The sequence below is a fragment of the Rhizobium sp. 57MFTsu3.2 genome (assembly GCF_012932765.1).
GTDB lineage: Bacteria > Pseudomonadota > Alphaproteobacteria > Rhizobiales > Rhizobiaceae > Rhizobium > Rhizobium altiplani.
This window is the reverse complement of sequence record NZ_JDWI01000013.1, coordinates 57,426-114,244: the sequence shown is the minus strand read 5'-3', so window position 1 is coordinate 114,244 and position 56,819 is coordinate 57,426. Positions and strand designations below refer to the sequence as shown.

The following is a 56,819-nucleotide window of genomic DNA, read 5'->3' as shown; positions in this document are numbered from 1 at the left end:
GTTTTTCCACCTGGTACTCGATGAGGATCAGGACTGGGCCACGGTCATGGGCGACCGGTTCTGCGACCAGCGGTTCTGGCCAATGGTTTGAGGCCACGAGATCAGCATCGCCGGCCGGCAGTTTGATGCGATGCATGATGATACCAGCGACCAACAGGCCCGCAGCGCCGATCAGCAGTGTACCGGGTACGCCGGCAACCTCACCGACTGTGCCCCAGCCGATGCTGCCAGCCGTCATCGCGCCGTTGAAGACGGTCAGATAGACGGCAAGGCCACGGCCTCGCACCCAGTTGGGCAGGATTGCCTGGGCCGCGCCGTTGAGAGTCGTCAGCGCGGTGATCCATGCGCCCCCGAGGAAAAGCAGGACGATGATGGCGACCCATTGCGGCGGGGCGAGCGAGAGCGCTGCCATAACGAGAGCCGTAATGACTGCGGCGCCGAGAAGCAGTCGATCGGCGTCGAAGCGTTCACGCAACTTCGGCATGACGAGCGCACCGCCGATGGCACCGGCACCGACCGCACCAAGCAGAATTCCGTAGAAGCCGGCATCTCCGCCAAGCAATTGCCTGGCGACGAGCGGCAGTAGTGCCCAGACGGCGCTGGCGAAGGCGAAGAAGATTGCCGCGCGCAGAAGCACGACATGCAGCGGACGGCTGGCGCGGGTATAACGAAGACCGGCACGGAAGGCGCCAAGGAAGCCCTCGGCGAGCGCGTCATCGGCATTCTTTGCTCGTGGCCACCAGACGAGGGCAGCGATGACAACGAGATAGCTTGCGACATCGGCCCCATAAGTAATGCCGGCCCCAAAAGCTGCCAGAAGCAGGCCACCAGCAGCAGGTCCTATCGAGCGGGCAATGTTAATGCCGAGCGAATTGAGGGCGACGGCGCTCTTTACATCCTCCCGCTTTACCAGTTCCGGCACGATCGCCTGCCAGGTGGGGCCCATCAGCGCAGCACCAATGCCGCCGAGGAAGGTAAGTCCGATCAGGGCGCTGACAGAAAGCATTCCGGTGTGTGCCAGAACCATCAGCGTGATGCTGACTGAGGCGAGCAGGAATTGCACGGCGATCAGGAACTTGCGGCGATCGAGGATGTCGGTCAGCACGCCGGCCGGAATGGCGAGAAGGAAGATCGGCAATGTGCCGGCCGCCTGAACCAGCGCCACGGCAGCTGGCGAGGCCGAGAGGTCCGTCATCAGCCAGGAGCTTGCGACATCGCGCATGAAACTGCCGGTGTTGCCAAGCACCGTGGCTGTCCAAAGAACTGCGAAGACAGGTTGAGCGAGTGGGGCGAAACTGCCCCCTGAGGACCGTGCGGGGCTCATTTGGCTGCTCCTTTGGTGAGATCAACGGCGGCGACGAGAACGAAGGCGCCAGTCAGGCCCAGATGTTCGAAGAAGGCATTCGTTGCCATCATCCGCTCCATGCCAGGGGCGAGTTCCCAGAAACGCAGCGCCACGAGGGTTGCGAGAAGTGTAAACCCCGACAATGCCAACGCCCCTGCCCAACGCAGCAGGCCCGAGACCACCATTGCGGAAGCGGTGAGCTCAAAGGTGATCACAGCCACGGCAAAGAAAGGCGCCGGATGCAGGCCGAAATGGTCCATCTCGGCGATCGCACCATTGAAATCTGCGATCTTGAAAAGCGGTCCCTGGATATAGGCCGCGCAAAGCGCCAGAAGCGCAACCGTGCGCGTGGTGGGAGCGGTGACGACTGCTGCGAGCGCGCTCCGCTCTTTTTTGAATGATGCTTTGTCAGTCATGTCTGCTCCTTTGAATGTGGCCGGTCGTAAGAAACGGCGCTCTGTATGGCTGTTGGAGCGATATTGGCTGGAATTATTGCCGCCAACAATTGCATCAATAATTTCGTATTAATTGCGAAATTTGCAATTAAGTGGAAGGTGGGAACGGGGCAGCGGTGATACGCTGCCCGCGCTAGACGCCTGTGGTCGTGACGGGTCTCAGACGGCCCAGCAGGAGCAACCAAGCGCGCCAAAGAAGCCGTTCAGGTCGGCGATCGGCAGTTTCGAAGTCCAGGCGCCGGCATGGTCATGGCCGTGGACACCGCAGTCGTTGGCGCAGCCGCACGAAGCGATCGCGGTGCGGCGCAGCGAGTGGCGACCAGCGCCTTCCGGTTCGCCCCAGGCGGCATAACCGCCAAACTTTCTGACCGGCGACCAGTCGGGCATGGCTGGAGGCACGTCGCTTTCGTCGAGCGCCTTGAAGTCGCCGGCGCCATAGACGACCTTGCCGCCGACCATGGTGAGATCCGATGTCAGGAAGGAGATCTCGTCCTCGGCGCAGGAGAAGAAGTCCTTGTCCGGCACGACGAGATCGGCGAACTGGCCCTTCTCGATGCGACCCTTCTTGCCTTCCTCGTTGGAGAACCAGGTCACCTTTTCCGTCCACATCCTGAGGGCCGTTTCGCGGTCTAGGCAGTTGGCACGTGGATAAAGCTGCATGCCGCCAACTGTCTTGCCGGTAACCATCCAGGCAAGCGAAACCCAGGGATTGTAGGAGGCGACGCGCGTTGCATCGGTGCCGGCCGAGACGTTGACGCCTTTGTCGAGCATGCGGCGGATCGGCGGGGTGGCTTCAGCGACGCCGTGGCCATAGCGCTCCACGAAATATTCGCCCTGATAGGCCATGCGGTGCTGGGTGGCGATGCCGCCGCCAAGTGCTGCGATGCGGTCGATCGAACGCTCCGAAATCGTCTCGGCGTGGTCGAAGAACCAGTTGAGGCCTTCGAGCGGGATATCCTTGTCGACCTTCTCGAAAACGTCGAGCGCGCGCGAGATGGTTTCGTCATAGGTGGCGTGCATGCGCCAGGGCCAGCGGTTCTGAGCCAGCACCCGAACGACCTCTTCGAGCTCGCCTTCCATTTCCGGCGCCATCTCTGGTCGCGGCTGGCGAAAGTCCTCGAAGTCGGCTGCCGAGAAGACCAGCATCTCGCCGGCGCCGTTGTGGCGGAAATAATCATTGCCCTGCTTGTATTTGACCGAGGACGTCCAGTTGAGGAAGTCCTCCTTTTCCTGCTTGGGCTTCTGGGTGAAGAGGTTGTAGGCGAGGCGGACGGTGAGCTGGTTTTCGTCCGACAGTTTCTGGATGACTTCGTAGTCATCCGGATAGTTCTGGAAACCGCCGCCAGCATCGATGACGCCGGTAATGCCAAGCCGGTTCAGTTCACGCATGAAGTGGCGGGTGGAATTGACCTGGTAGTCGAAGGGCAGTTTCGGGCCTTTGGCCAGCGTCGAATAGAGGATGCCGGCATTCGGCTTGGCCAGAAGCATGCCGGTCGGGTTGCCATTGGCGTCGCGGGTGATCTCGCCGCCAGGCGGGTTCGGTGTGTCTTTTGTGTAGCCTACGGCACGAAGGGCTGCACCATTCAGCAGTGCCCGGTCATAGAGATGCAGCAGGAAGACAGGCGTGTCGGGCGCAACCGCATTGATCTCCTCGATCGTGGGCAGGCGCTTTTCGACGAACTGGTGTTCGGTAAAGCCGCCGACAACGCGCACCCATTGCGGGGCGGGTGTCACGGCCACCTGGCGCTTCAGCATGTCCATGGCATCGGCAAGCGAGCGAACGCCATCCCAGCGCAGTTCCATGTTGAAGTTCAGGCCGCCACGCACGACGTGGGTGTGGTTATCGATCAGGCCCGGCAGGACACGCTTGCCCTTGAGGTCGACGATCCTGGTGTCGGGGCCGGCGAAAGCCATGATTTCGGCATCGGTACCAACCTCCAGAAAGGTACCGTCCTTGATCGCGACGGCAGTGGCATTCGGTTTCGAACGGTCGAGCGTGGTGATCAAACCGTGGTGGAGGATGAGGTCGGCGAACATGAGATATGCTCCTGGCTTCACTATTAAGATTGATTTCAACGCTTTGCGCCGGGGCAACTGGGCATCGGCGGCCCCATCGCAAGCGAATCTCCTCTTGCGGCCTCAGCTATCAGACTTCGTCTGAGCTTGGCGAGACACGACGATGTCATTGCGGACGTCGCCTTTCGGCATATGGCCGAACATGTGCGGCTTGATCTGGTTGATCCACGACACTGCCGCGGGCTCCTTGGCGATCAGCGTTCTTGCGAAGGGAATGAGCTGTTCGCCAACCAGAATGCCAAGCAGGCCGACCAGCGCAACCACCGGCGGAGCCGGAGAGCGGACATTGAGCAGGCTGTAGACAATGCCGACCAGAAGACCGGCGCCCAGGGAAAAGAGATAGAGTTTCATTGCAGCGTCCTCGACGATGGAGGCGCCGCTTCGGCAAGACATCCTTTCATGCTGCCGAAGCGGGCCGAATGGGTTGGATGGCGGACTTACTTGGCCGGGTTCGGGCCGATGCGCTTGCCGTGGGTGACGCGTTCGTCTACGTCGTGGACCATCGTGTAGGCATAGTCGATGCCCATGCCGTAGGCGCCGGAATGCTCCTTGGCCAGCGAGGTGACCGCGTCATAGGTCTCGCGGTGAGCCCAGTCGCGCTGCCATTCGAGCAAGACCTGCTGCCAGGTCACCGGAACCACCCCGGCCTGGACCATTCGGTCCATCGCGTATTTGTGGGCCTCGGAAGACGTGCCGCCGGAAGCGTCGGCGACCATGTAGATCTCGTAGTCGGGCATGTCGTGCATCGCAGACAGCGCGAAGGTGGTGTTGCAGACTTCTGTCCAAAGGCCGGAAACGACGATCTTCTTGCGTCCTTCGGCGGCGTTCTTGGCCAACGCATCGCGAACGTTCTGGTCATCCCAGGAGTTCATGGAGGTACGTTCGAGGATGTCGTTTTCCGGGAAGACGGCGAGGAGTTCAGGGAAGGTGTGGCCGGAAAAGGACAGCGTCTCGACAGTGGTGATGGTCGTCGGGATGTTGAAGATCTTGGCAGCCTTGGCGAGGCCGACAACATTGTTCTTCAGTACCTGGCGATCCATCGACTGGACGCCGAACGCCATCTGCGGCTGCTGGTCGATGAAGATGAGCTGGCTGTTCTTCGGGGTCAGGACTTCGAGCTTCTTGGACATTTCAGGTTCCTCTTCCGTCTGCTTGAACCGCTGATGCGGCGGGTTGAACTGTGAAGCACTTTTCTGGTCGGCGCGGAGTGGCTTTCAGAGTGCTCTTGGGTGGCCGGAGCCGGTTAATCGGTGTTAGCGGCCCATCTCTTTTAGTTCGTCTTGGCTGCTGAAATGGAACCTAGATCGGTTTGGTGTGCGGCGGAATTGCAATATTAATTCCGATTGAATTGCTCCATATGCAATAATCTACGCGATGAAAGCCCTTTCCAGATCGCGGGCGCTCACCGAAAAAACCTAGTTTTAATGGGGTGACAAATCGCTCAATTGTCGAGGCGGGTCTTGTCTAAAAGTCAGGTCGATTGGACGAAATGCACGTGCGGTCGATCAAAACCTGGAAATCGCCGCTGCCCCAGGCGTGGTCCTCAGCAACTGCGCCGCCAGCTTCCAGGCGTCGTGCCGACAAGATTGGTGAAAACACGAGTGAAATGGCTCTGGTCGGCAAAGCCGCATGAGATTGCGACTTCCGAAAGCGGTATATCGGGCGTGCGCAAGAGCAATCGAGCACGCGAAACCCGTTCGTTGAGAAGCCACCGGTAAGGCGTCATGCCCGTCGTCTCGCGGAAGGCTTGAATGAAGTAGCCGCGCGAAAGGTTGCATGCCCTGGCGACGTCGAGGACAGATATCTCCCCATCGAGGTTGTCGAGGAGAAGGCTCTTGGCCCGCTTCTCCTGAACACGCGACAGCATTCTGGAGCGGATCGCCAAGGGGGTCGATCTATTGCCATAGCGCTGCACGAGATAGCTGCCGATTGCGGTGGCCATCTGGTCGACAAATAATTGCGGTGCTTTTTCGGGGCTTTCCAGCGCGGGTATCAGCACGCGGGCAAGGTTGGAAAGCACGACATCCTTCGACGCCGTTTCCGCAGTGAGCGAATTCACTCCGGCTAGCTCGGCCTCCTCTGCTATCCGTTCGAGCGAAGTCGGTGAGATTTGAAGGAGCAGAAAGTCGAAAGCGCCGCCAAGGTCAGCCTTGTAATGGTCGGACATGTCTCGGATGTAGATCGCGTCCCGATCGAAGGCATGATTGGTCGCGTGGTGCTCATGGAAGACACGCCGGGTATGCCTTCCGGTGGTGGATAAGCCCACGACAAAACCGCGATTGCTGGCCTCGGCCTCGATCTGCTGCAGATGGCCGTCGCGACTACCCTTGCGGAAAAAGACGATATCGGCCCCCACAATCGACTGGTCCTTGTAGAGCTTGTCGAACGGGCAGCCAAAACTGTCCGTTGGCTTTGACTGGGCGGGTTTGATGTGATCGATAGAGATGGGTCCCAAGTCAGCAACCTTCCGTTCGAAGCATTCGGCACGGCATCTCGATGCCGTGGCTCACGACGGAATCGCCTGGTGAGCCGAAAGTTCGTTTACGGGCGGCGCCTTGCCTCTTCAAGACAGGTTTGCGGCAATCCGCAGAACACAAAATCGTGTAACGCCGCAGGGGGTTAGTCCTGCGGCGCTTGTAATTGTCGGTGTCTGCCAAGGGCTCCCTCAGGCAGCCAGCGGCTGGAGATTGGCTTCGATCCTATCGCGGAACGGCTCGTAGCGGGTCGGCAATTTCAGCACTTCGCCGAGATGCGCGGTGTCCTCATCACGATTAAAGCCAGGTTCATTGGTGGCAATCTCGAACAAGACCCCACCCGGCGTACGAAAATAGATGGCCCAGAAGTAATCGCGGTCGATGACAGGGGTTACCTGATAGCCCGTATCCATTAGCGCCTTGCGCACTTCGATCTGCTTTTGGCGATTTTCGACGGCAAACGCTATATGATGGACCGATCCGGCGCCCTGGCGAGCAAAGGGCGTTTCTGGCAAGGCGGCGAGATCGATTGTGTCGGCACCATTACCGTCGGGCATGATAAAGCGGGTAACATCCCCTTCCTTTTCGGCGCGCTCGTAGCCCATGAAGCTCAGCAGTTCTTCCGTCGCAGCCGTGTCACGCAAGTTGAGGCGCGCCCCGGAAAAACCTCGGATCGCAGCCTCGTGCGAGACATCGCCGCCAGTCCAGGCCGGCCTGGCGTCATCGGCAGTCTCGATGAGCGCAAAGCCGTCGCCGTCCGGGCCGTTGAAGCGCAGACGCCTGGCGCCGAAGACCGTGTCTTCCTGCAGGCCGCCAACATTCTGTGCGGCAAGGCGCTCACGCCAGAAGGCAAGCGAGCCCTTCGGTACGGAGAACTGGGTTTCGCCAACTTCGCCGACACCGGCCCTGCCGCGCATCATGTGCTCGAAGGGGAAGTAAGTCATGACTGTTCCGGCCGAACCGTTCTCATCGCCATAATAGAGGTGGTAAACACTCGGGTCGTCGAAATTCACGGTCTGCTTGACGCGGCGAAGGCCGAGCGTGTCGGTGAAGAATTGGTTGTTCTGGCGGGCATCCGACGCCATCGATGTGACGTGATGCAGTCCCGTGATATCCTTGATCATGTTCCTGGCCTTTCTCTCGGGCGTTGTCTGTTTGATGCCCAAGATGTATGTCGGTTGATCAGTCCCCGGAATTGCAATATTCCTTTCGATTGAATTGCTATTTTTGAAATAATCGAGATGAACGACTATAAAGCCCTGAAAACATTCCTCTTGGCGGCCGAGAAGCGCAACTTCGCCCAGGTCGCACGCGAACTCGACATGACCCCCGCGGCGGTGACGCGAGCGATTGCCGCACTGGAGGCCGATCTCGGCCTCCAACTTTTCGTGCGTACCACGCGGCAGGTGTCGCTGACGACTGACGGTGCTGTGTTTGCCGCCCAGATACAGCCGGCGATCGCGATGCTGGAAGATGCGCGCAAGGAGGTGATGAATGCTCACAAGGCCGATGAAGGGCGGTTGCGGATCAGCGCGCCGACTTGGTTCGGCAAAACTGTGCTGCCGCCGATACTGTCGGGCTTCAGGGAGCGTTATCCAAGGATAAGCTTCGAGATTTCGCTGTCGGACGGGCTCGTGAATATCGTCGATGACGACTATGACCTGGCAATCCGCATATCCTCCCAACCGTCCGACAAGTTCACCATCTGGCGCAAGATTCGCGTCGTTCCTCGAATTCTCGTGGCAGCGCCGGGAAGCCGGTACGTGACCATGCAGCACCCGGGCGAGCTGACGCCAGACGATTGCCTTGCCTATAGCGGCGAGAGCCGAAGAGAGACCTGGGTGCTTTCGGACGGCGGATCGAGCATGACGATCTCGGCGGGGCGCTCCTTCAGTGCCAACAATGGTGAAGTGCTGGCCGACATGGCTGCCGATGGGACCGGTGTAGCGATGCTGCCCGGATTTAATATTGCCGAGCATCTGCGAAGCGGCCGCCTTGTGCACGTGTTCCAGGGCTGGGCGCCACCCGACCTGTGGCTAACGCTCTATTACCCACCCTATCAGGCGCTGCCACCGCGCATTGCTACTTTTTCCAAATTCTTCGAGGAGCAAGTGGCCTCGCAAATGACGCTGCTCGGCTAGTATCGAATTTGGAGTTTCAAGGTATGATTGACGACGGGGGAGGCTCTTAGGAGCCCTGACTGGAGTCATTGAACATGGCTTGGCCTTATAGACTGGTCGCCGCGATCCTGGAGGGTCCACGCAAAGGGGCTCGGTTGCTGCTAGGTCCTGGCGCCCGCACACGTTATGCAATCAACGCATAGTTGAGATCGAGTCTTCGCGATCAGAAGGCTCGAAATGTAGCGCGCTTCCGTCTTTCGAACCTGATTTCAATCCGGCGGCTGGAAGCCATAAGGGGCGCGGCTGTTCTGCAGCGATCATATTTGAAATCAGGAACAGGAACAGTGCAGGAAAACCAATTGCGCCGCGTGGCCACCCTGCTTGAATGCTGGACGCTCGAGACCTAGATTGGCTAAATGCTTGACCGTTCGTCTCGACCATTGTCGTCGTCAAATATCCCCATGGATGCGCTAAGTGAAGTCCTGCAAGACTTTCGCTTGAGTGGGGTCAACTATGGACGCTGCGAACTCAGACATCCATGGAGCATCGCCTTTCCGCAACAACAGCTTCTTCGTTTTCACTTTGTAAGCCAGGGTCCGTGCTGGATCCACACGGAACCCCAAGGATGGCAGGAGTTGAACGATGGCGATCTGGTGCTGCTGCCGCAAGGCATCGAGCATCGATTGGCCAGCGCACCAGATGTTCAGGGCGACTCGCTTAAAAGCTGTCAGATAACGAGGTGGGGGAGCAACGTCTGCGAAGTGGTACGGGAAGGAACGGGTGCGACAAGCACTCTCTTCTGCGGCTCCATGGCGTTGGGCGCGCATGCGCTTAATCCCTTGATCGCTCTGATGCCACCAATCATCAAGGGCTGCGATGTTGCCGGCAATGACCCTGTCGTTGGCCCCCTGCTGGCAGCAATGTCGGCGGAGGCGACGCAGCCACAAATGGGGAGTGCTACCGTCTTATCGCGAATGGCGGACTTGCTCGCAGCGCGTCTTATCCGCTGTTGGGTCAATTGCAGCGGGGCCTTGACCACGGGTTGGCTCGCCGCCATCCGCGATCCTCACATCGGTCGTGCCTTGGCAGCCATGCATCGAGACCCCGGCCACAACTGGACCCTGGAAAGTCTCGCCGGCGTGGCAGGCCAGTCGCGTTCCATCTTTGCGGAGCGCTTCAGTGCTATTTTGGGAGAAGGCGCAGCACACTATCTCGCCCGTCTGCGCATGCAGCTTGCTCGTGAGTTGTTGGGGCAAAGCGGCATGTCGGTTGCCGAGGTTGCTTCCCGGTTAGGCTATGAGTCTGAGGCATCCTTCGCTCGCGCCTTCAAGCGTATCACGAGGGTCTCACCGGGTGTTGTGCGTCGCACAAATTCCGGACGAATAGACATGGATTTCGGATCCTAAGATACATATCATCCAGAACAGTTCGTCTATGACATCTCCAACCTAAGGAGAGACACGGATGACGGACACAACATCACAACTTGACGGAGCAGCAATTGGCCTGGAGATCCCTGAGCCATCCACGTGGAATGCTGCGACCTGGCTTGCCGTTCTTTCGATGGCGGCCACCAGCTTTGCACTGGTATCGGCCGAGTTCCTGCCGGCGGGCCTGCTGACGCCACTGGCGCACGACCTCGGGATTACCGAAGGAACAGCCGGCCAGGTTGTCACCGCTACCGCTTCCGTCGGTGCTGTGACTGCCCTACTGAGCAATGTTCTCATCGGCAGATTGAACCGCAAGACGGTGCTGGTTGGTCTCAGTGCATTGGCAATCGGATCCAATATTCTTGCAGCACTAGCGACCGATTTTTCGCTATTGTTGTTAGGCCGGGCTGGATTGGGCATCGCGCTTAGCGGTTTCTGGGCGCTTTCAGTTGCCGTCGTGTCGAGGCTGGTCGGCGCCAATGCAACGGGCCGGGGCATGGCTATCGTCACCTTGGGCGTGTCGCTCGCCACAATAGCTGCACCATCGATGGGTGCTTTGATCAGCGACTGGCTGGGATGGCGCAGCGCCATGGCCATGACAGCGGGGCTTGCCGCGCTTGCAATGCTGCTGCAGGTACTCAGCTTGCCAACACTGCCTGCAAGTACAAGCAACAGTCTCGCAGATGTTTTTCGGCTGACACGGCGGCGTGGCATTCAACTGGGGATGCTGGCAATCCTTTTGCTCATGACGGGCCATTTTGCTGGCTCGGTTTATGTGCGTCCCTTCCTCGAACGAGTGACGCTTCTTGAAACCAGATCGATCGCCCTGGCGCTGCTTGGGTTTGGCATTGCCTCAGTGATCGGCAACATCGCTGGTGGCAGAATGGCCGACGCCAGTATCCGCCTGGCACTCGTTGTCACGGCAGCGTTAATGGCGTTTGCTGCATTTGCTTTGGTGCTCTGGGGCGCTCATAGCGCCATTGCGTTCGCTCTCGTCACGCTTTGGGGCTTCGCCTTCGGCATGGCGCCGGTGGTGCTGCCCACCAATCTTTCCCGCGGCGCACCCGACGCTCTGGAGGCGGCAGGCAGCCTGATGGTCGTCTCTTTTCAGGTCGCCATCAGTATCGGCGCGGTTTTCGGTGGCTATATCGTTGACCACTATGGCGCTGTTGGGCCCCTGACCCTTACCGCAGTCCTGGCTGCATCGACCCTCGCCTTGGCGTCGATGCAACCTCGCAGTTGATCCTTGCTTCTGGATTGTGAAGCAAAGGCAATCGGACCGAAGATGCTGTGAGACCCTGCGCATCTGTAGGCGCCGGGTCGGCAATGCGCGCCGGGCCGAGTGGCACTCTTGCCGCGCTCTGGATATGAGGACGCCGCCGGCCATCGTCGGCGTTCTTTTTGGTAGCAGTTGAAAGGAATGCGCGACCCTTCATTGCTTTCTGGAAAAACTCGACGCAACTAGCTCAATAATATACTCCGGCCGGCTCATGGGCCCAGATCTGCAATATCTTGGCTTTCCGCCAGCTTGGGTGAAAATCGGTTGCCAATAGCAGGATCAGCGCATGGGCCTGTCAGTTCTGACGAATGTGCTGCCGCATAAGGTCCTTCAGCCGTTCGGTCTCACCGGCAGCGATCGCATCAATCATCAAGTGATGCTCCCGGCCGGACTGTTCGACGCGGGCACGTGTGCGCCATTGGGAGACCGGCGCGGACGAGGTTCTCTGGCGGATCTCGGTGATGAGATCGACGAGTTCCAGATTGCCGCCGAGCACCAGCAGCTGGCGGTGAAAGGCAAGATTGGCCTCATAGAGCTCCAGCATCGTGCCGTTCAGCGCCATTTGATCGAAGTGCTCGGCAAGCGTCCTGAGAGTGCTGACATCCCCTGCCGAGGCGTTCTGGATGATTGTTCCAGCAATGGCCGTTTCGAGAATGACGCGAATTTCGCTGACTTCCCGCGCCCGGCGGCCGTCCGGCTCATAGACGTGATAGCCGCGGTTCTGCACGTGCTCGACTAGCCGTTTCTGCGCCAGGCGATCGAGCGCACGGCGCACTTCGGGGCGGGTACAATTGTATCGACGTTCGAGGTCAATCTGCTTCAACCACGTCCCAGGAGGCAGAATGCCGGCCAGAATGTCCTGCAGGATGAAGTCTGTCACGTCGCGCGTGCCGGGCGCTTCCGCCTTTTCTTCCATCACGACATCTGCCATGCGATCTCCCCGTTTTTCATCACCGATAGCACGCCAATCGCGGATTCTGTAGGCGTAAGAAGCGCTTGAGGTTGTCCAAAATTTATTCATGCACACGGATTGCACAAATAAAATTTGTACCATAAATTGGCGCCAATTTTGGATACTATGCGAAATGAAGCCGGTTTGAAAGCCATGAAAAACACCGAAGCCGTGTGGGACATCGTCGAAGCAAAGCGTGAAGCCTTTTTCGCGCTCAGCGACCGCGTCTGGGATATGCCTGAAACGAACTATGAGGAATATCGCTCTGCCGAAGAGCATGCGCGGCAGCTCGAAAGCGAAGGTTTTCGCGTCGAGCGCGGCATCGCGGGCTTGCCGACAGCCGTCATGGGCGAAGCTGGCGAAGATGGACCCGTGATTGCCATCCTCGGCGAGTTCGACGCGCTTCCCGGCCTCAGCCAGGTCGCCGGACTGGCTGAAAAGCGCGAGGCGCTCGCGAACGGCAATGGCCATGGCTGCGGCCACAACATGCTCGGCGCCGGTTCCATGCTTGCGGCTGCCGCCGTCAAGGACTTCCTTGCGACAAATGGCGTCAAAGGCCGTATCCGCTACTATGGTTGCCCTGCCGAAGAGGGCGGCTCATCCAAGGGCTTCATGGTCCGCGCCGGCGTCTTCGATGATGTCGACATCGCCATTTGCTGGCACCCGGCTGCCTTTGCTGGAGTCAACAATCCGGTATCGCTCGCCTGCAACGAGATCAATTTCCACTTTAGCGGCCGCGCCTCACATGCTTCGGCCACGCCGCATCTCGGCCGAAGCGCCCTTGATGCCGTGGAACTGATGAATGTCGGCGTCAACTATATGCGCGAGCACATGCCGTCGACGGCACGCATCCACTATGCCGTGACCGACACAGGCGGCTCGGCACCGAACGTAGTACAGGCCAGAGCGACGGTGCGTTATCTTATCCGTGCCCGCAACCTGCCCGAGCTTCTGTCGCTTGTCGCCCGTGTCAAGAAGGTAGCCGAGGGCGCAGCCTTGATGACCGAGACGTCGGTGCGAAGCGAAGTGATCAGCGGTGACGCCAACCTCGTCGGCAATGTGCCGCTCGAGGAACTGATGTTTGCAAATCTCCAGCGTCTCGGGCCACCGGTCTTCGACGATGCCGACCGCGACACCGCGCGCAAGTTCCAGGCGACGATGAGTGCCGAGGACATCGCCTCCTCCTATGCCCGTTTCGGCTTGAAGCCGAAAAAGGACCAGCCGCTCTGCGAGGAGATCTTCCCTCTCTATGCCGGCGACAGCACGATCGTCGGTTCGACCGATGTTGGCAGCGTCAGCTGGGTCGTCCCGACAGTGCAGATGCGCGGCGCCACCTATGCGATCGGCACGCCCGGCCACTCCTGGCAGCTCGTCGCGCAAGGCAAGCTTCCGGCGGCCCACAAGGGCACGGAGCATGCCGCGAAGGTCATGGCGAGCACCGCCATCGCGCTGATTTCAAATCCGGCGCTGATTAAGGCGGCCAAGGCGGACCTTCAGGCTCGCCTCGATGGGTCACCGTTCGTCAATCCGATCCCCGAGGACGTCGAGCCACCGCTTCCCGAAAGGCAGGCATCATGAACCAGCCCGGGATCCTCGAGCTCGTAAGCTTCGGCGGTGACGGTTGGGGCAAGGCGCTGCTTGCCGGCGCGTGGATGACTGTTCTGATTGCCCTTGCCGGCTACTCGATCGGCGCAATCATCGGTTCGTTTGGCGCCTGGGCGAAAATATCAGGCGGACGGGGAATTCGCATCGCTGCCGATACCTACACGACCGTCCTGCGTGGCATTCCGGATCTTCTCGTCATCTATCTCTTCTATTTCGGTGGCAGCGCGGCCGTCACCGCCATCGGCCGACTGTTCGGAGCGGAGGGCTTCCTCGGTTTCCCCGGTTTCCTCGCTGGTTCGCTTGCGGTCGGCGTCACTTCGGGCGCGCAGTTCACCGAAGTTTTCCGCGGCGCCTTCAGGGCCGTGCATCACGGCGAGATCGAGGCGGCGATTGCCTGCGGCATGGGCAGGACCCTGCGCTTCCGGCGGATCATCGCACCGCTCACCCTTCGCCATGCCCTTCCGGGGCTTGGTAATGTGTGGCAGGTTGTGCTGAAGGAATCAGCCCTGGTGTCGATAACAGGCGTCGCCGAGCTCCTGCGCCAGACGCAGGTGGCCGCCGGATCGACTGGCCTGCCCTTCGATTTCTACGTCATCGCGGGCGCGATCTACCTGATCATCTCGACAGGCTCAGGTCTCTTTCTACGCGGTGCCGAAAGGCACTTCTCGCGCGGCGTGAGGAGAGGCTAATGGACTGGTCGTTTCTCTTCGAGACATTCGTCAGCCTGGTCTCGGCAATCCCGCTGACGCTCGAGCTTGCCGCAACCTCGATCGTGCTCGGAGCGATGCTGGCGCTTGCGATCGCGCTTTGCCGCCTCTCCGGCATTGCGCCGCTTGAATGGTTCGCGCGGAGTTATGTCTTCGTCTTCCGTGGCACGCCGCTGCTCGTACAGATCTTCCTGATCTACTACGGCCTCGGCCAGTTTCCGGCCGTGCGTCACAGCATTTTCTGGCCGTTTCTCCGCGACGCCTACTGGTGTGCGGTATTGGCGCTGACGATGAACACTGCGGCTTATGCAAGCGAAATCATCCGTGGCGGTCTGCTCTCGGTTCCGTTCGGCCAGATTGAGGCAGCGCGAGCCTGCGGAATGCCGCGGCTCATGCAGTTCCGCCGCATCGTGCTGCCGCTGGCGATCCGCCAGGCCTTGCCGGGCTACAGCAACGAGATGATCGCGATGGTCAAGGCAACCTCGCTTGCCTCGATCATCACACTGATGGAAGTGACCGGTGTTGCGGCACGTATCATCTCGGAGACCTATCGGGCGATCGAGGTCTTCATCGTCGCCGGCGCGATCTATCTTGCGATCAACTTCCTGCTGACGCGCCTCGTCCATCTCGTCGAATACTGGTTGAGCCCGCACCTGCGCCAGCCCGTTCCCCACCACCCGGCAGTTCCGGCTGCTCCCGCACTTGAAGGAGACGCCCGATGACAGCGGCGAACGCCTCCCCTTCCCCAATCGCGCTCAGCGTCAAGGACTTGCACAAGAGCTTCGGTCCGGTCGAGGTGCTGAAAGGCATTTCACTCGATGCACATGAAGGTGATGTGGTCTCTATCCTGGGCTCGTCCGGCTCCGGAAAGTCTACCTTCCTGCGGTGCATCAACCTGCTTGAGACGCCAAACTCCGGCGAAGTGACCGTTGCCGGCGAGACGATCCGAATGGTACCCGATGCCAGGAACGGCAGCCGTCCGGCCGACCGCAGCCAGGTCGATCGCATCCGCTCTCAGCTCGGCATGGTGTTCCAAAGCTTCAATCTCTGGACCCACAAGACCGTACTCGAGAATGTCATCGAGGCGCCGGTTCATGTGCTCGGTCGGTCCCGGGCGGAATGCGTCGAGGAAGCCGAAGCGCTGCTTGCCAAGGTCGGCATTGCCGAGAAGCGCAATTTCTATCCGGCCCACCTATCTGGCGGCCAGCAGCAGCGGGCCGCAATCGCACGCGCGCTCGCCATGCGGCCGAAAGTCATGCTCTTCGACGAGCCGACTTCCGCGCTCGATCCCGAGCTCGTCGGCGAGGTTCTGCGCGTCATGCGCGCGCTCGCCGAGGAAGGGCGCACGATGCTGGTCGTCACCCACGAGATGGGCTTTGCCCGCGACGTCTCAAGCCGTGTCGTCTTCCTGCATCAGGGCCGGGTCGAGGAAGACGGCAAGCCGCAGGAGGTATTCGCCAGTTCGCGCTCGGACCGTTTCCGTCAGTTCATCAGCAAGTAAAATCTCTCAACCCAAACCAACAAAAGGGGAGCAAAACATGACAATTCTTTCGAGGGCACTTTTGACAGCAGCCGCAACGGCGTTTGTCGCCACCGCCGGTGTTGCATACGCCGAAGAGAAGAAGTGGACGACCGTGACGATCGCCACCGAAGGCGCCTTCAAGCCCTATAATTTCACCAAGCCCGACGGCTCGCTCGACGGCTACGAAATCGAGCTGACAAAGTATCTCTGCGACCACATGAAGGTCGAGTGCAAGATCGTCGTGCAGAACTTCGACGGCATGATCCCGGCGCTCAATGCCGGCAAGTTCGACGCCATTATTTCCGGCATGTCGGCGACCGCCAAGCGCGAGGAAGTCATCGCCTTCAGCAATTCCTACGGTTCCACCGGCCAGGCGTTCGCGACCGCCAAGGAAGGCGAGCTCGCAAACCTGCCAGAAAAGGGCCAGGTCTTCTCGCTTGCCAGCGACGAGGCCGGGGCTGCCGCCGAGATCGAAAAGATCAAGCCTTCCCTGCAGGGCAAGATCATCGGCGTTCAGACCGCTTCGACCGCGGCGACCTTCGTCGACAAGTATTTGAAGGGCGTCGTCGAGGTTCGCGAATACAAGACGACGGAAGAACATGATCTCGACCTCAAGGCCGGCCGCGTCGATCTGGTGATGGCGTCCATGGCCTATTTGACGACGGCCTCGGCAAAGCCGGGCAACGAGGACATGACGACTGCCGGACCGCGCTTCCAAGGCGGCTTCCTCGGTCGCGGCAGCTCTGTTGGCCTGCGCAAGTCCGACACCGAGCTGAAGGCTATGTTCAACGACGCCATCGAGGCCGCCAAGGCCGACGGCACGATCAAGACGCTTTCAGAAAAGTGGTTCGGCTTCGACGTTACGCCGAAGTGAGTGGAAGCGTTCACAACGATGGGCCCGGCGGGACTCCCTGCCGGGTCGCGACAGCGGAGCTTAAAACTCAGCGTCACGGCAGGGGTTGAAACGCCGACCGACTGCCCCCACGACCGCATATCCTGTTTCTAGCCGAACTCGCAATCAGTCATTGTCCTTGCAACCGATCGGCGGCCTGCCCGCGCCTTGCCAGCGACCGTGCAATGTCGACAATGTCGTCGCGGCCAGCTGTCGGGTCTTCTCTGTTCCAGGCAATGCCAAGCCCGATCCTAAAGTCGATCCCGCTTACCTTCTTCAGCTCAAAGCCGCGATTGGGAAGATCCAGCGTCCATTCCGGAGCAAAGCCGATGCCAAGCCCGGCAGAGACCAGCGACACCAGAGAGTAGGTGTCGTCGCAGCTGAAGGCAATGTTGGCGGTGAGGTCGTATTCGGCGAACTTCTCATTGAAGTAGCGTTCCGTGAAAGACAGGTTCTGCCGGGAAAAGGCGATGATCTTCTGAGTGCGCAGATCGTCGATCGTGATCTCCTCCCTGGCTGCCAGCGGATTGGCATGGCCAACCGCCAGGTAGTAGCGCTCATGCGCAAGCGAGACGAAGCGCAACGAGCCGATGTTTTCCACCGGGCGGATGAAGCCTAAATTGAGCTGGCCGGTCTCCAGGCCGCGGATGATCTCGCCGGTATTGCCAGAGGCGATATGGATGCGGACATCGGGAAACTTGCGGGCGATCTTGGCAAGGAAGGTCGGCAGCATGCCCATGGTGGCCGGATAGATGCTGCCGATCCTAATCTGGCGGATACGACTGCCGCCGGCTGCCCGGGTCAGTTCGGTGGTCAGGTCGATGTCGCTCAGGATCCGCACACAACGATCATAGAAGGTCTCCCCTGCCCTGGTCAGTTCCACCCTTCTGGTCGAGCGGATGAACAGCGGACAGCCAAGCTCCCTTTCAAGCGACATCACATGATTGCTCAAGGCCGGCTGGGCAATGTGCATCCTGGCTGCCGCCCGGCCGAAGTGCAGTTCCTCGGCCACCGCTTTGAAATAGGAGAGTTGGCGTAGTTCCATGAGGGTCGCCGATCCGCTCTTTCCAAGAGAATCCCTGTCCGGGAGGATTAATATATTATGTCGGATATATCCTATGGATTAATGCAACGCAAGATGGTGGCCATGAAATATGGACACTCGTGCTCGCATCGCTTGGAATCTTCGACAACTGCGCTCATCGCTGGGCGTTACCCAGGAAAACCTGGCGGTCGATGCAGGAGTAGATCGCACAGTGATCAGCGATCTCGAACGAAGCAAACACAATGCGTCAATTGATCTGCTTGATCGCCTTGCAAGAGCTCTCAAGGTGGACGTCGCGATTTTTTTCACCTCACCTGATCCGGCCGATCCCAGACCGGAGCCATTGAAGCCCGGTCGCAAATCGCACAAGTAATGTTGGAAAAACCTAATTGGTCGCCTTGACGAGAAGCGAACCCACAACACGGCATGGTTTCTACACTGGTTACAGCAAGTTAGAAACGACTGTAAGTGCGCTGCGCCAAACGTCGACAAACTAAGGTTGGGAGTTCATCGCGCTGTTGAGATCATTCAAGCCGATCATCAGCATCATGGAATCAGATGGCGAAGGCAGAAAGCCCACCGCCTCATAGAAGGCTCGCGCGTCATCGGAAATCGCATGCACCAGCACGCCGCGGATGCCGAGGATCTCTGCGGCATTGAGCAAGCGCAAGCCTGCGTCGCGCACCAATGCTCTGCCGATCCCGCGCCCCTGATAGAACTGATCGATGGCGAGACGACCAAGCACGGCAACCGGAATTGGATCTGGCATGTTGCGCCGAAAACGGCCGGGCACTTCCGGCTGTTTCACTGCGCCGGAAGCGAGTGCGTAATAGGCGATGACGCGATTTTCTTCACACACGACAAAGGTGCGCGATGCGCCACTTGCCTGATTGGCGCGGGCGCGGCGACGTAGCCAGTCATCCAGTTCAAAGACGCCGGAATTGAATTCTGCCAGCTCGTGGTGATGGGCCAGTGGTATCGGTGCGCTGAGAGTCACGCCTCATCCCACGGCGCTTTGGTCGACATGGTGCGTTTCAGACGCTCATTGGGCTGCGTGGGCGCATCCAGTCGCGCAAGGTATTCGGCATAGATTTCGGGGCTGACCGTGAAGATAGTACGGTCGAGCAGCACTTCCTCTGCGCGGCGTTCAGAGGCTTCCAGCATGAAATCCGTGCGCGTCTTGCCAAGTAATTCAGCAGCGCGGTCTATCAAGTTGCGGGTCGCGGGCTTGATACGCATATTCAGCGGCACGCTGGCGTCCGGGCTTTTACTCCTATGCGGGGTGGTGGGCATAGAAATTCTCCTGTTTTCACCGACCATATAGCGTAACGACATCATCTTTACAAGTTTCGTGTCGCGCTGTTTCGACACCTCAACTTCTTTGCCGGTCTTGAACGGATCCGAACCGACGCACCGCTAATAAGGCCGATTTAGCTGGTCGGCAGGGAGTCTGGCCACTCCTGCGCGCCATGGAGCACGCGCAGAATGCGAACTGTTGTTTCGCTAACGGCGTATGCCGCTACATACGGCGTCCCGATGATCACAAGTTCCCGGGTGCCAGGAATTCTGCCAATGCGACCGCTCACAGGAAAATCGATCAAGCGGCGAGTTGCGTCCACAATCCGTTCGTCGATTAAGACCGCAGCTGAAGGATTATCTGTCTCGATATATGTGAATATGGCATCGCGATCAGATAACGCGAACGCAGACCAAGTAAGCTTCACGATTTGCGCGCGCTCACCCTAAGTCGGGCTGCCGCTCGACGTTCCGCAAAATGGGCCTCAACCTCATTATCTGGGATGTCCGGTCGAGTATCGTTCAGCGCCTCAAGCACCCTAGTGCGAAACCAAGCGTCATGCGCCTCGCTACTCGAAAGGAGTTCGAGGGGCAGCGCGCCCTCGTTGGCCGTGCGGGTCAGCAGGATACGGACTGCGTCCGATACCGTAAGGCCCATGCTCTCAAGCACGGCGGAGGCACGATCCCGAATTTCGGCATCAATGCGCGTTTGGACAAGTGCATTTGCAGCCATAGCTTTCTCCACGTCTGAAGAGAAGGTAATGCATTTGAATGACAAATCAACAAGAAGTTTCGAACCATCATCAATCGCTTGCGGCTCTTTTATGCTCTTGAAAGGATCCGAACCGTCGCCACCTGATTTGGCTAAGCTGCTGGATTATTGGAAAATCTGCCACATAAGCCGCAGTTGTGGAATAATCGCTACGACTATGCGGGCTGCAGGAAGGCCGGCCCCGGTATTTTATCGAGCCGGCACATAGTTTGCCGCAACCGTTGTAGCGCTGGATGAGCTTTGAGCCGAATGGCGGCACATCTCGATTAGCCTCAAGGAGGCCTTGCTGCTGTGCCGCTCCTTGTGTCTCAGGAGTCGGAACTCGCGAATCGGCCGGCAGAAGTTGATTTCGATGAGCTTGCCGGCTTCGATGTGCTGCTGGGCGGCAAGGCGGGAAACGGCGGCGGCACATATGCTGTCTTTCAGCGCCGACAGGATCGCCTCGTTGGAGGGAAGCACCATCGCGACGTTCAGATCTTCCGAATTGACACCGATCTTGGCCAGCGCATGCTCGAATACCGAGCGGGTTCCAGAACCAACCTCGCGCATCACCCAGCGGGCGGTCGTGAGATCGCTGGCGGCAAGCGTCTTGGCGCCAGCCCAGGGGTGGGTTGCCGCCACAACGACCACCAGTTCGTCCTGGTCGATCACCGATGCGGCAAGCGCCGGCTCATCGAGATCGCCCTCGACGAAGCCGACATCGGCCTCGCCATTGATGACGGCGTCGGCCACTGTACGGGTGTTGCCGATGGTGAGGTTGAGGTCGATGCCGGGGTGGGAGGCATGAAACCGCATGAGACGGGAAGGCAGCCAGTAGCTTGCGATCGTCTGGCTGGCGAAGACGCTGAGCGTACCGCGCTGCATCCCGCCGAGTTCGCTGAGTACCAGTTCGGTTGCGCGCGCTCTCGCCAGCAGCGTTTTTGACTCGGAGAGAAAAATACGGCCGCTCTCCGTCAGCTCGATGCGCCGGCCGACTCGGTGAAAAAGCTCGACGCCGTAACGGTGTTCCAGGTTCTTGATGGCCGTGCTGACGGCGGATGGCGTGAGATTGATCGAGGCGGCGGCCTTGGTGAGATGCTCGCGCTCCGCCACCGCGACAAAAATTGCAAGCTGTTCAAAGGTCATGGGAAATCATTCTACTTTCTCGAATGAAATGTAGAAGAATATTCGATGGAAGTCGACGCGATTAGCTGAAAAATCTGAAGGGCAATCTCTGAATTCCAGGTGCCCGATGACCCTCCAGAACTGTTTCAAGCATACAAGCGAGATCGTTCCTGGCCTGCTCGTCTGTATTGCCGTTGCTGCCGCTGCCTATCTGTTCGAGCAGCTCGAGCATGCCGTGTTCGGCGTCGGTCCTTTGGAAGCGCTCGTCTTTGCGATCGTTATCGGGGTCGTCACGCGAACGGCTTTGCCCAGCACGAAATCCTGGCAGCCTGGTATCAGCTTCAGCTCCAAGACATTGCTCGAGATCGCCATCGTGCTCCTTGGCGTGTCCTTGAGTTTCGGGACATTGTGGAGTGCCGGTGTGACACTTGTTGCCTGTGTCGCGGCGATCGTTGTCATCTCGATCTGCCTCAGCTTCATCGTCGCTCGATTGTGCGGCCTGTCGGACCGACTCGCCATGCTGATCGCCTGCGGCAATTCGATATGCGGCAACTCCGCCGTCGTCGCCGTGGCGCCGGTCATCGACGCGGATTCCGATGAGGTTGCTGCCGCGCTCGCCTTCACCGCGGTCCTGGGCGTTGCCTCCTTGCTCATTTTGCCGCTGATTTATGTCTATGCCGGCATGACGGCGAGACAATATGGTGCGCTGGCCGGCCTGACCGTCTATGCGGTGCCGCAGGTCCTCGCTGCAGCCGCCCCTGCGGGGTTGGTCGCCGTGCAGACCGGAACAGTGATCAAGCTCCTGCGCGTCTTGATGTTGGGGCCGGTCATCTTCATTCTCGGCCTTCTCCGGATGGACCAAAGCGACTGCGCGCAGGGGCAGCGCGGTCTTGTTCCCTGGTTCATCATCGGCTTCATCGTCGTCGTGATCGCCCGTTCGATGGGGCTCATTCCCACCACCCTCATCCCGATCCTCCTGACGATCTCGGGCGGCCTGACGGTCGTTGCGATGGCCGCGCTCGGTCTGTCGGTCAATATGCGGACGGTGGCCAGCGCAGGGAGACGAGTGCTTTTCGCGGCATCGGCTTCGCTGCTATTACTGACGACCATGAGCTACTATTGCGTTGTCCTCGTCCTCGCGAAGTGAAAGTGCACAAGAGTCGGAGGCAGAACGGCGTTGTCAGGCTAGGGTTTGAAGCGCGCTTTTGCCATGGCGCGTGGCTCAACCACTGGTCCCGGTCACGGCCCTCAATGCGCGGTCGCCCTGAGGCGATTCAGATGGGCGGCGATGGCTGAATGTTGCAAACGGGCGGCATGAAGAGATTTCGGACTATTTGGGCGAAGCAAACTATCATCGCCGAAGCTGAAGATTCTAACGTTCGACGAAAGCAACATTGTTCGCGATAAACTGCGCTAATCAATAAGCTTGGACCTCGCCGGTGGCGAAGAGCTCCATGACAATCTGATTGCGGATATGCATGCCGGCAAGGATGCCGGTTACTCCTTGGCCGAATCTCGCCAGGCGCGCTCGAACGGTAGCCGCCAGGCATGCGGGGCGATGAGCTGGTGGATCGATTTTGGGCCCCAACCGCCCTGATCATAGAGGCGCACTGGTGGTGGGTTTTCCAGAAGAGGTTGCGAGACCTCCCACAATCGCTCAATGCCCTCGGCGGTGTTGAACAGCGTGTGATCGCCACGCATGGCGTCGAGGATCAGGCGCTCGTAGGCCTCGAGCACTTCGCCGATCAATCCGGTTTCGCTCATGGCGAACTGCAACGATAGCTTGTCGAGCCTGAAGCCAGGGCCAGGCCGCTTGCCATAGAAGGACAGGGAGACCTTTGAGGCATCGGCAAGGTCGAACGTGAGGTGGTCCGGCCCTTGTGCCCCAACGCCCGAACCGGCCGGAAACATCGATTTGGGCGGCTCTCGGAAGGCGATCGAGATGATGCGTTGCCCCTCGGCCAGACGCTTTCCGGTACGCAGGAAGAAGGGCACACCCGCCCAGCGCCAGTTGTCGATGGCGCATTTTAAGGCGATGAAAGTATCGGTGTCGCTCTCCGGATCGACCCCGGGCTCCTTGCGGTAGCCGATGTATTGGCCGCGGACCACGTCGCGCGGCTCGATCGGCAGCATGGAGCGGAACACTTTATTCTTTTCCTCCGAGATCGGCGCCGGCTCCAGAGCCGTGGGCGGCTCCATCGCCATGAAGGCGAGGATTTGAAAGAGGTGAGTTACCACCATGTCGCGATAGGCGCCTGTCGTCTCGTAAAAGGCGGCGCGAGTGGAAAGCCCTAGCGTCTCCGGAACGTCAATCTGCACGTGATCGATGAAGTTACGGTTCCAAATCGGCTCGAAAAGGCCGTTGGCGAAGCGGAAAGCCAGAATGTTCTGCGCCGGCTCCTTGCCGAGGAAGTGGTCAATACGGAAAATCTGCTTCTCGTCGAAAACCTCGTGCAGTTTCGTGTTCAGTTCCACAGCGCTGGCAAGGTCCGTCCCAAATGGCTTCTCCATGATAATCCGGCAACGCTCGACCAGTTCGGCCTCGGCAAGGAGTTGCACGGCTGGAAGCGCCGCCTTCGGCGGCACAGAGAGATAGTGCACGCGTCGCGTCTCCGGCCCAAGCGCCTCCTCTGCCCGCTTCACCGCTTCCTTCAGGACGCCGGCGCCGGCAGAGAGCGAGACATAGTCAAGCGAAGCGGAGAAATCTTCCCATTCGGCCTCCGTGAACTTGCGAGTCAGGAACAGATTCAGCGACTCGCGTGCGATGGCGCGGAAACCATCGGCATCAATCTCGTCGAGTGAGACGCCGACGATGCGGCACCCCGGGATGAAGCCGGCCTTAATGAGATGAAACAGCCCCGGCAGCAGCTTGCGCCGTGAGAGATCGCCCGTTGCACCGACGAGAACGACGAGCTGCGGATAGCCAGGTCCGACCCGAGTGGAATTCATTCGCACAGTGCCCGCTCCCTTTTCTGCCGTTACGCCCTGAATAGAGGCATGAATTACTCAGTCAATCAAGGTCTTACGGTCTCTGTGTGCGGGAAGCCGCACGGCTGCAGGGACGACGGAAGACTGCGAAATCGGCGTTACGCGGAGCACACCTTCCCGGGTGGAGCCGCCGTCGCATGTTCTCACCTCTAGCGTGCGCTCGTCCGTCGTGCTTATCTCGCAAAATCAGGATGTTGATGTCGCGGGTGGAAGACTGACGCATGGGTGGAGTTGAGATCAGTCACATTGATGATTCTCTCGTTAGCCGCTGCCTGTCGATCGACCTTGAGGTTAATCCGGGCCAAGCCAAGATTTTCGCCTTTGCCGCGGTTCGTTCCCAGGGCCAAAAGGTGGTTTTCCGAAGCGGAAACCGCGAAGCCGCACTTGACGGTCTCGAGGGCCTCGCTTCCCAAGCCGACTTCCTGCTTGGCCACAACATAATAAGATTTGATCTTCCACACCTCGCAGCCGTGAGGCCACGTTTCGCGCAGTTAGCAGCAAAGCCAATTGATACACTTTGGCTAAATCCCCTGGCCTTTCCGCGCAATCCATATCACCGTTTGGTCAAGCACCATCACGACGGGCGGCTGCAAGCAGGACATGTTAACGATCCGGAGCTGGATGCGCGCCTCGTCCTCGATGTGCTGGCCAACCAGATCGCAGCCTTTGCAACCTTGGCGCAGGAGACGCCTGCCGCTCTTATCGCCTACCATTACCTGACCACCTGCATGCCTGGGAGTGACGGGTTCGATGCGTTGTTTACCAGCTTGCGCACCGCGCCCAGACCCGGAGCGGCTCAGGCCACGAAAGCGATGATGGAGCTGCTCGATGGTCAGGCTTGCGCTTGGCGGATCCAGCAAACACTGAACCGCCTGTCCTCACCACAGCTGGGCTGGCCGATGGCCTATGCACTTTCGTGGATCTCGGTCTCAGGCGGGGATTCCGTTATGCCGCCTTGGGTGCGGGCGCAATTCCGTGAGGCATCGCTGATCGTTCGGCATCTCCGCGATCGCGCATGCGACGACCCAGGCTGCCACTGGTGCCGGGAAAAGAACGACCCGAGGAAAGCGCTCTCGCGCTGGTTTGGCTTTGACAGCTTTCGACCGGAGCCAAAGGACGATGCCGGACGCCCCTTGCAGGAACGCATTGTTGCAGAGGCCATGGAGGGTAAATCCGTTCTCGGTATCCTTCCTACTGGAACTGGGAAGTCTGTCTGCTACCAAATTCCCGCGTTGGCGCGGTTCGACAAGATCGGCGCGCTTTCTGTTGTCATTTCGCCTCTCGTCGCACTGATGGCTGATCAAGTTCAAGGTCTCGCGCGGCACGGAATCAGCGGCTGCGTTACGATCAACGGGCTTCTCTCAATGCCAGAACGCCATGCTGCGCTGGATCAAGTACGGCTGGGCGATGCTGCCATGTTGTTAATCTCGCCCGAGCAGCTCCGTAGCCCCTCGGTGCGCTCGGTCCTCTCGCAGCGGGAGATCGGATATTGGATCCTGGATGAAGCCCACTGCGTCTCAAAGTGGGGACATGATTTCCGACCCGACTACCGCTACATCTCGCGCTTTGTCCGTGAATACTCCGGTGATCAGGAGCCCGCGCCAGTGGTGTGCCTGACTGCGACGGCCAAGCCGGAAGTCGTGCGTGATATCCGCGATCACTTCCAGTCTCGCCTCGGCGTGGAACTGCTCCTTCTCGACGGCGGAGCAACCCGTGAGAACCTTACCTTTGAAGTGCAGGAGACCCACCGCAATCGGAAGCTAGCCGATATTCTCGATACCATCGAACGCGCCCTTCCGCGCGATGGTGCTTCGGGTGCGGTTGTTTATTGTGCAACGCGATCTGCGACCGAGCGTATTGCGGATTTCCTACAGCAGCAGGGATTGGCCGCCGACTTCTTTCACGCCGGCTTGACGCCCGAACGCAAGCAGGAAGTGCAGGAGCGTTTCCGTGTCGGTGAGCTGCGGGTCATTGCCGCGACCAACGCCTTCGGCATGGGGATCGACAAGCCCGATATCAGGCTCGTGGTGCATGGTGATATTCCAGGTTCGCTCGAAAACTATCTGCAGGAAGCAGGAAGGGCCGGCCGTGACCGCGATCCCGCGATCTGCGTGCTTCTGTTCAATACCGAGGATGTCGAGCGGCAATTCTCTCTTAACGCGCGCTCGCGTCTGGCACGGCATGAGATAGGCGCAATCTTAAAAGCTCTCCGCCGGCTCGATACCCGCGGGAAATCTAGCGGCGAGGTCGTCGCGACCCCAGGCGAAATAGTGCGGGAAGAGGCAGCACAGGAATTTGAACGCGACAGCGCAACTGATGACACGCGGGTGAAGACAGCAGTTGCCTGGCTCGAAGAATCCACGCTGCTGACACGGGAAGAGAACCGGGTGCAGGTCTTTCCCTCATCCCTGCGAATCCGCACCATGGAAGAGGCCGAGGCGATCCTGTCGAAGACCGAGCTCGCCGGAAGCCGGCGCAAGCAACTTCTGGACCTCGTACGGCATCTAATGACAGCCTCTCCAGATGCCGGGGTCTCGACCGACGAGCTTTCCGGAGCTAGCGGTCTGACAGGCGGGGCACTTCGGAAGGCTTTGTCCGATCTCGAGACGCTTGGTATCGCGACCGACGACACGGCCATTACAATCTTTATTCATGTCGGGGTCGAGGGCGCATCAAAACAGCGCTTCCAAATCGCTACGGCCCTGGAAACCGCGTTGATCGCAGCGATGCGTGAAGCGTCGCCCGATGCCGAGGGTGGCGAAGCGCAACCCTTACTTCTCGCAGCAACCTGTCAAATTCTACGCGATCAGGGCCATGTCGGGGCGCGCCCGGACCTAATTGAGGCGCATCTGCGGAGTTTGGCGCAGGATGGGCGCGATGAGGAAGGCGGGCGCGGCAACATCCATCTGCGCAAAGCGAACCGGAACACCTACTTGGTGCGGCTGCAGCGGTCCTGGGAAATGGTAAGCCGGACGGCGGAAATCCGCCGTCGCGGTGCAGAGCTTTTGCTCCAGCATCTCGAAGGGTTGGTGGCGAAAGGCACGCGCGGCAAAGATCTCAGGGTTGAGACCACGATGGGCAAGATGCAAGCCGCCATCATGGGGGATGTTTTCCTGAAGGGCTCGGTCCGGGATGCGACCAAGTTGCTCGGCAGGGCACTTATGTGGATGCACGAACAAGGCGTGATCACACTTGGCCGGGGTCTGACGATCTTCCGCCCAGCGATCACTGTCCACCTTCGCCCCGGCGGTGGTCAATTTACTCAAAAGGACTTTTTGCCTCTCGAGGATCATTACAGCGAGCAGACCATCCAGGCACATATCATGGCGGCCTATGCAGAGCGCGGCCTAACCTCAGCCAAGGACGCCGAGCTGCTCTCGGCTGACTATTTCAAGCTGGACAAGGAAGCCTTCTTGAAGCGCTGGTTGCCGGATCGAGCGGGCGAATTGCGCCGCCAAACGACACCGGAAAGCTGGCGGCAAATCGTGGACGGTCTTGGTAACCCGGTGCAGTCGAAGATTGTCGCCGATGATCGCGAACAGACGAACGTGCTAGTCCTTGCAGGACCAGGTTCCGGGAAGACACGAGTGCTGGTGCATCGCGTCGCTTATCTCGTGCGAGTCAAACGCGAAGATCCGCGTGGTATTCTTGTTCTGACCTATAACCGTCATGCCGCAGTCGAAATCCGCAAACGTCTGAAGGAGCTGATCGGTGACGACGCGAATAGCGTGACCGTCTCGACCTGTCACGCGCTCGCGATGCGACTGGTGGGAGCAAGTTTTGCAGGCGAAGCCGATACTCCGCATGAGTTCGACAAGATAGTGATGGAGGCCGTCACCCTGCTGAAAGGCGAAGGCCTTCCGAAGGTCGAAGCCGAAGCCCTCCGCGAAACCCTAATTCAAGGCTATCGCTGGATCCTAGTCGACGAGTATCAGGATATCGGTCCCGAGGAATACGCCCTGATTGCCGCCGTGGCAGGCCGATCGCTCGATGACGCAGACCAGCGCCTCAGCCTGTTTGCAGTGGGCGACGACGACCAAAACATCTATGCCTTCGCCGGCGCGTCGATTGAGTTCATCCGACGCTTCGAGGCTGACTACTCTGCCAAGCCCAGCTATCTGATCGAGAACTATCGCTCCACAGCGGCAATTATCGAGGCGGCCAATAGCGTGATTGCGCCAGCCACTGACCGGATGAAAACCGGCCATGACATCACGATCAATCGCGGCCGCGCTAAAGACCCAGAAGGCGGTGCACTGGCATCGCGGGATCCGGTCGCACAGGGACGGGTTCAGCTCTTGCGCACGGCGTCAGACCCCGCAGCACAGGCCAACGCCGCCGTTGATGAACTACTCCGCCTGTCCCAGCTGGGGCCGGACTGGTCCTGGGCAAAGGCGGCGATCATCGCACGCGAATGGCGGCTCCTGGAACCGGTGCGTAGCTATTGTGAGGCGCGTGGTATACCGGTTCAACTCGCGAGCGAGGGCATGCCTCCCTTCTGGCGTTTGCGGGAAGTCCAGGTGTTTCTTGCGTTCCTTAGAGCGGAGCCTACGAAGATGATAGCCGCCGGAGCTATGCAAGGCTTTATAGCCACGCAGACTTCGAACCATTGGTGGGCTCTGATCTCAGAAGGTGTCGCGGCACTCGATACCGAGCTCGACGGGAGAGCTGTTCCCATTGCTGACGTCATTGAGATGATGGCCGAATGGGTTCGCGATATCCGTCACGAGCAGCGCGGATTGATGTTGATGACCGCCCATCGTGCCAAGGGGTTAGAGTTCGACGATGTTGTGATCCTTGATGGCGGATGGGATCGGATATCGAAAGAGGAGGATCGCGACGCCTCGCGCCGGCTATTTTATGTCGCTATGACCCGGGCGAAGCGCAGCTTGGCGATCTTGTCGATGCAAGATAGGCATCCGATTCTGCGCGAGGCCGCGGCAAAATTGCTGGAGCGTCGGGTAACTCCGGTTAAGTCTTCGCAAACCGACTTTGGCTTGCGATACCAGACCGTAGAGCCGCACATGGTGGATTTGTCCTGGGTGGGCAGGCGGGCGGCAATCCATCCGGTCCATCAGGCTCTGGCGAAGATACAAACCGGCGATCCCGTCCAACTGACAGAGAACAACGGACGTTGGGAGGTTCGAACCAGTGACGGAGTGACGGTCGGGCGGATGGCTCAGGGCTACCGTCCCTTGGACGGGTCGTTCGTTCGTGGCGAGGTTAGCGCAATCATCCGTTGGCAAAAGTTCGACAATGCTGAAGAATTTCGCGGCACGCTTCGCCGTGAAGCGTGGGAGGTTGTTCTTCCAGAGTTGGCTTTTCGCCATTAAGGAACTCAGCATGTTTTCGATGTCGAAACAATGGGGCGGCTAGTCGTAGTGATTAGCGTGGTGCACGACACCAAACGGGGAGGCTATGGTAGATTTAGACGGTATTGCGCTGCTGGGTATCGACGTCGGCTTCTCGAGATCGCGGCCAACGACGGGTATCGCTTGGAGCAAAGGTGGAGCATTCAAAGCTACAAGGACATACACCGACTGGCAGCGCCGTAGTCAGCACATTCCCTCAGCGACGACATTCGCTGTGATCGCAATCGACGGTCCTCTTGTTCCTCTCGGTTCGGCCGACAGTCTCGAACGTCTCTGTGAGCGAATCTTCATTCGCGGCTCCTTCCAAGTGCGATGCAAGCCGGGCTTGAGCCATCATGGATATGGACGCGACTTGAGGCGTGCCGCAGCGGAGACGGCGGAGCAGATCGTGCATCTCGCCGCCCGGAATACTGCAGTGGAAAGGACAATTCGGATTGGTGCCTCGATTGTTGAAGCATTTCCCAACGCATTCTTAGGGGTTCTTTTACCCGAAGCGCGCTTCGCAATGCCGACGGCGGGCAAGCGCAAGAAGTTCGATTGGCTGTATGATCACGCTGTCGATAGTGGCGTTCTCGAAAATCTGTTTCACACGATCGGATGGCAGAACCTCGAACTGGTAGGCACTGTATTGGCTGAGAGGGATCACGAGAAACGGGCCGCCTGGGTCTGCCTCCTTACTGCAGCGTGCGCCGCGGCCGGAAAGTCAGAGGTTGTCGGTGACGAGCTTGGCGGGTGGTTTTGGCTGCCTCCCACAGATCTCTGGGCTCAATGGGCGCGTGACGCCTTGGCCCGCAACACCATAGAGTTGTGGAGAAACACGCATGCCAGCTGAGCCTCAGTCGCCACGACTTACCGTCCTCATCGACAAAGACAACCCTTCGGCAAGCGCTCGTCACGGAACGAAGCGATATCCTGCTGGCTCAAGCCGATCATCGTCCGGTAAGCCAACTCGCCTCTGACGGGGAGCCAAGGATTATCCCGGCGTCTCAAGATGTGTATCGTCTTCGCACTTGCGACGAGTCCTTGCCTCGTCAGTAAGCAGACAAGGGTGCCTGAATATCCTCTCGTTCCGGTCGACTCAGCCTGCCGCAACCGGAGCTTTCTATCGAAACACGTAAAGGTTTTTTATTAGATATTAGATATACCCTTAAAAGGGGAAACGTATCAGCAACGAGGGGTCGCTAAGCGTGATCTTGCGCATTCCGAAGTCTATGCTTCGCAAAGGAATGTTTATTGAATCGGTAGAATGCTCGGACTTGGAGTTCTCCGGCCGACGCTTCTTGTTGGAAACGGATTCCGCTCTGCATTCTATACTCGCCTCGTCGGCGGAAAACGTGTTGGTCAACCGGGTAAAGAGCAGGGTCGATTGTGGGTTACCGGTTTTCCGACAGGCGGACGAAGACCTTCAACCCAAGTCTGTGCAGGAGCTGAACGAGCGCACACGGATCCAGCACACTGTAGCTCAAGTTACCGGGATTTTGCGCGACGGTTTTGAAGATATCAAATTAGGAAAATTCGATATCGATCGATTCGCCCCCGCAGCCAGGCACATAGCCGCCTCCTTAAAGGCCTCGCCCCATCTATTGGTCGAGGTCACGCGGCTGAAGACCAAGGATGAGGGAACTTACGTGCACTCGCTCGCGGTCGGCGGGCTAATGACGGGGCTCGGCCACCTGTCGGGCCTGGAAGAGGAAACGATTAAAGAACTGACCCTAGCCGGCCTCTTACATGATCTTGGCAAGCTGATGATACCAAACGCTATCCTCAACAAGACCGGACAACTGACAGATGCGGAGCGCAAAGTCATACGCAGTCATCCCGAGCGCGGCTACATGCTCCTTAAACAATATCCGGAAGTCTCTGACCTGATTCTTGAAATCTGTCGATTTCACCATGAAGCCCTGGACGGAAGCGGCTATCCGCTTGGCCTTAGAGCCGATCAACTGAGTTTGCCTATTCGTATATGCACGGTGTGCGACGTGTTTGACGCCCTTACGAGCGTCCGCCCCTACAAACGCGCATGGAGCAACACGCAAGCGCTGAAGTGGATGTTCGATAGGGGGCACCTCTTCGACAAAAAGCTGATCCTGCGAATGGGCAGCCTGTTTGATTGAATTCAGGCAGTCCCACGTCTTGCCGGGAGCGACTGACGGAATCGCCAGCCACTTTTGGGCTTCGAGCCTACCGTCGAACGACTTGCGGCCGGGCTGTTGCCGGGCCGGCGCACCTGTTCTTCAGCGTCCCCTGAGCTTTCTGATCGACGCCATGTGATCTCCAACAGCTGTTGTCGATCAGGCGTGTCCTTCGGCGGTGCCAAGGATTATCCCGCCATGGGCCCTGCCCGTCACGATAATCGATGCGCTTTTCGAGGTGGCTCGCGCGGGAGCCGATCAGGATGGACTGCGTCGTTGGCTAGACCGCGTCGGATGGGTTTCGCGCCCGACAATAGCCGCCCAGCGACATACAAACTGGTGCAATATATCTTTAAATGCTAATAAAAGTAGATTGGAAATTCTGACAACCAAGTCTCGGGGCGAACTCCGAGAAGCGCGAATCGTTTGCAGCCCTTCACCAAGCCGTCGAGTAGACGGCTCGGAGAGAAAGGCACTCATCAACGATATCTTGGGGAGGGGCACCAATGGCCAGCAATCTTGTTTCGTATGTCATGCAGATGCTGACGCCTGATGTGATCGGGCGTATCGCGGCAGCTCTGGGGCTCGATAGCGGCAAGGTGCAGAGCGCTGTGGGTGCTGCCGTGCCGGCAGTTCTAGCAGGGCTTGGGAGTATTGCCGCACAACCAGGTGGGGCGCAGAAGATCGCCGACGCGGCCAAACAGCAGAGCGGATCGCTTGGTAATCTCGCTGGAATGCTCGCAGCGGGCGGCCCGGAATCGCTTGCCCAGAGCGGCTCGCAAATCATTTCGTCGGTGTTCGGCTCCAAAGATGGCGGAGCGCTTGCGAATGCCATAGGCAAGATTTCTGGTCTGGATCAGAATGCAAGCGGGTCGTTGCTTGGAACGCTGGCGCCGCTTGTCATGGGAGGCCTCGCCCAGCACAGCGGCGGCGATCTCAGCGCCAACGGCATCGCCGGATTGCTCGCGAGCCAGAAGGACAATATTGCCGCTGCATTGCCGTCGGGGATGAGCGAACTACTCGGCGGCGCTGGCCTGCTCGGGTCGCTCGGCGCGACGGCGCGAGCGACAACAGCGGCCGCCGGCCAAACAGCACGCAGCGCAGCCTCGTCCGTTTCCTCTATCAGCGGCGCCGGGCAACGCGCGGCCACGACCGCACCGCCCGCATCGCGCAACTGGCTCTATTTGCTGGTTGCCGCCTTGGTTATTGCAGTCGTGCTTTTCTATCTGTTCGGGCGGCAGAGCCAGCCAGTTACTCCACAGGTCGCCACGGGCGAGCAGAGCTTGACGGTCGGCGGAATCGACGTCGGCAAGCAGGTCAAGGACAGCCTTGCCAGCCTTCAAACGACGCTCACCGGAATAACCGACGCAGCCTCAGCCAACGCCGCCTTGCCAAAGCTGCAAGATGCAGGGAACCAACTCGACAAGGTCAGCGCCGTGCTGGGACAGCTTTCTGCTGGCCAGCGGGCCGCCCTTACGGCACTGGTAAGCCCGCTGATACCGACGCTCAACGGATTGTTTGACAAGGTCCTGGCGATCCCTGGGGTCTCCGAGATCCTGAAGCCCACCATCGACACATTGAAGACGAAGCTCGCCGCCCTGTCCGCGTGACAGCTGCGAGATCGCCGACAATTGTGCCTACGAAAACCAATGAGCAAGGGAGTGGCAGCCATGGCTGACAAGTCGACGTTCACCACAGACGAGTGGAAGACCCTTCTGCAGAGCACGATGATGGCCGGCATCGCGGTGACTGCGGCGGAGCCGAGCGGTCTCTGGGGCACACTCAAGGAGAGCCTTGCAAGTAGTAGCGCGCTCTTGCAAGCCAAGACCGGCGACGCAAATCCACTGATCTTAGCGCTCGTCGGCGATTTCGAAACTTCGGAAGGACGCGAGGCCGCGCGAGACGGATTGCAGGCGAAGCTCAAAGGCGCCAAACCCGACGAAATGAAGACCAAGTGCATCGAGGTGCTCAAGCAGGCCAGAGCGATCATAGAGGCCAAGGCTCCGGGCGATGCGGCGGCCGTCAAGGCCTGGCTATACCAGATCAGCCAGCGAGTGGCGGAGGCTTCCAAGGAGGGTGGCTTCATGGGCATAGGCGGCGTCGCCGTCAGCGACGCCGAGAAGGCGACACTTGCCGAGATATCGGCAGCGCTTCAAACGGGCTAGGCGTCGCCTGCTACGCGCGATTGACGGTTGCTGGCAGGAAGAAGAAGGAAGCCGCCCCGGACGCGCGGTCAGAGTGGCCCGGCAATCAATTGCAATTGCAATGACGAGCGAGCGGCGCCCGAGTTCAAAGCAAAAACGTCGTAAACAATTGACTTCTTATAGTTTTATGGCGGAAACGGTGGGATTTGAACCCACGATACCCTTGCAGGTATGCCGCATTTCGAGAGCGGTGCATTCGACCACTCTGCCACCTCTCCGCGGTCAGGTCGGCGCTTATTCGGCGCGGGGGCTACATGTTTCATGAAGAAATCAAAGCGGCTTGTCTATCAAAAAAGGTGAATCGTGGGACTCAAGGGGCGTTGAGTGCTATGCGTTACAGCCAAATGCCTTTGAGCGCCGAAAATCATAATTCTTGAGAGTCAACCGATCTTGGCTTCCATCCATGAGATACAAAGAGATTTCTCTGCCAAAATTAAGCAAACGTGGAACTCAAGCTTGAAAAACGTTGGCAGTGCAGGCTGGAACCGCTTCTTTCGTATCCGGCGCGCGCGATAGGTTTCGACCTTCGCTATCAGTCCAATCTTAAAACAATGAAATCAAATACGTTTTATGGCGGAGAGGGTGGATTTGAACCCACGATACCCTTGCAGGTATGCCGCATTTCGAGTGCGTTGAAATTCGCCTTTGGGTCACCCGAAGTGAGTTTCCGTTACGCCGTTATCTCAATGTTGACTCCGGCACAAAAGAGAACATAATAAGAACATCCAAACATTAGAAGAGGATCACGGCCATGTCACACATGCCGGCCGGACAGCCGCGCGCTGAGCAAATTGCGGGAACCTACCGGACGCTACCCAGGAGGGCGACGATGGCCGAGGTTCATCCCCTTCTGATGGCGATCATAATCATGATGCCGAACCATCAAGATTGGGGCCTCTATTCGGCTGACGTCTACGACATGGCTTCCGGTGGCCCGCTCGGCTACTTCGACATCGCGTTTGACCCACCCACACATCGCGCCTGCGGGTACTACAGTGCCGTCGGCTCCTCGGTTGTGATGCGCTCACCGCGCTGGTTCCAATGTCCTGGAGACATCAACGACGCCATGCGGGCCTTTCATGCTCTGCTCAGGGAAGCTGGTCATGTCCACTGAGTCGAAGAAGCAACTGGAGGTGGATTTCGAGGTCGAAGCCGCGCTAGCGTTCGATGACGAAGATGCCAATGTAACCATCGTCACGCTCCACGCGAGACGACGAGCCGGGCATGACCCGCAGCTGGGAACCCAAGTTCGACCGGGAGCTTTGATGCACTCGACAGGACTAGATAATCAGCAAAGCCGAGCTTCGAGATGGCGTCGTGGTCGCGCCGCAATCTCGCCCGATCGATCCCGCGCCCGCTTTGTGTGTTTTGCGCAACAAGCGGTCGTCGGTTCTCCTGCGTTTGCATCCGTTGTTACATTGGCATTTCCTTTCTGAACCGTCGCTTTTGCTTGTTCCTCCCCGTTACCCGTCGTGGTGGTTGGGTTTCTGGACACCACTCTTATGCGAGCTGCAATCAGGGCGCCTGCATAGCTTTCAATTTACCCCACCGGTGTCGGCTCGCACGAGGCCATGTAGCGCGCACAGCCATCGTTAGGATAGATAAGGTGCGTGAGCCTTTTAACTCCCCGAGGTCCAATGTCCGAAGTCGACTGGTTGAGCCATCTCCTGCAAATCATCACGGTCACAGGTCAGCTCGAGGTCCGCTGTGCCTACGGTGCGCCATGGCGCGTGGCCTGGAGCCGGGCGGCGGCGAACGAAATCCCCTATCACGTCATCGTCAAGGGTCGAGCCGTTTTCGAGGATCCCGAGACGAGAACAGCGAGGGAGCTGGTGAGCGGAGATATTGTGCTGCTACCTCACGGCGCGGCGCATGTGCTGCACGACGGTAGCGGGCAAACACCGATCCCCACTCAACAGCACCAAGGGGCCGCCGGTTGGATGCTGAGCGAAAATGACAGTCAGGGAGAGCGGCTCGATCTGTTGTGTGGCCGATTCTTCATTGCTGCGCCCCATGACAGATTGGTCCGCAACTACCTGCCCACAAATCTCGTAACGCGGGCCATGGACGGCGATGGAGATAGTGGTTCGGCTTCCAACCAACTGGCAAGTCTAGTGGGGCTAATGCGAATGGAATCGGCCGGCGACCGAGCAGGAGGGCGCGCGGTTCTCAATGCGCTTTCTTCGGCCCTGTTTACACTCGTGCTTCGCGCCTCGAGTGAGTCGGAGAAAGCTCCCGAAGGTCTGTTGGCCCTAGCCGGCCATCCGCGGCTGGCTCCAGCCATCGCTGCCATGCTTGCCGACCCGGCCCAAGCTTGGAAACTCCCCGATCTCGCAGACTTGTGCGGCATGTCACGTGCTACGTTTATGCGACACTTTCAGGACAGGCTGGGTTGTTCGGCCCTCGATCTACTGACTGATCTGCGTATGAGCCTTGCAGCCAACGAGTTGAAAAAGACTGCGATCAGCACCGAGGCCGTGGCCGAAACGGTCGGCTATCAATCTGTTTCGGCATTCCGACGTGTCTTTGCCGAGAGAATGGGGATGACGCCCGGGGAATGGCGCAGACAGGCGCATGGCGGCGAGACGGGCGCGGGTGAGTAGAGACACGCACGATTGATCCTTTCGAGCATCATATTGAGATAATTCAGTCTCGTTATTCTCACATTGGTCGGTAAATTGGGCTCCGTAATCACTTGATGAGGGAGCAACCCAATGAACTACATCAGCAACGCAGACAACCAACCGATGCCGACGAATGCCGTCATCGAAACCATTCTGAGCCGTAGCGCTGCCAAATACTACGACACCACCGCCGCGCTAAGCGACGATCAGATCCGCGATCTGGTGCGGATCGGCACTTCCGCGCCGACATCGTTTCACTTGCAAAACTGGCGGTTTATCGCTGTCCGTACGCAAGGGGCAAAGGCCCGGCTACGTCCGATCGCCTGGAATCAGCCAGCGATCACCGAAGCCGCCGTCACATTCATTGTCATCGGTCAGTTGGCCGATGCCAGCACCGTCCCCGAGCGCCTCGCCCCGGTGGTGAAGGCCGGCATCATGCCGGCGCATCTGGTGCCGGAGTGGGAAGCACCCGCTCGCGGCCTCTATGACGATCAACCCCAGCGGCAGCGCGACGAAGCGGTACGCTCCGCTACTTTTGGCACCTCGGCGATCATCTATGCAGCTCGCTCCCTTGGCCTCGGTACGACGCCGATGATCGGCTTCGACGCAGAGGCCGTGCACAGCGAGTTCGGCCTGGCCGAAGACGAAATCCCGGTCATGCTTTTGACCGTAGGGCCGGAGCGGGCCGGCAACTGGCCGCAGAAGCCGCGCATGCCGGTGGCCGATGTCCTGTCCTTTGCATGATTTGCAATCCAATCAAAAGCTTATGGAGATTCAGATGCCTAGAACCACTACCCTGACGCCCGAACAGGTTCCGGCCGACTCGAAACCAACCCTCGATATGTTCACCAAAAGCATCGGGTTCACGCCCAACATGATGGCCGCCTTCGCGCAGAGCCCGATCGCGTTCAACGCCTGGGCCAGTCTGCTCGGCTCCCTGAGCAAGGCGCTCGACGTGAAGACACGCGACAGCATCGGCCTCGCCGTTTCCGAGGTGAACGGTTGCAACTACTGCCTGACCGTTCACAGTTTCACCGCTGAACACATGGCCAAGTTGCCGGCCAGCGACATCATTCTCGCACGCAAGGGCCACGCCAACGATCCGAAGCGCGACGCCGCCGTCCAGTTTGCGCGCAACGTCATTGAGACCCGCGGACACGTTTCTGATGCCCATCTGAAAGCCGTCCGTGACGCCGGGTACACGGACGCGAACGCCATCGAGATTGTGGCACTGGTCGCCATGTACACGCTGACGAATTTCTTCAACAACGTCTTCGATCCCGAGAAGGATTTTCCCGCCGTGACGCCGGCCGGGTCGATCTGATCCGATCCCGTCGCAACTTGTCGAGGTCACTGGGAGCAATCACATGAACATTCTCCATATTGATAGCAGTCCGCGCCGACAATCGCATAGCCGTCAGCTTTCGGCGGCAGTCGTCGAAAGGCTTCTCGAAGTTGCACCGGGCGCAAGCGTCAGCCGGCGTGACCTGGGGACCGAACCCTTGCCTCACGCGGTGGCTGATTATGCGGTGGCGCTATCGACGCCGACCACGTTGGCGGCACCTCCGACGGGTTCTCTCGATGTTTCGGAAGCGCTTATCCAGGAAGTCGAAGCAGCTGACGTGATTGTCATCGGAACGCCGATGCACAACTTCGCGATCCCTTCGGCGCTCAAGGCTTGGATCGATCAAATTCTGCGCGTCGGTCGCACAATGAAGTCGACACCCGCTGGGAAGGTGGGAATGCTCTGGGACCGTCCGGTCTTTATCGGTGTCGCCTCCGGAGCCATCTTTAGCGGTGAGCGAGCTAACCAGCCGGACTTTCTCACCCCCTATCTGTCGCTGGCACTCAGCTCCATTGGGCTGAAGACCCAGCAGTTTCTCCCCTTGCAGGCCACCGCGTTCCTGGACTGGAACGAAGCGCCCTTGGCTAGAAAGAAAGCCCTCGCCGCTCTCGACCTCAGTGTGGTGAGGGAGCCTCGAGGCATGCGCAGCGGTCCTGCCGGCCTGTCGAGCATCGGTTGACCCTAACGCGATACGGCGCAGCAAGCCCCTGCACAGCTTCATCTTAACCCCTCCGGCCTGCCGGACTACCAATAACGAGCCTTCAGATGATTTTACCAACCACCATGCTTCCACAGATCGGCGACAGGATCACCGACCATTCAGCGCCGCCAGACGACAGCGCAATTCGAGAATGGATCGGACCGCAGGCATTCGGACATTGGGCCGAACTGCGCAGTTGGATCGACGAGTTCTATCCTGCGGTTTTCGAGCCGGACTGGCTCTACGGTGGCAGGAACCGCGGTTGGTCCTTGCGCTACAAGAAAACCAAGGCGTTCACCACGCTGGTGCCGGAATACAGGCGGTTTTCTGCTGTCGTGGTCATGGGCGGAGCGGAACGAGAGAAGTTTGAGGAGCGGCATTATGTTTGGCGCCCGCACCTGGTCAAGCGCTACGATGAGGCCAAAACATATGTCGACGGGAAATGGCTGACCCTTGCCTTCTCATCGACAGATGATCTGGACGATGTGACTGCGCTTCTAACGATGAAGCGCCCGCCTCCATCGCGCGGTTGAATGTCATCCCGGATTCACGGCGCTGCGGCTCCATCGAACTCGGGCGGCGATCTCTTCGACATCGCACACAAACTCGAGATCACGGTCGGCGCGGAAGAGAACCGCCAGCCTCTTGTGTGCGAGATCGAATAGATTTCCGCGAGAAATTTTGTCTGAAGCAACAAATGTCTGAGGAGATTAATCCCATGAAAGCGATCATAGCAACTGATCAAGCCGCGGGAACGGCCGGCATGAAGCTCGCGGAGCGGCCCGAGCCGCAGGCGGCGATAAACGACGTCATCGTTGAGGTTCATGCGGCGGGATTCGTCCCGACAGAACTGACTTGGCCCTCGACCTGGGTCGACCGGGTTGGCCGCGAGCGAACACCATCGGTCCCCGGGCATGAGCTGGCCGGGGTGGTCACCGCTCTTGGTTATGGCACGACCGGACTGTCGGTGGGGCAGCGGGTGTTCGGCCTCACGGATTGGTATCGCGACGGGACCTTAGGGGAATACGTGGCTGTCGAGGCGCGCAACATCGCGCCGCTGCCAGGCGAAGTCGATTTCGCGGTGGGCGCGAGCTTGCCAATCTCGGGCCTGACCGCATGGCAGGGACTGTTTCAGCACGGCCGCCTTCAGGCTGGCCAGAGCATCCTCGTACACGGTGCCGCCGGCGCAGTTGGCTCGATTGCAGTGCAGCTAGCGCGCGACTTTGGTGCTTATGTTATAGGCACCGGACGCTCCGCCGACCGTCAGAAGGCTCTCGAATTCGGCGCCCAAGAGTTCGTGGATCTTCAAAATGATGTCCTCGAAGACGTCGGTGGCGTCGATCTCGTGTATGATGTCGTTGGCGGCGATATTGGAAAGCGTTCTGCGGGCCTCATACGCGCCGGAGGAACGCTGGTGTCCATTGTTGGGCCAGTCGAGGCGCGGCCCGCCGATGGTCTGGCAATCGACTTCGTCGTTGAATCCAATCGTGCCCAGCTGGACGAAATCGTTCAGCGGGTACGGGACGGACGCCTACGGACGAACATCGGCAACATCTCTACACTCGATAGCGCTATTGCCACCTTTAACTCGACCGAGCGGCGCACTGGGAAGACGATCATCCGCATTCGTCCATGATCGGTATCGATACAATACATCGATCGGCCGGATAGCAAGCGCGGTCCTCGACCTGATCCTTTTCGGCCGGCGCAACAACTCCGGCCGACACACGCTAGCGAGATTTCCAGGGCCGTCCACGGGCGGCCACTGTCCACTTGATGAGCATCGGACCGGCTACCCGCTTTGTCGCACAAAGGTTTTAGCTGCACGAGCGGAACACCGATCGCTACAATGCCATCAGAAGCCAACCTCTTTCTGATGGCGCAGGGCGAGGACCGTCAAATAATTCTCATCGATACGGTAGCGTGCAATCCGCTGTCACCGAATTCCATGAGCCATTCCCGATACTGATCGGGCAGATCTTCAATGAGCGACCCATGTAGGGATGCGCGCCAAGCGCCCGTAGACCTTGGAGAATAAATTCGCCCGCTCGCTTGGCCGCTAACGGGGTCTTCCGTCGCAAGAACTCCCGAAGTCTCTCGAGATCACGAATGGCGGCCGGGGCGAAGACTATTTGTGGCATCCGGGCGCAGCGCGCTGCTCGTCGTCGGCTCCCCACGTCGAAAGCCATTTTTCGACCTCATCGGTTGTCACATGCAGGCCGGTCGCCTGAAATTCATCCCAGGCCTTCAGGGTCTCACTCCGCAGCGCCTCCCGCTTCTCTTCACGTTCCACGTATTGCTCAATCGCTTCGCGCATGATCCAGTGGGACGAACGGCGACGGACTTCGGCCAAGTGTTGGACGCGGCCCTTTAACTCGCCATCGAGCTTCAGCGAGGTAGGTGATGCCATGTCAGCTCCTTAGTCAAAGGTAATACCCGTCGCTACTATAGGTTGCTTCGCTGCTCCTGTCTATAATCTCGCGGCAGGAGTGATTTCGTGAAACGATCGTCCCCGTATTGAAAAGCTTTGCATTTTTTCGCCCGGAGCTTTGGCCGTGCCTTCTTATTCCTTTGGTCCATCTGTGCTTGTACCGGAACGCCAGTCGCTGATGCGGGATCAGACGGCCGTCCGTGTCGGTAGCCGCGCTCTGGAAATTTTGGTGGCTCTGATTGAGCGACCTGGTGAACCGGTGAGCAAGGCTGAGTTGGTGTCGCGGGCCTGGCCGGATACTTTCGTCGAGGAAAGCAATCTCAAGGTGAACGTTGCGGCACTTCGTCGGGTGCTTGGGGACGCCCCCGACGGCACGCAATACATAGCGACGGTGAGCGGCCGCGGCTATCAGTTCGTGTTTCCCGTGGATATTTCCGGGCACAGTGACGCCTCCGTTATCGCGACGTCTGCCCGCAAGCATAACCTGCCGGTTTCAGCGACCCGCTTGGTGGGAAGAGATCCTGCCATTGATGCGATCGGGCATGCCCTTGAGGGCTCACGCCTCGTGACGATCGTAGGCCCGGGCGGCGTTGGCAAGACGAGATTGGCGCTCGCAATCGCTGACCGACTGACCACAGCTTATGAGCATGGCGTCTGGTTCGTTGATCTGGCGACTGTGAACGATGCCACTCTCGTACCGTCGTCGATCGCCACGGCGATCGGATTGAGGGTTCACTCGGCAAATATCAAAGCTGCGATCGCCGCCTTCGCGGCCGACCGGGATTTCATGCTTGTCCTCGACAATTGTGAACATGTTGTCGAAGCGGTGGCTGCTTGCGCAGACGCGATTCTGGCTGCCGCAGCAAGGGTGCGAATTCTCGCGACAAGCCGAGAACCAATACGGGTTCTTGGAGAACAGATCCATCGCCTGCCGCCGCTCGAAACCCCACCGGAGGCGTCCGGACTTTCTGCAGCCGGGGCTTTGGCATTCCCAGCCGTCGAGCTCTTTGTCGAACGCGCGGCTGGAAGTCGCAACGAGTTCAAGCTCAGCGACGAGAACGCATCAATCGTTGCCGAGATCTGCCGCAGGCTCGATGGTCTGGCACTCGCAATCGAACTTGCAGCGCCTCGACTGGAGGCATTCAGTACACGCGAACTCCTCGATATTCTTTCCGATCAATCTCATGTGTTGAGCGATAGGCGCGGCCGTGACTCTCGCCACCATACCTTGGCTGCGACGATGGACTGGAGCTACGGACTGCTCGTCGAGCCTGAACGCGTCCTGCTGCGACGCCTCTCGGTCTTTGCTGGAGCCTTTAGTCTTGAATCCGCTTGCGCCGTTGCGGTCGACAAAGGTCGCCCCCGCTCTGAATGCATTCACGCTGTCGCGAACCTCGTTGCGAAGTCGCTTGTCTCGACGGAGCGAGGAGAGTTCGGGACGCAGTACAGATTGCTCGATACGACACGCAGATATGCGCTGCAGAAACTTGCCGAAAGCGGCGAAAGCGACAGCATGCGTCAACGCCACGCCGAACATCTCCTCGAACTCGCCAAACGCGCGCCTGCCTGTCGACATTATTGCGTGCGTCGAGATCGCCGCGATCGGTTTCGGCGAGCTTGCCGACGCACAGCATCACCTTGAACGCATGATAGCCAGATACATTCCTCCCGTGACTCGCTCGGACACTGCGCGGTTTCAATTGGACCCGCGATCTGCGGCGCGGGGCACCCTTGCAAACGTTACCTGGCTACAGGGACATCCCGACAAGGCGGTTGCCATGGCACAGCGTCAATTGGAAGAAGCGCGCGCCGCGCAACATGCCCTCGCGCTCTGCAATGCCGTGGTCCATACTGCCTGCCCTATCGCGCTGCTGACGGGAGACCTTGTTGCCGCTGAGCGCCTGCTTGTCGCCATCGAAGCTCATGTCGCCGAACACGCCATGACGGTTTGGAGTGCCATGGGCCGCTGCTTGCGCGCAGAGTGGCTCCTGCAAAGCGGCGACGCAGCTGGACTGGCAATCTTGAGAGGCGCGCTTGATGAGCTTCTCGCTGTGGACTTCCGCATGCGGTGCCCATTCTACATCGGCGTTTATGCTGCGGATCTGGGAAAATACGGAGACGTCGAAGCGGGGCGCATGGCAATCGACGAGGCCCTCGCACTTTCGGCTTCGACCGGCGAAATTTGGTGCATGCCTGAACTGTTGCGCATAAAGGCGGATTTGTTGGGCAAGGAGGGCGACCACCGGACGGACAAACCCGCCGAGGCGCTTTATGTGCAAGCAATCGATCTGGCACGCCGGCAGGGCGCACTGTCATGGGAGTTGCGCGCGGCGACGGCTCTGGCCGAGCACTGGCTTCGGACGGATCAAGACGTCAAGGCCGCAGGAGTTTTGGCGCCCGTCTACGGGCGCTTCAACGACGGGTTCGCAACCCGTGATCTTGCTAGAGCTCGCGAGCTCCTCAATGTTTTGAAGGACGTCGGCAGGAGGCGCGCGGCCGCCGTCCCTGTCACTCGGCGCGCAAAGCGTACTCAGTCTGCTCCCGAGCAGTAAGCGATCGCGTACGACCATCCAAAAGCAGAAGCACCGGAGCGATCGCCGCAATGACGGCAAAGATCGTGAAAGCCTCAAGGTAGTGGGTGCCTTCGGCCGCCATGATATGCAATGAGGCCGGTCCGAGGCCCGCGCCAAACGTCAAAGCCATGTAGTTGATGCCGAAGAGCTTACCGAAGCTGCGCATTCCGAAGCGCTTCGCCAGGAGATAACCGATCGCGTCACCTTCCGCTCCGGTGGCAAGGCCGAAAAAGACGGCACTGACATAGACTGGGATGAGACCCTCCGAGCTCAATAAAATGAGGTGACCGACAGCGGGTGACAAAAAGGCCAGGCTGGTCAATGGCACCGGCGGCAATCTGTCGAGCAACGCCCCATAGCCGAGGCGCATGGCGATGAAAGCGAGGCCCACAAGGCTCATGACAAAAGCTGCATTCGCCGGATCGGCCCCGCGATCCGCCAAAACGACAGGAAGTGAAATCGATCCGGCCGCAGCAGCGAAGTAATTGAAAAAGAAGGCGGCCAACATAAGCCAGAAGCTGGCGGTTTCCACCGCCTGGCGAACAGTGTGGCCCTCGCCCCCTGAACCCACGACCTCCCGACGTGCAGGTGGATCGCGAACAACGAAAAGCGCGACAGGTAGCGTAGCCGCCACGGACACCAGACCGGCAGCCACAAAGGCAAAGCGCCAGCCCCACACTGAAATCAGGAATGCGAGGAAGGGAGGAACCGTCGCGATCCCAAGTCCAACGAAGGCAAGCATGGCACCCAATGCGAGACCGCGTCGTGAGGAGAACCATCCGACGATCATATAGGTATAGGGCACGCCGGTCTGCGCGGCGCCCATGAGGCTCGCCACAACGACGGCCACGATGAATGTCTCCAGGCTATTTGGCGCGATTCCCACACCAACAAGGCCGATGGCCATCGACACGGATGAAATAACAAGCACCCGACGCGGACCGAACCGATCCGTTAGTGCACCCACTACAGGCGACATGAGACCGTTTACGATGGCTATCGGTGCGACCACAGCGGCCACCACTGTCCGGTCCCACTGAGTATCCGCGGTGATCGGTACAATGAAAACGCTAAAGCCATAGATCAGCACGATCCCGATGCTGAAATACATCCCCACGCCTGCACCCAACACGATCGCAATCCGTCTGGTTCGCCCCGCCGTCCTGTCCATACCCATATGAGCCTTTGGTTGGTGCCGCTCTCGGAGACCGCAGTCCGCCCACAGGCGTCGATATCGTGCTAACGGGATTGCGGCTCGGTTCACCGAATTTCCCCGATCTTAACCAGCCTCGCAAGCGCATCCGCGTTAGAATTTTCGCAATCACCCCCAACGAACCACGGGAGCTAACGATGTCGCGCACGCAAAAGACTTCTATCCAACCGGACGACCCGGATCGCCGAGCTGTTCTTTGCGCTGCGGGAGGCGTTGCTCTCGGTGGAATTGCCGCCGCCCTCGGCGGTAGCGCCACTGCCTTCGCGGAGGAAACGCCGGCAGCAACCCGCGCCACGGGTTCGCTAGGCGCCCGGCTCCAGGGTGTGCAGCATTTCGGCCTCACCGTACAGAACATGGAACGCGCTTATGAGTTCTACACGGCAGTGCTCGGCGGAACCGAAGTCTTCCGCCACGGCGATTTCCAAGGCGACGCGGTCCAGAACACGCTTTTGGCCGACCAGGAAATTCTCGCCAATCAACTCGGCGTAAATCCACGGACAATCGGCGTTCCCGATCTCAGAGGAGGCACCCAGCGCCTCGACGTGCGGTTCATTCAGTTCGATAATGTCGTAATCGAACTGTTGCAGTATCGCGATGCCGACCAGCCGATGGGCGGCCCGAAGGCTTTCGCCGAACCGCTGGAGCACATGAGCCCGGCCTTCCCGCGAATGATGCACATCTGCTTCCATGTCGGAGACGATGTCGACTTCAACCAGTTCATCGCCGATCTCGAGGCGGAGTCCGCACGACGCGGAATGACGCAGGTACGAGCAAATCGCATCATTCGCGTTTCGACTGAAGAGGAGCGAAAGGCGGCTCCTTTGAGTGCTAACACCAACAAGGTGACTGTCGCGCCATCAGACGGATGGGAACTGATCTATTGCAAAGGCCCCGAGGGGGAACAACTGGAGTTTGTGAAGGCGCTCGGGCCGGTGAAAAAGCGGTTTTCCGACGCGCTGGCAGCGCATCTGCAACTCGCCGCGAAGTAGTCCCAAAACGCATCGACATCACTTCTCAAACCGGTCCTGGCTTTGTCAGCGGCCACTGCGATTGGGCGAGATAGGGAGATATGACATGATCAGAACATTGCGGCTGCAAACCTCGGCTATTCTGCTTGGTGGCCTGCTTGCGGGAACGGTTCTCCAAACGGAAGCGCTCGCACAGGAAGGTCCGGGACAGGGCTATGCCAAAATTGCCAGCGGAGCTTACTCGGTCGTTGCCGAGGTCCGTGCCAAACCGGGCAAGGAGACCGAACTGAGAGCCATCACGCTTCCACTCATCGACCTCGTGCGTAGCGATCCTGCAAACCTCGTCTATTTCCTGCAGGAGAGCCGAGAGACCCCCGGACACTTCATCTTCTACGAGATATTTGCCAACGAAACCGACTTCGAGGCACATAACGCAATGCCTTATGTGAAGGAGTGGTTTGCCAAGCTACCAGAACTCGCCGACGGGGGCGTGAAGGTGATGCGAATGCAAATTCTGGCGCCGGCCAGCGACTAGCAAGCCTGACAAGACCATACGTCGGCGAATGAAGGCAATCGCGGTGCGGGGAAAACACACCCGCCCCGTAGACGCCTCCGCCTACGAGACCGTCAGACCAGGAGTTGCTATATGAGACTCAAAGGCAAGGTTGCATTGGTCACGGGAGCCGCTGGTGGTATTGGCTTCGCCGTGGCGGAACTCTTCGATAACGAGGGCGCCATCGTCGTCGCGGGCGACATCAAGCCGCCCGAGCAACCATACCCCGAAGGGGTTGAAGCGGTGACACTTGATGTCACCAGCGAAGAGCAATGGGCAACCGTCGTTAGCGCGATCCTCCGGAAGCATGGCCGCCTGGACGTGCTGGTAAATAGCGCCGGCATTATCGCTTACGAACCCCTCGACAAGTTGGAAATGAAGGACTGGCTGAAGATGATCGCCGTCGACCAGACCGGCGTCTTCCTCGGCATGCGGGAAGCAGTTCGTGTCATGCGCAAGCAGCAGGCGGGTTCGATCGTCAACATCTCCTCGATATGGGGCAGTGCGGCAGTTGCAGGTGCGCATTCCTACCATGCCGCCAAAGGTGCTGTCCGCAACATGTCCAAAAACGCAGCGATAACGTTCGTATCCGACGGGATCAGGGTCAACTCCGTACATCCGGGCTTCACACATACGCCGCTCACGGACAAGCAAGCGCCAGCACTCAACGATGCCGTCATCGCCATGACTCCGATGAAACGCGGCGCCAAGCCGATCGAGATCGCATATGGCTGTCTCTACTTGGCTTCCGAAGAGGCAAGCTACGTGACCGGCATCGAATTGAATATCGACGGGGGTTATCTCGCCCAGTAGCGCGAGGGGAAATGAGGATCATAAAAGGCCCCTGTCTTGCAAGCCGCTCCGGGCGGTCGGCAATCGCGGCACCGCGTAGGATCGCTCACGAGACGGCTGCAGCACATCTTTTCGGAGCTAAGCGTCATTTAACAATCGTGATGCCTTCTCAGCAGTAAGGTTCTCGGTAGCGGCACCCTTGATCGGCTGCTGCAATTCCAAATGAAACAGACCGCGTCGAGACGAGGCAGTCACCTTAAATCAACGGAGGCCAAATGCTCAGTAAAGCCTTTGAAGCCCAATGCGCCGCTGTAAACGTTCACTGTACCGACCAGCGACAACGGCAGAAAGCCGGCCTCACTCTCTTCGCTCTTGCGCTCGGAAGCTTCTGTATTGGCACATCCGAATTCGCGAGTATGGGAATTCTGCAGCTGTTCTCGGCGAGTTTGCAGATCGATCTGCCGGCCGCCACGAACGCGATAACAGCATACGCATTCGGTGTCGTGATCGGTGCGCCCCTCGTCACGCTGGCCGCGGCTCATCTTAACCGCAGAACTTTGCTTCTGTTGCTTATGACTGTCTTCGTGTGCGGAAACATCCTCTCAGCCTTGGCGACAGGCCTCGGCACGCTTGCGGTGGCTCGCTTTATCAGTGGCGTGCCCCAAGGCGCCTACTTCGGGGCGGGTGCGGTCGTGGCATCATATATTGTCGGCCCGGGACATGGTGGGAAAGCGTTCGCCCTCGTGATGAGCGGCCTGACGATTGCCACGATCGTCGGATCACCACTCGCCACCTTCCTCGGCCAAAACCTGGGATGGAGGAATACCTACTTTGCCGTTGCAGCTCTCGGCGTGGCGTCCGCCGCTGCGTTGTGGCTATGGCTCCCCAGGACGAATGCCTTGAATGGCGGTTCAATCGTCCGAGAGCTAAGTTCGCTCGGCAAACCGGCGGTCTGGTGGATGATGCTGGTGGCAGCGCTTGGCGTATCGAGCATCTTTGCCGTCTATACTTTCATCGGCCCTTTCGTGACCGATGTCGTTTCCATGAGCCCGGGATGGATCCCGATCGCTCTCGCCCTGTTCGGGATCGGCATGACGGCAGGAAACCTTCTTGGCGGCAGAATTGCTGACCTGCACCCGGCACGCGGCATCGTGGTGGGCTTCGGGAGCGCCGTCATCGTACTCGCGATCGTTGCCAGCTTCGGCTCCAACGCCCCCACGCTTTTCGTCGGGCTTTTCTGCGTTGGGGCAACCATGATGACAGCAATACCCACGATCCAGGTCCGCCTTACGCGACTTGCGCCGGAAGCCCCAACTTTGATGGGTGCCATGAACCTGGCCGCTCTCAACGTCGCAAATGCCATCGGCGCCTGGGCGGGCGGGCTGGCCATCGGCAGCGGCCTGGGTTTGCTCTCTGCGGTATGGGCAGGGTTTTGCCTCACCCTTCTGGGACTTGGCGCATTCGCACTTGTCCTGCGCGGCAGTCCGCACATGGCTCCCGCGCAATGAGCAGTGACATTCAAGCAAGCACAAGGCTCGTCAGCAGCACCCACGACGAGCATGAGTGCCATCGTCTACCCCTTGGTGTTGGATTTTCGTTGCCCTGGTGAGTAGATCTCCGTGAACCGCTCTCCTGTCGCGTGGACCGACCCCCATTGTTATCGAAACCTCGGAAGTCTCAAGAATGATCGGGGCTAAAGACTGAAGCGACATTCTCACGCGCTAACGCCACAAGGCCGATATTGGAACAGCGGACAAACGTTCTCCGAAAGGGATCACCATCTGGTGGTCATACAAGACCATGCCCGAAACAAACCGTTCTCCGGATGCTTCGGCCAGAATTCGCAATCCCGAAAAATCGGAATTCGAGACGGATGCTGCCGCTTTTATCTCGATACCGACGATCCGCCCTCTTGTATCTTCGATGACGACATCGACTTCGTTCTGCTGCTTGTCACGAAAATGCGAAAACTCGAGGCGGGTTTGCGCGCCGCTGGCGAGTTTAAGGATCTCTCCAAAAACGAGAGTCTCCAGCAACGCCCCGAACTGACCCCTGTCGTCGCGAAGGCGGTCGAGAGAGAGGTCGCGAAGGGATGCGAGAAGGCCGGAATCGAGGAAATGTATTTTCGGTGTCTTCGTCAGACGTTTCAGTTTGTTGGAAAACCAGGGTTGTACGGTTCGAGCGAGGAAAAGGCTCTCGAAGATGCCGACATATTTTTGCGTTGTGATGTGGTTCATCCCAATGGCCGCGCCAATTCTGGAATAGTTCACGAGCTGTCCCGAACGCTCTGCCAGAATGCGTAGCAGGCGCGGCATTTGAGCGATCTGCTCGATTTGCGCGACATCGCGAACGTCGCGTTGAACGATCGCCTGGATATAATCCGCATACCAGTCCTGTCTGCGGCTCAAGGTTTTGCGGCCCAGTGCCTCGGGATATCCACGCTTTCCTTGATGGCCAACAACAGCTCGGGCGCGCGCTGAATTTCATCGATGATGGCGCGATCCATACCTCTTACAAAACCAACTGGATCCTGTCGCGCTGCGTCCAGGGTCGTTGCATTGTCCAGCGTGTAATACTCCATCCCCTCGTTGGCCATCTTCTTGGCCAACGTCGTTTTTCCTGATTGTCTGGGACCGACGATCAGTCAACGAGCCTTGGGTACAGCGCCACAGCTTCATTCCTTTGATGACTGTTTGAAACTAGGGCTATGACCGATTGAAAGTCAAGGAATGACCATTTGAAATCTGTATGGCGACTGATTGAAAGGATAGGCGCTCGACGCAAGCGAGGACAGGACGTTAAAAGTCTCGGCGACCTTGTAGGCGCTATAGTGTTGCAGCATCACGCCGCCCGAGCCGATACGGATCGAGCACGTGCGTGCAAGTAGATAGGCGATCAGCGCCTCGGGTGCGGAACTCGCCAGGTTGGTCATGCTATGATGCTCGGCGACCCAGAAGCGGTGATAACCGAATTCCTCGACCGCAATGGCCAGCTTGACGGCCGCCACAAGCGCATCCGCCGCGGTCGCACCAGCTTCGACCGGGGCCTTGTCCAGCAAGCTGAGAAGATAGGTCATCACATCGGCTCACAAATAAGTAGATATTTAGCTCGATAGGAAACCGCTTTCTCTTTGGAGTTGAAAGAAAGGAAAAAAGCACCGTGCGGCTGAGGTGGGATGACGCTACCGTCAGGCAGGTATGAACGATCTTGATTATGGAGTGAATTCGATGCCCGAAGCCTTGGAGAATGTAAGGGTAACGCTGGCATCAAGGCCCAAAGGGCTGCCGTCGCCTGAGAACTTCCGAACCGAGCGCGGCCCCCTGCCGACGGCCGCAGAAGGTGAGGTCCTTCTGCAGGTTCTTTATCTATCACTCGATCCCTATATGCGCGGACGCATGGATGACGCGAAATCTTATGCTCCGCCAGTTGCTATCGGCGGGGTCATGGAAGGCGGCACGGTTGCCCGCGTCATCGGCAGCCGCAACAGCAATTTTGCGCCGGGCGACATCGTCCTGTCCCATTCGGGCTGGCAGACCTACGCTACATCGAGCGGCGACGGGCTGAGAAGGCTTGACGCCACGCAGGCACCCCTGACCGCGGCGCTCGGCGTGCTCGGCATGCCAGGCTTCACCGCCTATGCCGGACTTCGCAATATCGGCAGGCCAAAGCCCGGCGAGACCGTTGTTGTCGCCGCAGCAAGCGGCGCCGTCGGATCGGTTGTCGGCCAGATTGCGAAAATTGAAGGTGCAAGGGCTGTCGGCATTGCCGGCGGCCCTGAGAAATGCGCATTCGTCCGCGACGAACTAGGCTTCGATGTTGCAATCGATCACCGCGCCAAGGATTTCAACGCCCAACTCGCGTTAGCCTGCCCCGATGGGATTGACGTCTATTTCGAGAATGTCGGCGGCCCCGTTGCCGAAGCGGTCTTTCCGCTTCTCAATGATTTCGCACGCATACCCGTCTGTGGCCTGATTGCCCACTATAACAACGAACCGGCGGAAGGCGTCGATCGCCTCCCCGGCTTCATGCGAGCCGTGCTTCGCAAGAGCCTGACGGTGCGTGGCTTCATTCAGCGCGAATTCGCGGACCAGCGGCCCGATTTTCTGAGCCAGGCGTCGGCATGGCTGGCCGACGGCCGCCTGAAATTCCGCGAGGACATCGTCGATGGCCTGGAGAATGCCCCCGAGGCCTTCATCGGCCTGCTGCAGGGCAAGAATTTCGGGAAGCTGATTGTACGTGTCAGCGAATAACATCAAAAGTTGAGATGCCCCCTTCATTGTCACCGGCTGTTGCCGACAGGATGGCCAAAAGGAGGAGCTTCCTCTATTGTGTTGGGCGTCGCCACTACCTTTGCATTGACCTGAAACATCGCTCTCGTTGCAAAAAGGGCCCCGGCAGCCAACACCATCGTACAATAGACCCTATTTCATAATCGGCGCATCCTGGTTGCGGGAGCGGCAGTCGCTGGCAATATTCCACGGCGGGCAGCGTCGAAAGATCCGGAGCCCAGGCGCGAGACAGGAACCAGAACTGTGATCGCAAATGGCACAGCATGCTCATGCAATTCGCTTCGCCGGCTCGGAATTGGGCCACAGCCGCCATGTCTGCGCCTTCTTCAACAGCGAGGATGAGGCCTACAAGGTGCTTATACCGTTCATCGTCGATGGGTTCGAATGCGGGCATAAGGCCGTTCATCTGGTCAATCCCGGCCAGCGGCCCGCACACCTCGACAGGCTCCGCTGTGAAGGGATCGACACCGAAGAAGCGGAGGCCGTCGGTCAGCTCGACATTCGAACGAATGCCGATGTCTATCTCAGCGATGGTCGCTTCGATTCCGACAGGATGCTTGCGGTCTTCGAGAAGCTGGCGAGCGGTCACTCGGACAACGGCTATCCGCTAAGCCGGATCATATGCCAGATGGACTGGGCCGGCGACGGGCGATCCGATATTGCGGATCTGATATCCTTCGAAGCGCGCGTGAACGACGTCTGGAGCCAGCACGACGACGTTGTCATTTGCATTTATGATCTTGCAAAGTTTGGCGGCGAAACTGTCGTCGATGTTCTCCGCACGCATCCGATGGTTGTCGTCGGCGGCGTCCTCCAGGAGAATCCATTCTATGTCGCCCCGGCGCAGTTCCTGGAAGAATTGCGGGAGCGGCGTGCGAGGAGGAGCGAGGCTCGCGACCGCGGTGAGAACCATGGTTGATCTCGCCAAGAGTGCCGCACCACGTGATGATTGGCGTCGCCGATGCATGAGCGACCTGATCACGCTCGTTGCCTTGCCAGCGATGTGGTCGGGTGGCGATCTTTTTCAGATCGGCAATATCCTCCTCGACGCCCTTCAGGCGATGCTGGATGTCGACCTGCTCTATCTTCGGCTGATGCTGCCAGATGACCCAGCACTCGTGGAACTGGCCAGACTGCCGACTTCCGATGTCGCTATCAACGCTCAGGAGGTTGGAGCGTCCCTCGATTCCGCACTTGGACCTCTTTCGGCCTGGCCGGCTTCCGCCAACCTGTCGCTCGGGCGAGGTCTGATGGTCATTGCGCATGCGCAGGTGGGATTGGGAGGTGCTGCCGGCGTTCTGGTCGCGGGGTGCCATGGCAGGCTTCTGTCGCAAGAGGAGCGCCTTGTACTCAACGTCGGCGCCAATCAAGCCGCACTTGCGGTCAATGAGGCGGCGCGGCATGTCGGTCAGGCAAAATTGGCAGCAATGCTTGAGAAGCGAATCGCCGAGCGGACGATGGAGCTCGCCACTGCCAACGTGGCCCTGAAGAAGGAAATCGCCGAACGTGAGCAGACGGAGGAAGCGCTCCGCAAAAGCGAACGCACTGCTCGCCGTCTTGTCGACAGCATGCCGGGTATGGTCGCGATCCTTTCCAGTGAGGGAGTAGTCGAGGCCGTGAACGCACGGCTCACCCGATACTGCGGCGTTAGTCTTGAAGAGTTTCGAAACTGGCAACATGCTGACATCATACATCTCGACGATCTGCCGACAGCGATAAGGATCTTCAACGAGGCAATCTCAGCCGAACAGAATTTTGATCTGGAGGTGCGCGTAAAGGGTAGTGCCGGGGACTATCGATGGTTCCAGGTTCATGGCGTTCCCTTCCCGGACCCCTCGACCGCGCCATGGTACGTGTTCCTGACGGATATCGATGATCGGAGGCGTGCCGAGGCCGCCAGGGCGGCCAACGAGCAGAAACTCCAGGAGATCGTAGACGCCATTCCCGTCATGGCCTGGGCCGCGGCACCGAGCGGAGAGGTGGAATATCTGAACGAACCCTGGCTTGAGTTTGCCGGGATCGCGGCAGATGAGGCCGACCACTGGTGGGCAGCTGTTCACCCGGACGATGTCGCCTGCCTTCTCAAGACGTGGGAGGAGGTGCTGCACGCGGGCGTTCCCGGCGAAGCAGAGGCCCGCATCCGCCGTCGCGATGGCGAATACAGGTGGTTCCTGATCCGGTCCAACCCGGTCTTCGCCGAAGATGGGTCGGTGGCACGATGGTATGGAACGAATACCGACATCGACGACAGGAAGAAGGCCGAGGACAAGCTTCGTCACAGCGAAATGCTGCTGGCGGAAGGCGAGCGGATGAGCCACACCGGTACCTTCTGCTGGCAGCTAGCAACCGATGAGGTCATTTTCTCCGACGAACTCAGCCGCATCTTCGGCTTCGAGAAGGACGCCGTCATAACCATGGAAGCGGTGGCGACGCGGGTTCACCCTGACGACAGAGAGGTTCTCGCACGCCGGCGCGACGAAATTCGCGCTGGCGCTTACAATCCAGAGTATGAGGCCAGGATCATTTCGGGCGACGGGTCCGTCCGCTATCTAAGGGTCGTTGCGCGCAGTCTCGAGTATCCCGATGGCCATGTGGAATGCATCGGCGCCGGCCAGGACATCACGGAGCGACGTCTTGCCGAAGAAGCCCGCGACCGATTCAGGGCCGAACTTTCGCAGATCACACGGGTGATGAGCCTCGGAATGATGACGGCCTCGATAGCCCACGAAGTGAACCAGCCGCTTTCGGGGATCATCACGAACGCCGGCACGTCTCTTCGAATGCTCGCCGCGACACCACCGAATGTCGAGGGCGCTCTGGAAGCGGCACGCCGGACTATCAGGGATGGACAGCGCGCATCCGAAGTGGTCGGGAAGGTCCGGGCACTGTTCAGGAAGCAGCCCGCAACGCTCGAACCGCTTGACCTCAATGATGCCGCACGCGAGGTTGTTGGCTTGATCGGGAGCGACCTGCAAAGGAACAGGATCGCACTGCGGTTGGACCTTTCAGATCAACTGCCGGGGGTAGATGGGGACCGGGTTCAGCTTCAGCAGGTCATCATGAACCTGTTCCGCAACGCGATCGACGCAATCGGCGAGCTCGCGCACCAGCCTCGGGAAATCGCTTTGCGAACGGCGATCACAACAGAGGGGCTGGTCGAGCTCGCGGTCCGGGACACAGGTTCGGGTATCGCGACTGATATCGAACAGCTCTTCACGGCATTCCACACGACCAAGAGCGACGGCATGGGCATCGGCCTGTCGGTCAGCCGCTCGATCGTCGAAGCGCACAACGGTCAAATGTACGCGTCATCCAACGAAAAAGCCGGAGCGACCTTCGGCTTCCGACTTCCCTCGAATTCGGCGCCACAAATCCAGGCGACGGGCCTTGGTCAAGCGAGGACGCGGCGATGAAGAAGGAGCCAGTCGTTTGCATTCTTGACGAGGATGTTTCGATACGGGAACCACCGCTCCATCTGATCCGGTCGCACGGATTTGATGTCGATTCATTCTTGGAGATGAAGCACACCGATTGCATGAACCTCGGCGTCGGAACGCGGGCGGCCCGCACCGCAGGCTCACACGCAATGGGCAGGTTTTACCGGCCATGCTCAGTACAGCAAGGCGGCGAAGGGATGCTCCGACTGCTCCTTGCCGAGGGCGGTCGAATGTATCGGCGCGCGTTTTGACGGTTCTGAGCGAAGGCTTGCGTGATTTGCTTGTCAGATGACACTGAGCGAAGTCAGAAGGAGAAAGCTATGTACAGTACCATCGCGGCCGCACATCAGCGGGCAAAGACGCAGATCCAGGCTCTGGAGAGATCCGTTGTGTTTGTCGTCGATGACGATGTGTCCGTCCGGGAATCCCTGGAACTTCTCATCGCATCCGCAGGATGGCAGCCGCTGCTTTTCGCTTCCGCGAAGGACTTCCTTTCACATGCGCGACCCGCTGGGCCGAGCTGCCTCGTGCTTGATGTCAACATGCCGGGCTTGAATGGTCTCGACCTTCAGAGCCTTTTGACCGCGGATGGAAGGAGGATACCGATCATCTTCGTAACCGGCTTCGGCGACGTGCCGACCACTGTGCGCGCAATGAAGGCCGGCGCATTCGAATTCCTGACCAAGCCAATCGACACCGCTGCGCTATTGCATGCCATAAGAAGTGCCATGCAACGCAGTGCAGCACTCACGCGCGAAGATAGCGAGCTGGCCGCCCTTCGATCCTGCTATCAAATGCTGAGCCCCCGGGAGCGCGAGGTCATGTTCTTCGTCGTCCACGGCCTCCTGAACAAGCAGGTGGCTTTCGAACTTGGGATCAGCGAAATAACCGTTAAGGCGCATCGCGGTCAGTTGATGCGCAAAATGAATGCTCGTTCTCTGCCCGAGCTTGTCACCATGTTTGCGCGCCTCCGGCTCGGCGATCAGGTAGTCATGCATTGAGGACCACGGCAAAGGTTTATCCTTTGCGCCAGACCAGCATCCGATAGTATCGGAGACACCTTGGCACAATAGCCTGAGGTCCCATTTCGGGAGATGCTTCCATGGGAGCAAGGATTGAAGCCTCGGTGCGTCCCAGGAGATCGGTGCCGGACTGGTGAAGGCATTTCTCGACAAGGGCTGGAACGTCGTCGGGACATCAAGGCGCGTCAGCAAGCCAGGTAATCCGATCGGACAACCCGTCTCGAGCTCGTCGACGGCGATGTCAGCGATCCGGCGACGGCCGAGCTGGTAGCTGGCTGGGCTGTGGATCGGTTCGGTTCCATCGAACGCTCTCGCCAATAACGCAGCGATATTCACGAAGATGTTCCCCCCACCATGCGGCCTCCCGAAATCGGTCCTGTACCACATCGCTGGCGGTATAGCGTGTCTGATAGCCACGCCGGGGACTGTTCCTGAATCGTGCAAACGACAAGAAGGGCCAGCGGACCGATACCTTGGTACAATGTACTGGAGGTTGAACAACTCCTAGATTCAATCGTGTTCCGGCGGTGGTTCCGACCGGTTGACAGATATACCGTGTGGTGGCCGCAACGGAGTTGGCCATGGAAAACGTTCGTCCATTGGTTTCGGTCGTTGACGATGATGTGTCGGTTCGCGAGTCCCTGCCCGCGCTTATTCAATCATTTGGCCTCGACAGCATCGCCTTCGCGTCGGCGGAGGAGTTTCTCGCTTCGGGCGCCCTTGCGACGACGAGCTGCCTGCTTCTCGACGTCGTTATGACGGGGATGTCTGGGACGGATCTGCAGTGCGAGCTCCTACGTCGCAACAGCCCGGTCCCCATCGTCTTTATAACCGCGAACCATGACGAGAACCAGCGGTCAAGGCTCCTTGCAAAAGGCGCATCCGATTGTCTTTTCAAACCTTTCTTCGACGACGCCCTCGAAAAGGCCGTCCTTCGAGCACTCGCAGAACGCAGCGGATGACGCGCCGGGCTTGACATCACGGATGTTCACCACCGGCCCCAGACGCGATCCCGTGGCGTCTGGGGCGTCGTCGTCAAAAGCGCCTGTCCACCGTTCTTCGGTGGCATACCACCTCGACGATCAGGGCTCGGAGCCCCAGA

Annotated in this window: 54 protein-coding genes, 1 tRNA gene and 4 pseudogenes (1 of these 59 only partly in view); 36 read left to right on the top strand and 23 right to left on the bottom strand. The window is 59.1% G+C overall.

The genetic code is table 11. The annotated features are described in order from the left end of the window. The 7 genes from AF71_RS15820 to AF71_RS15790 all read right to left on the bottom strand — a co-directional run. On the bottom strand, positions 1-1,324 hold the 5' portion of the coding sequence (locus AF71_RS15820) for an MFS transporter (protein WP_169682038.1). It extends 275 nt beyond the left edge of the window; 1,324 of the gene's 1,599 nt are visible here — the first part of the coding sequence; its start codon is at positions 1,322-1,324; its stop codon lies beyond the left edge, outside the window. Next, a complete protein-coding gene (locus AF71_RS15815) occupies positions 1,321-1,761 on the bottom strand; it encodes a DoxX family protein (RefSeq protein WP_169682037.1) in 441 nt (146 codons plus the stop codon). Before AF71_RS15815 ends, AF71_RS15820 begins: the two co-directional genes overlap by 4 nt. A gap of 198 nt (positions 1,762-1,959) precedes the next feature. After that, positions 1,960-3,837, bottom strand: a complete 1,878-nt coding sequence (locus AF71_RS15810; protein ID WP_169682036.1) for an amidohydrolase — start codon at positions 3,835-3,837, stop codon at positions 1,960-1,962. A 102-nt stretch (positions 3,838-3,939) separates the two neighbouring features. Further along, positions 3,940-4,227: a XapX domain-containing protein gene (locus AF71_RS15805; protein WP_037089501.1), complete on the bottom strand. Its 288-nt coding sequence runs from the start codon at positions 4,225-4,227 to the stop codon at positions 3,940-3,942. An 86-nt stretch (positions 4,228-4,313) separates the two neighbouring features. Beyond that, positions 4,314-5,006, bottom strand: coding sequence for a hydrolase (locus AF71_RS15800; RefSeq protein ID WP_018856256.1), 693 nt, complete (start codon positions 5,004-5,006; stop codon positions 4,314-4,316). Between the two features lie 413 nt (positions 5,007-5,419). Further along, positions 5,420-6,331 carry an AraC family transcriptional regulator gene (locus AF71_RS15795; RefSeq protein WP_210258281.1) on the bottom strand — a complete coding sequence of 304 codons (912 nt, stop codon included), beginning with the start codon at positions 6,329-6,331 and terminating at the stop codon, positions 5,420-5,422. 210 nt (positions 6,332-6,541) lie between these two features. Continuing rightward, positions 6,542-7,474, bottom strand: coding sequence for a VOC family protein (locus AF71_RS15790; RefSeq protein WP_169682035.1), 933 nt, complete (start codon positions 7,472-7,474; stop codon positions 6,542-6,544). Between the two features lie 117 nt (positions 7,475-7,591). Here AF71_RS15790 and AF71_RS15785 point away from each other — a divergent pair, with 117 nt between their 5' ends. The 3 genes from AF71_RS15785 to AF71_RS15775 all read left to right on the top strand — a co-directional run bounded on the left by AF71_RS15785 (position 7,592) and on the right by AF71_RS15775 (position 11,143). Then, the gene (locus AF71_RS15785; RefSeq protein WP_169682034.1) at positions 7,592-8,491 is read left to right on the top strand and encodes a LysR family transcriptional regulator; all 900 of its coding nucleotides are present in this window, start codon (positions 7,592-7,594) and stop codon (positions 8,489-8,491) included. A 395-nt stretch (positions 8,492-8,886) separates the two neighbouring features. Beyond that, entirely contained in the window at positions 8,887-9,876 is a 990-nt protein-coding gene (locus tag AF71_RS15780; protein WP_169682033.1) for an AraC family transcriptional regulator, read from the top strand. Between the two features lie 58 nt (positions 9,877-9,934). Next, positions 9,935-11,143, top strand: coding sequence for an MFS transporter (locus tag AF71_RS15775; protein WP_169682032.1), 1,209 nt, complete (start codon positions 9,935-9,937; stop codon positions 11,141-11,143). A gap of 331 nt (positions 11,144-11,474) precedes the next feature. On the opposite strand, the gene AF71_RS15770 is transcribed toward AF71_RS15775, so the two are convergent. After that, positions 11,475-12,110, bottom strand: coding sequence for a GntR family transcriptional regulator (locus tag AF71_RS15770; protein ID WP_169682031.1), 636 nt, complete (start codon positions 12,108-12,110; stop codon positions 11,475-11,477). Between the two features lie 174 nt (positions 12,111-12,284). Between AF71_RS15770 and AF71_RS15765 the strand changes: the two genes are divergently transcribed. From AF71_RS15765 to AF71_RS15745, 5 genes are read left to right on the top strand one after another with little or no spacing between them, the layout of a single operon-like run. Beyond that, positions 12,285-13,709, top strand: a complete 1,425-nt coding sequence (locus AF71_RS15765) for a M20 family metallopeptidase (protein WP_169682030.1) — start codon at positions 12,285-12,287, stop codon at positions 13,707-13,709. Then, complete coding sequence (locus AF71_RS15760; RefSeq protein WP_169682029.1) at positions 13,706-14,425, top strand: ABC transporter permease subunit; 720 nt, start codon at positions 13,706-13,708, stop codon at positions 14,423-14,425. Before AF71_RS15765 ends, AF71_RS15760 begins: the two co-directional genes overlap by 4 nt. Next, a complete protein-coding gene (locus tag AF71_RS15755; RefSeq protein WP_169682028.1) occupies positions 14,425-15,165 on the top strand; it encodes an ABC transporter permease in 741 nt (246 codons plus the stop codon). The genes AF71_RS15760 and AF71_RS15755 overlap by 1 nt, the downstream gene beginning before the upstream one ends. Beyond that, the gene (locus AF71_RS15750; RefSeq protein ID WP_169682027.1) at positions 15,162-15,944 is read left to right on the top strand and encodes an ABC transporter ATP-binding protein; all 783 of its coding nucleotides are present in this window, start codon (positions 15,162-15,164) and stop codon (positions 15,942-15,944) included. The genes AF71_RS15755 and AF71_RS15750 overlap by 4 nt, the downstream gene beginning before the upstream one ends. 37 nt (positions 15,945-15,981) lie before the next feature. Next, positions 15,982-16,839: a transporter substrate-binding domain-containing protein gene (locus AF71_RS15745; protein ID WP_169682026.1), complete on the top strand. Its 858-nt coding sequence runs from the start codon at positions 15,982-15,984 to the stop codon at positions 16,837-16,839. Between the two features lie 148 nt (positions 16,840-16,987). Here the strand turns inward: AF71_RS15745 and AF71_RS15740 are convergent, their stop codons facing one another. After that, on the bottom strand, positions 16,988-17,902 hold the full coding sequence (locus AF71_RS15740; RefSeq protein ID WP_169682025.1) for a LysR family transcriptional regulator: 915 nt from the start codon (positions 17,900-17,902) through the stop codon (positions 16,988-16,990). A gap of 109 nt (positions 17,903-18,011) precedes the next feature. On the opposite strand from AF71_RS15740, the gene AF71_RS15735 reads away from it, so the two are divergent. Further along, positions 18,012-18,275 (top strand): helix-turn-helix transcriptional regulator, encoded by a 264-nt coding sequence (locus AF71_RS15735; RefSeq protein ID WP_018859157.1) that lies wholly within the window; start codon positions 18,012-18,014, stop codon positions 18,273-18,275. A gap of 120 nt (positions 18,276-18,395) precedes the next feature. On the opposite strand, the gene AF71_RS15730 is transcribed toward AF71_RS15735, so the two are convergent. From AF71_RS15730 to AF71_RS15710, 5 genes are all read right to left on the bottom strand, one after another. Beyond that, the gene (locus AF71_RS15730) at positions 18,396-18,899 is read right to left on the bottom strand and encodes a GNAT family N-acetyltransferase (protein WP_169682023.1); all 504 of its coding nucleotides are present in this window, start codon (positions 18,897-18,899) and stop codon (positions 18,396-18,398) included. After that, the gene (locus AF71_RS15725; RefSeq protein ID WP_169682076.1) at positions 18,896-19,195 is read right to left on the bottom strand and encodes a DUF1778 domain-containing protein; all 300 of its coding nucleotides are present in this window, start codon (positions 19,193-19,195) and stop codon (positions 18,896-18,898) included. Before AF71_RS15725 ends, AF71_RS15730 begins: the two co-directional genes overlap by 4 nt. Positions 19,196-19,332: 137 nt before the next feature. Next, on the bottom strand, positions 19,333-19,626 hold the full coding sequence (locus AF71_RS15720; RefSeq protein WP_169682021.1) for a type II toxin-antitoxin system RelE/ParE family toxin: 294 nt from the start codon (positions 19,624-19,626) through the stop codon (positions 19,333-19,335). Continuing rightward, complete coding sequence (locus AF71_RS15715) at positions 19,623-19,931, bottom strand: type II toxin-antitoxin system RelB/DinJ family antitoxin (RefSeq protein ID WP_169682020.1); 309 nt, start codon at positions 19,929-19,931, stop codon at positions 19,623-19,625. Before AF71_RS15715 ends, AF71_RS15720 begins: the two co-directional genes overlap by 4 nt. A 228-nt stretch (positions 19,932-20,159) precedes the next feature. Beyond that, a complete protein-coding gene (locus AF71_RS15710) occupies positions 20,160-21,095 on the bottom strand; it encodes a LysR family transcriptional regulator (RefSeq protein ID WP_169682019.1) in 936 nt (311 codons plus the stop codon). Between the two features lie 106 nt (positions 21,096-21,201). On the opposite strand from AF71_RS15710, the gene AF71_RS15705 reads away from it, so the two are divergent. After that, positions 21,202-22,221, top strand: coding sequence for a putative sulfate exporter family transporter (locus tag AF71_RS15705; protein ID WP_169682018.1), 1,020 nt, complete (start codon positions 21,202-21,204; stop codon positions 22,219-22,221). Between the two features lie 350 nt (positions 22,222-22,571). On the opposite strand, the gene zwf is transcribed toward AF71_RS15705, so the two are convergent. Then, positions 22,572-24,023: a glucose-6-phosphate dehydrogenase gene (zwf, locus tag AF71_RS15700; protein WP_169682017.1), complete on the bottom strand. Its 1,452-nt coding sequence runs from the start codon at positions 24,021-24,023 to the stop codon at positions 22,572-22,574. Positions 24,024-24,235: 212 nt separating this feature from the next. Further along, positions 24,236-24,523, bottom strand: a complete 288-nt coding sequence (locus tag AF71_RS32260) for a hypothetical protein (RefSeq protein WP_348644140.1) — start codon at positions 24,521-24,523, stop codon at positions 24,236-24,238. Positions 24,524-24,874: 351 nt separating this feature from the next. Between AF71_RS32260 and AF71_RS15695 the strand changes: the two genes are divergently transcribed. Then, positions 24,875-29,395: a RecQ family ATP-dependent DNA helicase gene (locus tag AF71_RS15695; RefSeq protein ID WP_348644141.1), complete on the top strand. Its 4,521-nt coding sequence runs from the start codon at positions 24,875-24,877 to the stop codon at positions 29,393-29,395. A gap of 427 nt (positions 29,396-29,822) precedes the next feature. Next, the gene (locus AF71_RS32255) at positions 29,823-30,266 is read left to right on the top strand and encodes a hypothetical protein (RefSeq protein ID WP_348644139.1); all 444 of its coding nucleotides are present in this window, start codon (positions 29,823-29,825) and stop codon (positions 30,264-30,266) included. Between the two features lie 50 nt (positions 30,267-30,316). On the opposite strand, the pseudogene AF71_RS31735 reads toward AF71_RS32255, so the two are convergent. Continuing rightward, positions 30,317-30,516 (bottom strand): annotated as a pseudogene (locus tag AF71_RS31735) (hypothetical protein); the annotation flags it as partial. Between the two features lie 105 nt (positions 30,517-30,621). Between AF71_RS31735 and AF71_RS15685 the strand changes: the two are divergent. From AF71_RS15685 to AF71_RS15675, 3 genes are all read left to right on the top strand, one after another. After that, positions 30,622-31,548, top strand: a complete 927-nt coding sequence (locus AF71_RS15685; RefSeq protein ID WP_169682014.1) for an HD domain-containing phosphohydrolase — start codon at positions 30,622-30,624, stop codon at positions 31,546-31,548. Between the two features lie 524 nt (positions 31,549-32,072). Beyond that, positions 32,073-33,176, top strand: a complete 1,104-nt coding sequence (locus tag AF71_RS15680; protein ID WP_169682013.1) for a DUF937 domain-containing protein — start codon at positions 32,073-32,075, stop codon at positions 33,174-33,176. Between the two features lie 60 nt (positions 33,177-33,236). Beyond that, entirely contained in the window at positions 33,237-33,731 is a 495-nt protein-coding gene (locus AF71_RS15675; RefSeq protein WP_169682012.1) for a hypothetical protein, read from the top strand. A gap of 167 nt (positions 33,732-33,898) precedes the next feature. On the opposite strand, the gene AF71_RS15670 is transcribed toward AF71_RS15675, so the two are convergent. Next, positions 33,899-33,988, bottom strand: a tRNA-Ser gene (locus AF71_RS15670). Positions 33,989-34,599: 611 nt separating this feature from the next. Between AF71_RS15670 and AF71_RS15665 the strand changes: the two genes are divergently transcribed. From AF71_RS15665 to AF71_RS15630, 9 genes are all read left to right on the top strand, one after another. Then, complete coding sequence (locus AF71_RS15665; RefSeq protein ID WP_169682011.1) at positions 34,600-34,884, top strand: hypothetical protein; 285 nt, start codon at positions 34,600-34,602, stop codon at positions 34,882-34,884. Further along, positions 34,874-35,206, top strand: a complete 333-nt coding sequence (locus AF71_RS15660) for a hypothetical protein (protein WP_169681939.1) — start codon at positions 34,874-34,876, stop codon at positions 35,204-35,206. Before AF71_RS15665 ends, AF71_RS15660 begins: the two co-directional genes overlap by 11 nt. A 201-nt stretch (positions 35,207-35,407) precedes the next feature. After that, positions 35,408-36,373, top strand: coding sequence for an AraC family transcriptional regulator (locus AF71_RS15655; RefSeq protein WP_169682010.1), 966 nt, complete (start codon positions 35,408-35,410; stop codon positions 36,371-36,373). A 111-nt stretch (positions 36,374-36,484) separates the two neighbouring features. Continuing rightward, positions 36,485-37,138, top strand: a complete 654-nt coding sequence (locus tag AF71_RS15650; protein ID WP_169682009.1) for a nitroreductase family protein — start codon at positions 36,485-36,487, stop codon at positions 37,136-37,138. A gap of 34 nt (positions 37,139-37,172) precedes the next feature. Further along, positions 37,173-37,718 (top strand): carboxymuconolactone decarboxylase family protein, encoded by a 546-nt coding sequence (locus AF71_RS15645; RefSeq protein WP_169682008.1) that lies wholly within the window; start codon positions 37,173-37,175, stop codon positions 37,716-37,718. Positions 37,719-37,761: 43 nt separating this feature from the next. Next, positions 37,762-38,418: an NAD(P)H-dependent oxidoreductase gene (locus AF71_RS15640; protein WP_169682007.1), complete on the top strand. Its 657-nt coding sequence runs from the start codon at positions 37,762-37,764 to the stop codon at positions 38,416-38,418. An 86-nt stretch (positions 38,419-38,504) separates the two neighbouring features. Continuing rightward, positions 38,505-38,972, top strand: a complete 468-nt coding sequence (locus AF71_RS15635; protein ID WP_169682006.1) for a DUF3788 domain-containing protein — start codon at positions 38,505-38,507, stop codon at positions 38,970-38,972. After that, complete coding sequence (locus AF71_RS32125) at positions 38,973-39,104, top strand: hypothetical protein (RefSeq protein WP_281412458.1); 132 nt, start codon at positions 38,973-38,975, stop codon at positions 39,102-39,104. Between the two features lie 53 nt (positions 39,105-39,157). Next, positions 39,158-40,075 (top strand): NADP-dependent oxidoreductase, encoded by a 918-nt coding sequence (locus tag AF71_RS15630; RefSeq protein WP_169682005.1) that lies wholly within the window; start codon positions 39,158-39,160, stop codon positions 40,073-40,075. A gap of 271 nt (positions 40,076-40,346) precedes the next feature. Here AF71_RS15630 and AF71_RS15625 read toward each other — a convergent pair whose 3' ends face one another. Together AF71_RS15625 and AF71_RS15620 are read right to left on the bottom strand one after the other, a co-directional pair. Beyond that, complete coding sequence (locus AF71_RS15625) at positions 40,347-40,580, bottom strand: type II toxin-antitoxin system RelE/ParE family toxin (protein ID WP_246733674.1); 234 nt, start codon at positions 40,578-40,580, stop codon at positions 40,347-40,349. After that, positions 40,568-40,849: a CopG family ribbon-helix-helix protein gene (locus tag AF71_RS15620; protein ID WP_169682004.1), complete on the bottom strand. Its 282-nt coding sequence runs from the start codon at positions 40,847-40,849 to the stop codon at positions 40,568-40,570. The genes AF71_RS15625 and AF71_RS15620 overlap by 13 nt, the downstream gene beginning before the upstream one ends. A gap of 145 nt (positions 40,850-40,994) precedes the next feature. Here AF71_RS15620 and AF71_RS31730 point away from each other — a divergent pair, with 145 nt between their 5' ends. Then, positions 40,995-42,512, top strand: coding sequence for a winged helix-turn-helix domain-containing protein (locus AF71_RS31730; RefSeq protein ID WP_348644138.1), 1,518 nt, complete (start codon positions 40,995-40,997; stop codon positions 42,510-42,512). Between the two features lie 136 nt (positions 42,513-42,648). Then, a complete protein-coding gene (locus tag AF71_RS31725) occupies positions 42,649-43,422 on the top strand; it encodes a hypothetical protein (protein ID WP_246733671.1) in 774 nt (257 codons plus the stop codon). Here AF71_RS31725 and AF71_RS15610 read toward each other — a convergent pair. Continuing rightward, complete coding sequence (locus AF71_RS15610) at positions 43,379-44,620, bottom strand: MFS transporter (RefSeq protein WP_246733668.1); 1,242 nt, start codon at positions 44,618-44,620, stop codon at positions 43,379-43,381. The genes AF71_RS31725 and AF71_RS15610 overlap by 44 nt on opposite strands. Before the next feature lie 173 nt (positions 44,621-44,793). Between AF71_RS15610 and AF71_RS15605 the strand changes: the two genes are divergently transcribed. The 4 genes from AF71_RS15605 to AF71_RS15590 all read left to right on the top strand — a co-directional run bounded on the left by AF71_RS15605 (position 44,794) and on the right by AF71_RS15590 (position 48,477). Beyond that, positions 44,794-45,645 carry a VOC family protein gene (locus AF71_RS15605; protein WP_169682003.1) on the top strand — a complete coding sequence of 284 codons (852 nt, stop codon included), beginning with the start codon at positions 44,794-44,796 and terminating at the stop codon, positions 45,643-45,645. 85 nt (positions 45,646-45,730) lie between these two features. Further along, positions 45,731-46,159 carry a putative quinol monooxygenase gene (locus AF71_RS15600; RefSeq protein WP_025661424.1) on the top strand — a complete coding sequence of 143 codons (429 nt, stop codon included), beginning with the start codon at positions 45,731-45,733 and terminating at the stop codon, positions 46,157-46,159. A gap of 111 nt (positions 46,160-46,270) precedes the next feature. After that, the gene (locus AF71_RS15595) at positions 46,271-46,990 is read left to right on the top strand and encodes an SDR family oxidoreductase (protein ID WP_169682002.1); all 720 of its coding nucleotides are present in this window, start codon (positions 46,271-46,273) and stop codon (positions 46,988-46,990) included. Between the two features lie 254 nt (positions 46,991-47,244). After that, the gene (locus AF71_RS15590; protein ID WP_169682001.1) at positions 47,245-48,477 is read left to right on the top strand and encodes an MFS transporter; all 1,233 of its coding nucleotides are present in this window, start codon (positions 47,245-47,247) and stop codon (positions 48,475-48,477) included. A gap of 213 nt (positions 48,478-48,690) precedes the next feature. Here the strand turns inward: AF71_RS15590 and AF71_RS15585 are convergent. Both AF71_RS15585 and AF71_RS15580 read right to left on the bottom strand, forming a co-directional pair. Further along, positions 48,691-49,613, bottom strand: a pseudogene (locus AF71_RS15585) (DUF4143 domain-containing protein). 135 nt (positions 49,614-49,748) lie between these two features. Next, positions 49,749-50,045, bottom strand: a pseudogene (locus AF71_RS15580) (LLM class flavin-dependent oxidoreductase); the annotation flags it as partial. A gap of 151 nt (positions 50,046-50,196) precedes the next feature. Here AF71_RS15580 and AF71_RS15575 point away from each other — a divergent pair. From AF71_RS15575 to AF71_RS15555, 6 genes and pseudogenes are all read left to right on the top strand, one after another. After that, positions 50,197-51,219 (top strand): NADP-dependent oxidoreductase, encoded by a 1,023-nt coding sequence (locus tag AF71_RS15575; protein ID WP_169681999.1) that lies wholly within the window; start codon positions 50,197-50,199, stop codon positions 51,217-51,219. 292 nt (positions 51,220-51,511) lie between these two features. After that, entirely contained in the window at positions 51,512-52,177 is a 666-nt protein-coding gene (locus tag AF71_RS15570; protein WP_018859125.1) for an MEDS domain-containing protein, read from the top strand. Positions 52,178-52,223: 46 nt separating this feature from the next. After that, positions 52,224-54,671, top strand: a complete 2,448-nt coding sequence (locus AF71_RS15565; protein ID WP_169681998.1) for a PAS domain-containing protein — start codon at positions 52,224-52,226, stop codon at positions 54,669-54,671. A gap of 344 nt (positions 54,672-55,015) precedes the next feature. Beyond that, positions 55,016-55,696 carry a response regulator gene (locus tag AF71_RS15560; RefSeq protein WP_169681997.1) on the top strand — a complete coding sequence of 227 codons (681 nt, stop codon included), beginning with the start codon at positions 55,016-55,018 and terminating at the stop codon, positions 55,694-55,696. Between the two features lie 139 nt (positions 55,697-55,835). Beyond that, positions 55,836-56,063 (top strand): annotated as a pseudogene (locus AF71_RS31720) (hypothetical protein); the annotation flags it as partial. Positions 56,064-56,298: 235 nt separating this feature from the next. Then, positions 56,299-56,679, top strand: a complete 381-nt coding sequence (locus AF71_RS15555; RefSeq protein ID WP_169681996.1) for a response regulator — start codon at positions 56,299-56,301, stop codon at positions 56,677-56,679. The last annotated feature ends 140 nt before the right edge of the window (positions 56,680-56,819 follow it).

Coding starts and splice junctions, on each gene's coding strand:
- AF71_RS32125 (WP_281412458.1), top strand. CDS start 38,973: ATGTCATCCCGGATTCACGGCGCTGCGGCTCCATCGAACTCGGGCGGC.
- AF71_RS15785 (WP_169682034.1), top strand. CDS start 7,592: ATGAACGACTATAAAGCCCTGAAAACATTCCTCTTGGCGGCCGAGAAG.
- AF71_RS15610 (WP_246733668.1), bottom strand. CDS start 44,620: ATGGGTATGGACAGGACGGCGGGGCGAACCAGACGGATTGCGATCGTG.
- AF71_RS15695 (WP_348644141.1), top strand. CDS start 24,875: ATGATGGAGCTGCTCGATGGTCAGGCTTGCGCTTGGCGGATCCAGCAA.
- AF71_RS15740 (WP_169682025.1), bottom strand. CDS start 17,902: ATGGAACTACGCCAACTCTCCTATTTCAAAGCGGTGGCCGAGGAACTG.
- AF71_RS15775 (WP_169682032.1), top strand. CDS start 9,935: ATGACGGACACAACATCACAACTTGACGGAGCAGCAATTGGCCTGGAG.
- AF71_RS15595 (WP_169682002.1), top strand. CDS start 46,271: ATGAGACTCAAAGGCAAGGTTGCATTGGTCACGGGAGCCGCTGGTGGT.
- AF71_RS15760 (WP_169682029.1), top strand. CDS start 13,706: ATGAACCAGCCCGGGATCCTCGAGCTCGTAAGCTTCGGCGGTGACGGT.
- AF71_RS15645 (WP_169682008.1), top strand. CDS start 37,173: ATGCCTAGAACCACTACCCTGACGCCCGAACAGGTTCCGGCCGACTCG.
- AF71_RS15705 (WP_169682018.1), top strand. CDS start 21,202: ATGACCCTCCAGAACTGTTTCAAGCATACAAGCGAGATCGTTCCTGGC.
- AF71_RS15650 (WP_169682009.1), top strand. CDS start 36,485: ATGAACTACATCAGCAACGCAGACAACCAACCGATGCCGACGAATGCC.
- AF71_RS15725 (WP_169682076.1), bottom strand. CDS start 19,195: ATGCCCACCACCCCGCATAGGAGTAAAAGCCCGGACGCCAGCGTGCCG.
- AF71_RS15575 (WP_169681999.1), top strand. CDS start 50,197: ATGCCCGAAGCCTTGGAGAATGTAAGGGTAACGCTGGCATCAAGGCCC.
- AF71_RS15770 (WP_169682031.1), bottom strand. CDS start 12,110: ATGGCAGATGTCGTGATGGAAGAAAAGGCGGAAGCGCCCGGCACGCGC.
- zwf (WP_169682017.1), bottom strand. CDS start 24,023: ATGAATTCCACTCGGGTCGGACCTGGCTATCCGCAGCTCGTCGTTCTC.
- AF71_RS15735 (WP_018859157.1), top strand. CDS start 18,012: ATGGACACTCGTGCTCGCATCGCTTGGAATCTTCGACAACTGCGCTCA.
- AF71_RS15715 (WP_169682020.1), bottom strand. CDS start 19,931: ATGGCTGCAAATGCACTTGTCCAAACGCGCATTGATGCCGAAATTCGG.
- AF71_RS15555 (WP_169681996.1), top strand. CDS start 56,299: ATGGAAAACGTTCGTCCATTGGTTTCGGTCGTTGACGATGATGTGTCG.
- AF71_RS15680 (WP_169682013.1), top strand. CDS start 32,073: ATGGCCAGCAATCTTGTTTCGTATGTCATGCAGATGCTGACGCCTGAT.
- AF71_RS15640 (WP_169682007.1), top strand. CDS start 37,762: ATGAACATTCTCCATATTGATAGCAGTCCGCGCCGACAATCGCATAGC.
- AF71_RS15565 (WP_169681998.1), top strand. CDS start 52,224: ATGAGCGACCTGATCACGCTCGTTGCCTTGCCAGCGATGTGGTCGGGT.
- AF71_RS15635 (WP_169682006.1), top strand. CDS start 38,505: ATGATTTTACCAACCACCATGCTTCCACAGATCGGCGACAGGATCACC.
- AF71_RS15755 (WP_169682028.1), top strand. CDS start 14,425: ATGGACTGGTCGTTTCTCTTCGAGACATTCGTCAGCCTGGTCTCGGCA.
- AF71_RS15805 (WP_037089501.1), bottom strand. CDS start 4,227: ATGAAACTCTATCTCTTTTCCCTGGGCGCCGGTCTTCTGGTCGGCATT.
- AF71_RS15620 (WP_169682004.1), bottom strand. CDS start 40,849: ATGGCATCACCTACCTCGCTGAAGCTCGATGGCGAGTTAAAGGGCCGC.
- AF71_RS15630 (WP_169682005.1), top strand. CDS start 39,158: ATGAAAGCGATCATAGCAACTGATCAAGCCGCGGGAACGGCCGGCATG.
- AF71_RS15790 (WP_169682035.1), bottom strand. CDS start 7,474: ATGATCAAGGATATCACGGGACTGCATCACGTCACATCGATGGCGTCG.
- AF71_RS15655 (WP_169682010.1), top strand. CDS start 35,408: ATGTCCGAAGTCGACTGGTTGAGCCATCTCCTGCAAATCATCACGGTC.
- AF71_RS15675 (WP_169682012.1), top strand. CDS start 33,237: ATGGCTGACAAGTCGACGTTCACCACAGACGAGTGGAAGACCCTTCTG.
- AF71_RS31725 (WP_246733671.1), top strand. CDS start 42,649: ATGGCACAGCGTCAATTGGAAGAAGCGCGCGCCGCGCAACATGCCCTC.
- AF71_RS15800 (WP_018856256.1), bottom strand. CDS start 5,006: ATGTCCAAGAAGCTCGAAGTCCTGACCCCGAAGAACAGCCAGCTCATC.
- AF71_RS15590 (WP_169682001.1), top strand. CDS start 47,245: ATGCTCAGTAAAGCCTTTGAAGCCCAATGCGCCGCTGTAAACGTTCAC.
- AF71_RS15625 (WP_246733674.1), bottom strand. CDS start 40,580: ATGCCACAAATAGTCTTCGCCCCGGCCGCCATTCGTGATCTCGAGAGA.
- AF71_RS15710 (WP_169682019.1), bottom strand. CDS start 21,095: ATGACCTTTGAACAGCTTGCAATTTTTGTCGCGGTGGCGGAGCGCGAG.
- AF71_RS15810 (WP_169682036.1), bottom strand. CDS start 3,837: ATGTTCGCCGACCTCATCCTCCACCACGGTTTGATCACCACGCTCGAC.
- AF71_RS15665 (WP_169682011.1), top strand. CDS start 34,600: ATGGCCGAGGTTCATCCCCTTCTGATGGCGATCATAATCATGATGCCG.
- AF71_RS15660 (WP_169681939.1), top strand. CDS start 34,874: ATGTCCACTGAGTCGAAGAAGCAACTGGAGGTGGATTTCGAGGTCGAA.
- AF71_RS15780 (WP_169682033.1), top strand. CDS start 8,887: ATGCTTGACCGTTCGTCTCGACCATTGTCGTCGTCAAATATCCCCATG.
- AF71_RS15570 (WP_018859125.1), top strand. CDS start 51,512: ATGGCACAGCATGCTCATGCAATTCGCTTCGCCGGCTCGGAATTGGGC.
- AF71_RS15745 (WP_169682026.1), top strand. CDS start 15,982: ATGACAATTCTTTCGAGGGCACTTTTGACAGCAGCCGCAACGGCGTTT.
- AF71_RS15815 (WP_169682037.1), bottom strand. CDS start 1,761: ATGACTGACAAAGCATCATTCAAAAAAGAGCGGAGCGCGCTCGCAGCA.
- AF71_RS15560 (WP_169681997.1), top strand. CDS start 55,016: ATGTACAGTACCATCGCGGCCGCACATCAGCGGGCAAAGACGCAGATC.
- AF71_RS15600 (WP_025661424.1), top strand. CDS start 45,731: ATGATCAGAACATTGCGGCTGCAAACCTCGGCTATTCTGCTTGGTGGC.
- AF71_RS15765 (WP_169682030.1), top strand. CDS start 12,285: ATGAAAAACACCGAAGCCGTGTGGGACATCGTCGAAGCAAAGCGTGAA.
- AF71_RS15605 (WP_169682003.1), top strand. CDS start 44,794: ATGTCGCGCACGCAAAAGACTTCTATCCAACCGGACGACCCGGATCGC.
- AF71_RS15750 (WP_169682027.1), top strand. CDS start 15,162: ATGACAGCGGCGAACGCCTCCCCTTCCCCAATCGCGCTCAGCGTCAAG.